General features: G+C 59.4%; 48 protein-coding genes (2 of these 48 only partly in view). 35 read left to right on the top strand and 13 right to left on the bottom strand.

The features are described 5' to 3' along the window. From def to AACU78_RS09730, 5 genes are all read left to right on the top strand, one after another. Nucleotides 1-478 carry the 3' portion of a peptide deformylase gene (def, locus tag AACU78_RS09750; protein ID WP_016970668.1) on the top strand. It extends 29 nt beyond the left edge of the window, so only the last 478 of its 507 coding nucleotides appear in the window; its start codon lies off the left edge, out of view; its stop codon occupies nt 476-478. 69 nt (nt 479-547) lie between these two features. Next, a complete protein-coding gene (gene fmt / locus AACU78_RS09745) occupies nt 548-1,501 on the top strand; it encodes a methionyl-tRNA formyltransferase (RefSeq protein WP_106575985.1) in 954 nt (317 codons plus the stop codon). Continuing rightward, nucleotides 1,498-2,808, top strand: coding sequence for a 16S rRNA (cytosine(967)-C(5))-methyltransferase RsmB (gene rsmB, locus AACU78_RS09740; protein ID WP_106575984.1), 1,311 nt, complete (start codon nt 1,498-1,500; stop codon nt 2,806-2,808). Before fmt ends, rsmB begins: the two co-directional genes overlap by 4 nt. 21 nt (nt 2,809-2,829) lie before the next feature. Further along, nucleotides 2,830-4,203, top strand: a complete 1,374-nt coding sequence (gene trkA / locus AACU78_RS09735; RefSeq protein WP_106575983.1) for a Trk system potassium transporter TrkA — start codon at nt 2,830-2,832, stop codon at nt 4,201-4,203. A gap of 137 nt (nt 4,204-4,340) precedes the next feature. Continuing rightward, nucleotides 4,341-4,652, top strand: coding sequence for a hypothetical protein (locus AACU78_RS09730; protein WP_106575982.1), 312 nt, complete (start codon nt 4,341-4,343; stop codon nt 4,650-4,652). Between the two features lie 135 nt (nt 4,653-4,787). Here AACU78_RS09730 and AACU78_RS09725 read toward each other — a convergent pair whose 3' ends face one another. Both AACU78_RS09725 and AACU78_RS09720 read right to left on the bottom strand, forming a co-directional pair. Beyond that, the gene (locus AACU78_RS09725) at nt 4,788-5,675 is read right to left on the bottom strand and encodes a lysophospholipid acyltransferase (protein WP_106575981.1); all 888 of its coding nucleotides are present in this window, start codon (nt 5,673-5,675) and stop codon (nt 4,788-4,790) included. A 40-nt stretch (nt 5,676-5,715) separates the two neighbouring features. Further along, nucleotides 5,716-6,273, bottom strand: coding sequence for a DNA-3-methyladenine glycosylase I (locus tag AACU78_RS09720; RefSeq protein ID WP_106575980.1), 558 nt, complete (start codon nt 6,271-6,273; stop codon nt 5,716-5,718). Between the two features lie 81 nt (nt 6,274-6,354). Between AACU78_RS09720 and glyQ the strand changes: the two genes are divergently transcribed. The 4 genes from glyQ to AACU78_RS09700 all read left to right on the top strand — a co-directional run bounded on the left by glyQ (nt 6,355) and on the right by AACU78_RS09700 (nt 10,751). Further along, nucleotides 6,355-7,308: a glycine--tRNA ligase subunit alpha gene (glyQ, locus tag AACU78_RS09715; protein WP_003187265.1), complete on the top strand. Its 954-nt coding sequence runs from the start codon at nt 6,355-6,357 to the stop codon at nt 7,306-7,308. Further along, nucleotides 7,305-9,359 carry a glycine--tRNA ligase subunit beta gene (gene glyS / locus AACU78_RS09710; protein ID WP_106575979.1) on the top strand — a complete coding sequence of 685 codons (2,055 nt, stop codon included), beginning with the start codon at nt 7,305-7,307 and terminating at the stop codon, nt 9,357-9,359. Before glyQ ends, glyS begins: the two co-directional genes overlap by 4 nt. After that, a complete protein-coding gene (gene gmhB / locus AACU78_RS09705) occupies nt 9,359-9,898 on the top strand; it encodes a D-glycero-beta-D-manno-heptose 1,7-bisphosphate 7-phosphatase (RefSeq protein WP_177410061.1) in 540 nt (179 codons plus the stop codon). Before glyS ends, gmhB begins: the two co-directional genes overlap by 1 nt. Nucleotides 9,899-9,980: 82 nt before the next feature. Continuing rightward, a complete protein-coding gene (locus AACU78_RS09700) occupies nt 9,981-10,751 on the top strand; it encodes a lysophospholipid acyltransferase family protein (RefSeq protein ID WP_106575978.1) in 771 nt (256 codons plus the stop codon). A 181-nt stretch (nt 10,752-10,932) separates the two neighbouring features. Here AACU78_RS09700 and AACU78_RS09695 read toward each other — a convergent pair whose 3' ends face one another. Next, on the bottom strand, nt 10,933-13,194 hold the full coding sequence (locus AACU78_RS09695) for a CHASE2 domain-containing protein (protein WP_106575977.1): 2,262 nt from the start codon (nt 13,192-13,194) through the stop codon (nt 10,933-10,935). Between the two features lie 333 nt (nt 13,195-13,527). Between AACU78_RS09695 and AACU78_RS09690 the strand changes: the two genes are divergently transcribed. After that, nucleotides 13,528-14,253: a response regulator transcription factor gene (locus tag AACU78_RS09690; RefSeq protein ID WP_106575976.1), complete on the top strand. Its 726-nt coding sequence runs from the start codon at nt 13,528-13,530 to the stop codon at nt 14,251-14,253. A gap of 102 nt (nt 14,254-14,355) precedes the next feature. Here AACU78_RS09690 and gyrB read toward each other — a convergent pair whose 3' ends face one another. From gyrB to dnaA, 4 genes are read right to left on the bottom strand one after another with little or no spacing between them, the layout of a single operon-like run. After that, nucleotides 14,356-16,773 (bottom strand): DNA topoisomerase (ATP-hydrolyzing) subunit B, encoded by a 2,418-nt coding sequence (gene gyrB, locus AACU78_RS09685; RefSeq protein WP_106575975.1) that lies wholly within the window; start codon nt 16,771-16,773, stop codon nt 14,356-14,358. A gap of 4 nt (nt 16,774-16,777) precedes the next feature. After that, entirely contained in the window at nt 16,778-17,881 is a 1,104-nt protein-coding gene (recF, locus tag AACU78_RS09680; RefSeq protein ID WP_010565854.1) for a DNA replication/repair protein RecF, read from the bottom strand. A gap of 20 nt (nt 17,882-17,901) precedes the next feature. Beyond that, nucleotides 17,902-19,005, bottom strand: a complete 1,104-nt coding sequence (dnaN, locus tag AACU78_RS09675; RefSeq protein ID WP_083355987.1) for a DNA polymerase III subunit beta — start codon at nt 19,003-19,005, stop codon at nt 17,902-17,904. 38 nt (nt 19,006-19,043) lie between these two features. Then, nucleotides 19,044-20,564: a chromosomal replication initiator protein DnaA gene (gene dnaA / locus AACU78_RS09670; protein ID WP_106575974.1), complete on the bottom strand. Its 1,521-nt coding sequence runs from the start codon at nt 20,562-20,564 to the stop codon at nt 19,044-19,046. A 585-nt stretch (nt 20,565-21,149) separates the two neighbouring features. Between dnaA and rpmH the strand changes: the two genes are divergently transcribed. From rpmH to mnmE, 5 genes are all read left to right on the top strand, one after another. Continuing rightward, nucleotides 21,150-21,284, top strand: coding sequence for a 50S ribosomal protein L34 (gene rpmH, locus AACU78_RS09665; RefSeq protein ID WP_003213577.1), 135 nt, complete (start codon nt 21,150-21,152; stop codon nt 21,282-21,284). Between the two features lie 16 nt (nt 21,285-21,300). Further along, nucleotides 21,301-21,705 (top strand): ribonuclease P protein component, encoded by a 405-nt coding sequence (gene rnpA / locus AACU78_RS09660; RefSeq protein WP_197629997.1) that lies wholly within the window; start codon nt 21,301-21,303, stop codon nt 21,703-21,705. Continuing rightward, entirely contained in the window at nt 21,698-21,943 is a 246-nt protein-coding gene (gene yidD / locus AACU78_RS09655) for a membrane protein insertion efficiency factor YidD (RefSeq protein WP_073636650.1), read from the top strand. The genes rnpA and yidD overlap by 8 nt, the downstream gene beginning before the upstream one ends. Nucleotides 21,944-21,945: 2 nt before the next feature. Further along, complete coding sequence (gene yidC / locus AACU78_RS09650) at nt 21,946-23,628, top strand: membrane protein insertase YidC (protein WP_106575972.1); 1,683 nt, start codon at nt 21,946-21,948, stop codon at nt 23,626-23,628. Between the two features lie 79 nt (nt 23,629-23,707). Beyond that, entirely contained in the window at nt 23,708-25,078 is a 1,371-nt protein-coding gene (gene mnmE / locus AACU78_RS09645; protein WP_106575971.1) for a tRNA uridine-5-carboxymethylaminomethyl(34) synthesis GTPase MnmE, read from the top strand. An 87-nt stretch (nt 25,079-25,165) separates the two neighbouring features. Here mnmE and AACU78_RS09640 read toward each other — a convergent pair whose 3' ends face one another. The 3 genes from AACU78_RS09640 to AACU78_RS09630 form a co-directional block, all read right to left on the bottom strand. Next, the gene (locus AACU78_RS09640; protein WP_106575970.1) at nt 25,166-27,601 is read right to left on the bottom strand and encodes a TonB-dependent siderophore receptor; all 2,436 of its coding nucleotides are present in this window, start codon (nt 27,599-27,601) and stop codon (nt 25,166-25,168) included. A 92-nt stretch (nt 27,602-27,693) separates the two neighbouring features. Next, nucleotides 27,694-28,638 carry a FecR domain-containing protein gene (locus tag AACU78_RS09635; protein WP_106575969.1) on the bottom strand — a complete coding sequence of 315 codons (945 nt, stop codon included), beginning with the start codon at nt 28,636-28,638 and terminating at the stop codon, nt 27,694-27,696. Beyond that, on the bottom strand, nt 28,638-29,141 hold the full coding sequence (locus AACU78_RS09630; RefSeq protein WP_106575968.1) for a sigma-70 family RNA polymerase sigma factor: 504 nt from the start codon (nt 29,139-29,141) through the stop codon (nt 28,638-28,640). Before AACU78_RS09630 ends, AACU78_RS09635 begins: the two co-directional genes overlap by 1 nt. A gap of 553 nt (nt 29,142-29,694) precedes the next feature. Here AACU78_RS09630 and mnmG point away from each other — a divergent pair. The 20 genes from mnmG to AACU78_RS09530 all read left to right on the top strand — a co-directional run bounded on the left by mnmG (nt 29,695) and on the right by AACU78_RS09530 (nt 49,427). Further along, nucleotides 29,695-31,587 (top strand): tRNA uridine-5-carboxymethylaminomethyl(34) synthesis enzyme MnmG, encoded by a 1,893-nt coding sequence (mnmG, locus tag AACU78_RS09625; RefSeq protein ID WP_106576078.1) that lies wholly within the window; start codon nt 29,695-29,697, stop codon nt 31,585-31,587. Further along, the gene (gene rsmG, locus AACU78_RS09620) at nt 31,584-32,228 is read left to right on the top strand and encodes a 16S rRNA (guanine(527)-N(7))-methyltransferase RsmG (RefSeq protein WP_106575967.1); all 645 of its coding nucleotides are present in this window, start codon (nt 31,584-31,586) and stop codon (nt 32,226-32,228) included. The genes mnmG and rsmG overlap by 4 nt, the downstream gene beginning before the upstream one ends. Nucleotides 32,229-32,246: 18 nt before the next feature. Further along, a complete protein-coding gene (locus AACU78_RS09615) occupies nt 32,247-33,044 on the top strand; it encodes a ParA family protein (RefSeq protein WP_017477894.1) in 798 nt (265 codons plus the stop codon). A 9-nt stretch (nt 33,045-33,053) separates the two neighbouring features. After that, nucleotides 33,054-33,926 carry a ParB/RepB/Spo0J family partition protein gene (locus AACU78_RS09610; RefSeq protein ID WP_094949087.1) on the top strand — a complete coding sequence of 291 codons (873 nt, stop codon included), beginning with the start codon at nt 33,054-33,056 and terminating at the stop codon, nt 33,924-33,926. Nucleotides 33,927-34,074: 148 nt separating this feature from the next. Next, entirely contained in the window at nt 34,075-34,482 is a 408-nt protein-coding gene (locus AACU78_RS09605) for a F0F1 ATP synthase subunit I (RefSeq protein WP_010565865.1), read from the top strand. Between the two features lie 16 nt (nt 34,483-34,498). Beyond that, a complete protein-coding gene (gene atpB, locus AACU78_RS09600; protein WP_017848936.1) occupies nt 34,499-35,368 on the top strand; it encodes a F0F1 ATP synthase subunit A in 870 nt (289 codons plus the stop codon). A 134-nt stretch (nt 35,369-35,502) separates the two neighbouring features. Further along, the gene (gene atpE / locus AACU78_RS09595) at nt 35,503-35,760 is read left to right on the top strand and encodes a F0F1 ATP synthase subunit C (protein WP_002555987.1); all 258 of its coding nucleotides are present in this window, start codon (nt 35,503-35,505) and stop codon (nt 35,758-35,760) included. A 58-nt stretch (nt 35,761-35,818) separates the two neighbouring features. Continuing rightward, the gene (locus AACU78_RS09590; protein ID WP_016970692.1) at nt 35,819-36,289 is read left to right on the top strand and encodes a F0F1 ATP synthase subunit B; all 471 of its coding nucleotides are present in this window, start codon (nt 35,819-35,821) and stop codon (nt 36,287-36,289) included. A gap of 12 nt (nt 36,290-36,301) precedes the next feature. Next, nucleotides 36,302-36,838, top strand: coding sequence for a F0F1 ATP synthase subunit delta (locus AACU78_RS09585; protein WP_106575966.1), 537 nt, complete (start codon nt 36,302-36,304; stop codon nt 36,836-36,838). A gap of 21 nt (nt 36,839-36,859) precedes the next feature. Beyond that, nucleotides 36,860-38,404, top strand: coding sequence for a F0F1 ATP synthase subunit alpha (atpA, locus tag AACU78_RS09580; RefSeq protein ID WP_017135120.1), 1,545 nt, complete (start codon nt 36,860-36,862; stop codon nt 38,402-38,404). 50 nt (nt 38,405-38,454) lie between these two features. Further along, nucleotides 38,455-39,315: a F0F1 ATP synthase subunit gamma gene (atpG, locus tag AACU78_RS09575; RefSeq protein ID WP_003233565.1), complete on the top strand. Its 861-nt coding sequence runs from the start codon at nt 38,455-38,457 to the stop codon at nt 39,313-39,315. 27 nt (nt 39,316-39,342) lie between these two features. Next, the gene (gene atpD, locus AACU78_RS09570) at nt 39,343-40,719 is read left to right on the top strand and encodes a F0F1 ATP synthase subunit beta (protein WP_017135118.1); all 1,377 of its coding nucleotides are present in this window, start codon (nt 39,343-39,345) and stop codon (nt 40,717-40,719) included. A 44-nt stretch (nt 40,720-40,763) separates the two neighbouring features. After that, entirely contained in the window at nt 40,764-41,180 is a 417-nt protein-coding gene (locus AACU78_RS09565; protein ID WP_003177061.1) for a F0F1 ATP synthase subunit epsilon, read from the top strand. Between the two features lie 123 nt (nt 41,181-41,303). Continuing rightward, a complete protein-coding gene (gene glmU, locus AACU78_RS09560) occupies nt 41,304-42,671 on the top strand; it encodes a bifunctional UDP-N-acetylglucosamine diphosphorylase/glucosamine-1-phosphate N-acetyltransferase GlmU (protein ID WP_106575965.1) in 1,368 nt (455 codons plus the stop codon). A 228-nt stretch (nt 42,672-42,899) separates the two neighbouring features. Then, entirely contained in the window at nt 42,900-43,667 is a 768-nt protein-coding gene (locus AACU78_RS09555) for a DeoR/GlpR family DNA-binding transcription regulator (protein ID WP_106575964.1), read from the top strand. Nucleotides 43,668-43,677: 10 nt separating this feature from the next. After that, a complete protein-coding gene (gene glmS, locus AACU78_RS09550) occupies nt 43,678-45,510 on the top strand; it encodes a glutamine--fructose-6-phosphate transaminase (isomerizing) (protein ID WP_106575963.1) in 1,833 nt (610 codons plus the stop codon). Nucleotides 45,511-45,570: 60 nt separating this feature from the next. Beyond that, nucleotides 45,571-45,948 (top strand): hypothetical protein, encoded by a 378-nt coding sequence (locus tag AACU78_RS09545; RefSeq protein WP_106575962.1) that lies wholly within the window; start codon nt 45,571-45,573, stop codon nt 45,946-45,948. A 126-nt stretch (nt 45,949-46,074) separates the two neighbouring features. After that, nucleotides 46,075-47,583 (top strand): class I adenylate-forming enzyme family protein, encoded by a 1,509-nt coding sequence (locus AACU78_RS09540; protein ID WP_106575961.1) that lies wholly within the window; start codon nt 46,075-46,077, stop codon nt 47,581-47,583. Nucleotides 47,584-47,682: 99 nt separating this feature from the next. Beyond that, nucleotides 47,683-48,264: a LemA family protein gene (locus AACU78_RS09535; protein ID WP_106575960.1), complete on the top strand. Its 582-nt coding sequence runs from the start codon at nt 47,683-47,685 to the stop codon at nt 48,262-48,264. Beyond that, complete coding sequence (locus tag AACU78_RS09530; RefSeq protein ID WP_106575959.1) at nt 48,261-49,427, top strand: hypothetical protein; 1,167 nt, start codon at nt 48,261-48,263, stop codon at nt 49,425-49,427. Before AACU78_RS09535 ends, AACU78_RS09530 begins: the two co-directional genes overlap by 4 nt. 40 nt (nt 49,428-49,467) lie before the next feature. On the opposite strand, the gene pbpC is transcribed toward AACU78_RS09530, so the two are convergent. The 3 genes from pbpC to AACU78_RS09515 form a co-directional block, all read right to left on the bottom strand. Then, nucleotides 49,468-51,765 carry a penicillin-binding protein 1C gene (gene pbpC / locus AACU78_RS09525; protein WP_106575958.1) on the bottom strand — a complete coding sequence of 766 codons (2,298 nt, stop codon included), beginning with the start codon at nt 51,763-51,765 and terminating at the stop codon, nt 49,468-49,470. Further along, nucleotides 51,746-57,553 carry an MG2 domain-containing protein gene (locus tag AACU78_RS09520; RefSeq protein ID WP_106576077.1) on the bottom strand — a complete coding sequence of 1,936 codons (5,808 nt, stop codon included), beginning with the start codon at nt 57,551-57,553 and terminating at the stop codon, nt 51,746-51,748. The genes pbpC and AACU78_RS09520 overlap by 20 nt, the downstream gene beginning before the upstream one ends. A gap of 79 nt (nt 57,554-57,632) precedes the next feature. Beyond that, nucleotides 57,633-57,671, bottom strand: the end of a protein-coding gene (locus AACU78_RS09515; RefSeq protein ID WP_106575957.1) for a LysE family translocator. It continues 591 nt past the right edge of the window; the window shows 39 of its 630 coding nt (coding positions 592-630); its start codon lies off the right edge, out of view; its stop codon occupies nt 57,633-57,635.

The following is a 57,671-nucleotide window of genomic DNA, read 5'->3' as shown; positions in this document are numbered from 1 at the left end:
CGACTCGCGCCTGCGCACGATCGCCAAACCGGTGGCCGTAGTGGACGACAAGGTTCGTCAGTTGGTCGATGACATGTTTGAAACAATGTATGAAGCCCCGGGCATCGGCCTCGCCGCCACCCAGGTCAACGTGCATCAGCGCGTCGTGGTCATGGACCTGTCGGAAGATCGCAGCGAACCGCGGGTGTTTATCAACCCCGAGTTCGAACCGCTGACCGAAGAGATGGGCGAATACCAGGAAGGCTGCCTCTCGGTGCCGGAGTTCTACGAGAACGTCGAACGCCCGCTGCGCGTGAAGATCAAGGCGCTGGACCGTGACGGCAAGCCCTACGAGCTGATCGCCGATGGCCTGCTGGCCGTGTGTATCCAGCACGAGTGCGACCACCTCAACGGCAAGCTGTTTGTCGATTACCTGTCCACGCTTAAACGCGACCGGATCAAGAAGAAGCTGGAAAAAAAGCATCGCCAGCAAGCTTGATGCCCTTCTTCCAAAGGCTTGCTGCGGCAAGCCTTTTTCTTTTGTGACTGTTTTTAACCGAGACCTCTCATGACCGAGCCACTGCGCATTGTTTTTGCCGGCACTCCCGAATTCGCTGCCGAACACCTCAAGGCGCTGCTTGCCAGCCCTTATGACATTGTCGCGGTGTACACCCAGCCGGACCGCCCGGCCGGTCGCGGGCAAAAACTGATGCCGAGCCCGGTCAAGCAGCTGGCGCTGGAACACAACATCCCTGTGCTGCAACCGCCAACCCTGCGCAACGCCGAGGCCCAGACGGAGCTGGCGGCGTTGAAGCCAGACCTGCTGGTGGTCGTGGCCTATGGCTTGATCCTGCCTCAGGCGGTGCTGGATATCCCGCGCCTGGGCTGCATCAACAGCCACGCTTCGCTGTTGCCACGCTGGCGCGGTGCGGCGCCGATCCAGCGCGCCGTGGAAGCCGGCGACCGTGAAAGCGGTGTGACCGTGATGCGCATGGAGGCGGGCCTGGACACCGGCCCGATGCTGCTGAAAGTCACTACCCCGATCACCGCCCAAGACACCGGCGGCAGCCTGCATGACCGTCTAGCCGAGCTGGGCCCGCCCGCTGTGGTCCAGGCCATCGCCGGCCTGGCTGCCGGCACCCTCGAAGGCGAAGTGCAGGACGACAGCCTGGCCACCTACGCCCACAAACTGAATAAAGACGAAGCGCGCATCGACTGGAGCCGCCCGGCCGTAGAGCTGGAGCGCCTGGTGCGCGCCTTCAACCCATGGCCGATCTGCCACAGCACACTCAGTGGCGAAGCCTTGAAAGTACTGGCCGCCACCCTGGCTGAAGGCAAAGGCGCCCCCGGCGAAATCATCGGCGCCAGCAAAGAAGGCCTGTTGGTCGCCTGCGGTGAACAGGCGCTGTGCCTGACCCGTCTGCAATTGCCCGGCGGTAAAGCGCTTAATTTCAGCGATTTGTTCAACAGCCGTCGTGAGAAATTTGCCCTGGGCACGGTTCTCGGGGCGGTCGCTCAATGAACCCGCGTCTGGCCGCCGCCAAGGCCCTCGCCGCCGTACTGAATGGCAAGGCTTCACTGAACAGTTCGCTGCCTACGCAGCTGGATAAGGTTGAAGACCGTGATCGCGGTTTCACCCAGGACCTGGCCTTTGGCACCGCACGCTGGCAGCCACGCTTGTCGGCGCTGGCGGCCAAGCTGCTGCAAAAGCCGTTCAAAGCGGCGGATGCGGATGTGGAAGCGCTGCTGCTGGTCGGCCTCTACCAATTGCTCTACACCCGCGTGCCGGCCCACGCCGCCATCGGTGAAACCGTTGGGTGCGCCGACAAGCTGAAAAAACCTTGGGCCAAGGCGCTGCTCAACGCCGTGCTGCGCCGCGCCCAGCGTGAGAGCGAGGCGCTGCTGGCCGAGCTGGAACACGACCCGGTGGTGCGCACCGCACACCCACGCTGGCTGCAAAAGTCCCTGAAAGCCTTCTGGCCTGAGCAATGGGAAGCCATCTGCGCGGCCAACAATGCGCACCCGCCAATGATTCTTCGGGTCAACCGTCGCCATCACAGCCGCGACGCCTACCTGCAACTGCTCACCGACGCCGGCATCAACGCCACGCCGTGCGTGTACAGCGTCGACGGCATCGTGCTGGAAGCGGCCACCGACGTACGCAGCCTGCCTGGTTTTGCCGAAGGCTGGATCAGCGTGCAGGACGAAGCCGCGCAACTGGCCGCCGACCTGCTCGACTTGGCGCCCGGCCAACGCGTGCTCGACGCCTGCTGCGCACCCGGCGGCAAGACCTGTCACATTCTGGAAGTCGAAAAAGACCTCGCCGCTGTCGTCGCCGTCGACCTGGAAGCCAAGCGCCTGGTGCGCGTGCGTGAAAACCTCGCCCGCCTGGGCTTGAGCGCCGAGCTGATCGCCGCTGACGGCCGCGACACCGCCACTTGGTGGGACGGCAAACCCTTCCAGCGCATCCTGCTGGACGCGCCGTGCTCCGCCACCGGCGTGATTCGCCGCCACCCGGACATCAAGCTGACCCGCCAACCCGACGACATTGCCGCCCTGGCCGGGCTGCAAGGCGAACTGCTCGACGCCCTGTGGCCAACCCTGGAAGTCGGCGGCATTCTGCTCTACGCCACCTGCTCGACCTTGCCCACCGAGAACACCGAAGTGATCGAAGCCTTCCTCGCCCGCACCAGCGGCGCGCGCGAGCTGGACCTCGCCACGGCAGCCGGCATCAAGCAGCCTCACGGCCGTCAGCTGCTCGCGCAAGAAGGCGGACACGATGGCTTCTACTACGCCAAACTGATCAAGATTGCCGCCGCGCGCGGCTAATGGGTTTAAGGGAGTGACCGGATGAAAATCATCATCCTTGGGGCAGGGCAGGTCGGCGGCACGCTGGCCGAGCATTTGGCCAGCGAAGCCAACGACATCACGGTGGTCGACACCGATGCCGAGCGCCTGCGCAACCTCGGCGACCGTCTCGACATCCGCACCGTGCAAGGCCGCGCGTCATTCCCGACGGTGCTGCGCCAAGCCGGTGCCGACGATGCCGACATGCTGGTGGCCGTCACCAACAGTGACGAGACCAATATGGTCGCCTGCCAGGTCGCCCACACCCTGTTTCACACGCCCACCAAAATCGCCCGCGTCCGTGAGGCGGCTTACCTGACCCGTGCAGGGCTTTTCGACAACGACGCGATTCCAGTGGACGTGCTGATCAGCCCCGAACAAGTGGTGACTCACTACATCAAGCGCCTGATCGAAATTCCGGGCGCCTTGCAGGTGATCGACTTTGCCGAGGGCAAGGCGCAATTGGTCGCCGTTAAAGCCTATTACGGCGGTCCGCTGGTGGGCCAGCAACTGCGCCAGTTGCGCGAGCACATGCCGAATGTAGAAACCCGCGTGGCGGCGATTTTCCGGCGCGACCGGCCGATCCTGCCCCAGGGCGATACCGTGATCGAGGCCGACGACGAGGTATTTTTCATCGCCGCCAAAGCGAATATTCGCGCGGTCATGAGCGAAATGCGCCGGCTGGACGAGACCTACAAACGCATCGTCATCGCCGGCGGTGGGCAGATCGGCGAGCGCTTGGCCGAAGCCATCGAAAGCCGCTACCAGGTGAAGATCATCGAGATGAACCCGGCACGCTGCCGGCATTTGTCCGACACCCTCGACAGCACCGTCGTACTGCAAGGCAGCGCCTCGGACCGCGACCTGCTGATGGAAGAGAACATCGCCGACGCCGATATTTTCCTGGCACTGACCAACGATGACGAGGCCAATATCATGTCCTCGCTGTTGGCCAAGCGGCTGGGGGCGAAGAAGGTGATGACCATCATCAACAACCCGGCCTACGTCGACTTGATCCAGGGTGGCGATATCGACATCGCCATCAGCCCGCAGCTGGCCACCATCGGCACCTTGCTGGCTCATGTGCGCCGTGGCGATATCGTCAGCGTGCACTCACTGCGCCGGGGCGCGGCGGAAGCCATTGAGGCGATTGCCCATGGCGACTCAAAGTCGAGCAAGGTGATCGGCAAGGCCATCCGCGATATCGGCTTGCCGCCGGGCACCACCATTGGCGCGATCATTCGTGACGAAGAGGTGCTCATCGCCCACGACGATACGGTGATCGTCACGGGCGACCATGTGATTCTGTTTCTGGTGGACAAGAAACATATCCGCGATGTGGAGAAGTTGTTCCACGTGGGCTTGAGCTTTTTCTGATCAAAACATTCAGGTGAGCCTGCCGTCGTCATCGCGGGCAAGCCCGCTCCCACAGGTGATCGCGTTTTTAGCGCGCAAGCGGGCTTGCCCGCGATGACGCGATTGAAAACCCTACCCAGCTGAAAGGACACGCCACCATGCTCGAATCCCTGGAAAAAATGCTCGCCAAGGGTGTGGATAATTCATTGCTGCGCTTTGGCTTGGGCAAGGGTTATCTGGACGCGAAGGACAACGCCAAGGCGGCCGAGCATTTGCACAAGTGTGTCGAGTTTGATCCGAAGTATTCGGCGGCGTGGAAGTTGTTGGGCAAGGCGCAGGCGGCGTTGGGCGACCGTGCGGCGGCGCGGCTGGCGTGGGAGAAGGGCATTGAAGCGGCTCAGGCCCATGGCGACAAGCAGGCCGAAAAAGAGATGACAGTGTTCCTGAAAAAGCTCGACCGCCAGGCCTGAATGGCGATCAAACATGTGGAGCGGGCTTGCTTGGGAAGGCTGAGCGTCAGTCACTGAATGTGTAGCTGATACACCGCCTTCGCGAGCAAGCCCGCTCCCACATTGGTTTTGCATCGACCTTGAGTCAGTCGAGTATCAATACCACCGCGCCTCACCCGGCGGGCGTTTCTTGAAGCGTTTCATGCTCCACATGTATTGGCTCGGGTAGGCGCCGACATAGCGCTCCACCACCTTGCTCATCGCCGCGCAGGATGTGGCGGTGTCGGTGCTGTACATGTCTTCCGGCGCCGCTTCCAGAATCACTTTGTAACCTGAACCGTCCGGCAGCCGCAGCGCATGCAGGAACACGCCCACCGCCTTGTGGCCCGCAAGCATGTTCGGCACAAACTTGCTGGTCAGCGCCTGGGTGGCGAAGAACGGCACGAAGATCCCGGCCGATTCCGCCGGTTCCGGGTCGGCGGGAATGCCCACCTGGCCGCCTTTGCGCACTTCCTTGATCACGCTGAGAATGCCTTCCTTGGTGGACGCCGCCACGCGGTTGCCCAATTGCACGCGCTGTTTTTGCAGCAGTTCATCCACCGCCTTGAGCTTGGGCGGGCGGTAGAAAATGATCGGTTTGCACTGGTTGCAATAAAAGTGATTGAGCACTTCCCAGTTGCCCAGGTGGCTGGTGATGCCCACCACGCCTTTGCCCGAGGCCAGGGCTTCGTGCAGCACTTCGAGGCCCTCGACTTCGCGCACCAGGTCGATGGAACGCTGGGCCGGCCAGATCCAGGCGCAGGCGCTTTCCGTCAGGGACTTGCCGATGTCCATCAAGCTCTGGCCGACCAGGCGCTCGCGGGCGGCGGGGTCCATGTCCGGGAAGCATTTGGAGAGATTGATCCGCACTGTTTCGCGGGAGCGGTTGGGGGTTTTCCACATGATCCAGCCAATTGCCGTGCCCACGGCCTGAACAGCGCGCCAAGGCAACAAGGCAAACAACCGAAGAGCGCCTACCAGCAAGGCGCCTTTAAACTTTTCCACAGGTCACTCCTGATCGTGTGTGGTGCGCAAAGCCGGCATTCTAACCGGCGTTGGCCAAGTCCGCGTAACGGTCGCAGTCTTGAGTGTGGTCCATGACCATCCCGCTGGCCTGCATGAAGGCGTAGCAAATGGTCGGGCCGACGAAGGTGAAGCCGGCTTTTTTCAAGGCGCGGCTCATGGCTTCAGCCTCGGGCGTAATCGCCGGGACCTCGCTGCGGTCCTTGAAGTGATTGACCTTGGGCACGCCGCCCACGAACGACCAAAGCAAACCCACTGGGTCTTCCAGCGCCAGCCAGGCCGCGGCATTGCGGCGGGTGGCGTTGAGCTTCAGGCGATTGCGCACGATGCCAGGGTCGAGCATCAGCGCCTCGATCTCGGCATCGCTGAGGCGCGCCAGACGCTGTGCATCAAAGCCGAACAGGACCTTTCGATAATGCTCGCGTTTGCGTAAAACGGTGATCCAGGACAGGCCCGCCTGGAACCCTTCGAGCAAAAGCAACTCGAACAGACCCTGCGCATCGCGCAGCGGCGTTCCCCACTCCTGATCGTGATAAGCCATGTACAGCGGATCTTCAGAACACCAAAAGCAGCGTGGCATAAGGCTCCAGGGGATGGTGGCGCGGCCGAATCGGGTATACTCCCGCTCTTTAAATCGCAGCCCAAGTAACAGGTGAATTTCGTGAGCCAGCCTACGCCAGCCGTGCGTACCTTCCAAGACTTGATCCTCGCCCTCCAGCAATACTGGGCCGAGCAAGGTTGTGTGGTACTTCAGCCCTACGATATGGAAGTAGGCGCCGGCACTTTCCACACCGCTACATTCCTGCGGGCCATTGGCCCGGAAACCTGGAACGCCGCTTATGTGCAGCCCAGTCGTCGCCCGACTGACGGCCGCTACGGCGAAAACCCGAACCGCCTGCAGCACTACTACCAGTTCCAGGTGGTACTCAAGCCCAACCCGGACAACTTCCAGGAGCTGTACCTGGGCTCGCTGAAACATGTCGGCCTGGACCCACTGGTGCACGACATCCGTTTCGTCGAAGACAACTGGGAATCGCCAACCCTGGGTGCCTGGGGCCTGGGCTGGGAAGTCTGGCTCAACGGCATGGAAGTGACGCAGTTCACGTACTTCCAGCAAGCGGGCGGCATTGAGTGCTACCCGGTGACCGGCGAGATCACCTACGGCCTGGAGCGCCTGGCCATGTACCTGCAAGGCGTGGACTCGGTCTATGACCTGGTGTGGGCTGACGGCCCGTTCGGCAAGGTCACCTATGGCGATGTGTTCCATCAGAACGAAGTGGAGCAGTCCACTTACAACTTCGAACACGCCAACGTCGACAAGCTGTTCGAGCTGTTCGACTTCTATGAAAGCGAAGCCAAGCGCCTGATCGAACTCGACCAGCCGCTGCCGTTGCCAAGTTATGAAATGGTGTTGAAGGCCTCCCATACCTTCAACCTGCTGGATGCCCGCCGTGCCATCTCGGTCACCGCGCGCCAGCAATACATCCTGCGTGTGCGCACCCTGGCGCGTTCCGTCGCCCAAGCCTACCTGCTGGCGCGCGCCAAGCTGGGCTTCCCGATGGCAACCCCGGACCTGCGTGATGAAGTGTTGGCTAAGCTGGAGGCTGCACAATGAGTGCTCAAGATTTTTTGGTTGAACTGGGCACCGAAGAGCTGCCACCCAAGGCACTCAACACCCTGGCCGACGCGTTCCTGGCCGGTATTGAAAAAGGCCTGCACAGCGCTGGCCTGAAATTCGCGGCGAAAAAAGTCTACGCCGCGCCACGTCGTCTGGCTGTGTTGCTGACCGCGCTGGAAACCCAGCAGCCGGACCGCAGCATCAACCTCGACGGCCCGCCGCGCCAGGCCGCCTTCGATGCAGAAGGCAACCCGACTCAAGCAGCCCTGGGCTTTGCCAAGAAGTGCGGCGTCGAGCTGAGCGAGATCGACCAGAGCGGCCCGAAACTGCGTTTCAGCCAGGTCATCACCGGCAAGCCGACGGCGAGCCTGTTGCCGACCATCGTTGAAGATTCCCTCAACGACCTGCCGATCCCCAAGCGCATGCGCTGGGGTGCTCGCAAAGAAGAATTCGTACGCCCAACCCAGTGGCTGGTGATGCTGCTCGGTGATCAGGTCATCGACTGCACGATCCTCGCTCAGCAGGCGGGCCGTGACTCGCGTGGTCATCGCTTCCACCACCCAGAAGCCGTGCGCATCACTTCGCCCGCCAACTATGCCGCCGACCTGCGCGCCGCTTACGTGCTGGCTGATGCCAATGAGCGTCGCGAGCTGATCAGCAAGCGCACCGAAGAGCTGGCCCGCCTGCAGGAAGGCACCGCCATCGTGCCGCCAAGCCTGCTCGATGAAGTGACCGCTTTGGTTGAGTGGCCAGTGCCGCTGGTGTGCTCGTTCGAAGAGCGTTTCCTCGACGTGCCGCAAGAAGCGCTGATCACCACCATGCAGGACAACCAGAAGTATTTCTGCCTGCTGGACGTGGACGGCAAGTTGCTGCCGCGCTTCATCACCGTGGCCAACATCGAAAGCAAGGACCCGCAGCAGATCATCGCCGGTAACGAGAAAGTCGTTCGCCCGCGCCTGACCGACGCCGAGTTCTTCTTCAAGCAAGACAAAAAGCAGAAGCTCGAAGACTTCAACCTGCGCCTGCAAAACGTGGTGTTCCAGGAAAAACTCGGCAGCGTCTACGACAAAGCCGTGCGCGTTTCCAAGCTGGCGGCCTACATTGCGCCGCGCATTGGCGGTGACGCTGCCTGGGCTGCCCGCGCTGGCCTGCTGTCCAAGTGTGACCTGGCCACCGAAATGGTCGGCGAGTTCCCGGAGATGCAAGGCGTTGCCGGTTACTACTACGCCCTCAACGACGGCGAGCCGGACGATGTAGCCCTGGCGCTGAACGAGCAGTACATGCCGCGCGGTGCCGGTGCTGAGCTGCCAACCACCTTGACCGGTGCGGCCGTAGCCATCGCCGACAAGCTGGACACTCTCGTCGGTATCTTCGGTATCGGCATGTTGCCCACCGGCAGCAAAGACCCGTACGCCCTGCGCCGTGCTGCCTTGGGCGTGCTGCGTATCCTGATCGACAAAAAGCTCGACCTCGACCTGACCCAGGCCGTGGTGTTTGCGGTCGGCCAGTTCGGTGGCAAGGTCAAGCAAGCCGGTTTGGCCGAGCAAGTGCTGGAGTTCGTGTTCGACCGCCTGCGTGCGCGTTACGAAGACGAAGGCGTGGATGTTTCGGTGTACCTGTCGGTCCGTGCCCTGCAACCCGGCTCGGCGCTGGACTTCGATCAGCGAGTGCAGGCCGTACAGGCCTTCCGCAAGCTGCCGGAAGCCGATGCACTGGCTGCCGTGAACAAGCGCGTGTCGAACCTGCTGAGCAAGGCCGACAACCTCGGCAATACCGAAGTCGACCCGGGCCTGTTTGCCGATGCCAAGGAGTTCTCGTTGAACTCGGCCATCGCCAAGGCCGAAAACGCAGTGAAGCCGCTGCTCGCTGAACGTAACTACGCCGAAGCACTGGCGCGCCTGGCCACCTTGCGTGAGCCGGTGGATGCGTTTTTCGAAGCCGTGATGATCAATGCCGACGATGCCGGCGTGCGGAAAAACCGCTACGCCATGCTGGCGCGTCTGCGTGGTTTGTTCATCAACATCGCTGACATTTCCGTACTGGGCTGATCATGTTGAAACTGCTGATTCTCGATCGAGACGGAGTGATCAATTACGACTCCGACGCTTACATCAAGTCGGTGGCGGAGTGGATTCCACTGCCCGGCTCGATCGAGGCCATCGCGCAGTTGAGCAAAGCCGGCTGGACAGTGGCCATCGCCACCAACCAGTCCGGCATCGCCCGTGGTTATTACGACATCGCTACCCTGGACGCCATGCACGCGCGCTTGCGCACGTTGGTGGCCGAGCAGGGCGGTGAAGTGGGGCTGGTGGTGTACTGCCCCCACGGGCCGGATGAGGGGTGCGATTGCCGCAAACCCAAGCCTGGCATGTTGAAAACCATTGCAGAACATTACAAGGTGCCCTTGGCTGGGCTATGGTTCGTCGGGGACAGCCTCGGTGACCTGGAGGCGGCCAAAGCCGTCGACTCTCAGCCAGTTTTGGTTAAGACCGGGAAAGGCGAAAAGACCCAGGCGAAAGACCTGCCGGTAGGCACTTTGATTTTTGACGATCTGGCGGCAGTTGCCGCAGAACTTATCAACAACTAGCCGCCCTCGACTTCCTGACCAAGGACTGTTCGGGAGTGCGCTTTTAACAGGCGGGCCGTGTCCCGCAACGGTAAATGCCGCCATGTCGATCTTGCAGGCCATCAGAACCTTTTTCTTTTACCTGCTGCTGGGCACCAGTTCGTTTCTCTGGTGCACCCTGAGCTTTTTTATTGCGCCGTTCCTGCCGTTCAAGGCGCGCTATCGCTTTATCAACGTTTATTGGTGCCGCTGTGCGCTGTGGCTGACCAAGGTGTTCCTGAACATCCGTTTCGAAGTGAAGGGCGCTGAAAATGTCCCGGAGCAGCCCTGCGTGATTCTGTCGAACCACCAGAGCACCTGGGAAACGTTCTTCCTCTCCGCGTACTTTTCGCCGTTGAGCCAGGTGCTCAAGCGCGAGCTGCTGTATGTGCCGTTTTTCGGCTGGGCCATGGCCATGTTGCGCCCGATCGCCATTGATCGTGACAACCCCAAGGCCGCGCTCAAGCACGTCGCCAAAAAAGGCGATGAGTTGCTCAAAGATGGCGTTTGGGTACTGATCTTTCCGGAAGGCACGCGTGTGCCTTACGGCACCGTAGGTAAATTCTCGCGGGGCGGCACCGCCCTGGCGGTCAACGCCAACCTGCCGGTATTGCCGATTGCGCATAACGCCGGCAAGTTCTGGCCGAAGACCGGTTGGGCCAAACGCGCAGGCACCATCACGGTGGTGATTGGCGAGCCGATGTACGCAGAAGGCGAAGGACCACGTGCCATTGCAGCGTTGAATGACCGCGCCGCAGCGTGGAATGAAGCGCAGCAACGGGCCATGGGCTCATTGCCTCCCGAGCCTGTGGTGGTAGAGACGCCGGCGATTTGAGCGTCTGTGGATAACCTGTGTACGGTTTGTTGGCGAATCGACGTTTTTGGTTCATAAGAAGCTGATTTACATACATATTTCTCAAGCTAATAAAATCGCGAAAAACGTGCATAAGTTTTTTTGCGCATTAAAAAACCGGTCCTTTTGACCGGTTTTTTATGCACAGCAGAAAACCAGGTTTTTACGTATCAAGCAGGGGCAGTTTCAGGCTGAAGGTCGAGCCTTTGCCTAACTCGCTCTCGCACAGGACACGACCACCATGGCGCTCAATCACGGCTTTGACCATGGTCAGCCCCAGTCCCAAACCCTCACTGCCCTGGGCTGAATCGAAGCGTCGGTACTGGCTGAACAACTCCGGCAAATCCCCAGGCGCGATGCCTGGCCCCTGATCGCTGATGCGGCATTCCAACCAACCTTGCGTGCTGCCATGGCTCAGCGTCACGGTGGTGCCTGACGGGGAGTACTTGATGGCGTTTTCCAGCACGTTGAACAGCGCCCGTGTCAGCAATGATTGATCGGCTGACACCATGCCCTCGTCCGCCTCATCCAGATCGTGTACCAGATGAATGCCTTTGAGCTGCGCGATCACTGCCACCTGGTCAAAGGCATCCATGACCAGCATGGCAAATAGCGTCGGCTGGAAGTGGTAGCCGTCAGCTTCGGCCTTGGCCAACTGCACGAAGGATTCGGTGAGGCTCAATGCGCGTTTCACCTGTTGTTCGATCTGGGCAAATATCGGCGAATCGCCGTTGTGCACATCCAGCAATGCCAGGATCGCCGAGTGCGGTGCACGCAGGTCATGGGACAGGAAGCGCAACATGGTCTCGCGGTGCTGTTGGGCTTCACGCTCCTTGCTCAAGTCGGTAAGGCTCAGCAGCCAGCCAAGGGCGACATCACCTTCGGCCGGTAGCAAGGGTGCCAGCTCCATGCGCAGACTGCGCTGGTGGATATCGCGAAACTCGATAAGCTGCAGCGCCGATAGGGCAGGGCGAACACCATTGTGCAGCGGCGGGTAGCCGAGGTCGGCGAGTTGCTCCAATAGATTTGTGGCCACCAGATCGTTGCCGAACACCTCACGGGCGACGCGGTTGGCCAGCAGGATACTGCCGTTGGGATCGGTAATCAGGGTCGCCACCGGCAGGCACTCCAACCCGTCCGCCATAAAGCGCCGCGTGTCGCGCGTGCGGCTTACCGCCTGCTCAAGCGCAAAGATCCGCCCCTGCAATACGTCACCTTTGCTGGCGGGCGCACGGCGACGCTCGGGCAGCACTTTGGGTTCGTTGTCCAGGCGTGCCAGTTCCCAGCCGAAGTAAGCAAGGATCACGCTCAGGCGGCGCCAATTCCAGATCAAATAGCTGAGCAGCAGCCCGATCAGACACGCTGCGGGTGACCACCAATGCCCCAGGCGCAGCAAGGCCCATGAGCCGAGCAGTGCGGTGACCATGCAAGCCAGGGTCATCCACAGCGCATAGCGCGGCCGATACAACAGCAGCCCCAGCAGCAACGCCACCAGCGAAGCGGCCATCAATGCGGCAAACCAGCCTGGAAGATCGACGATGCTGCGCCCCAGCAGCAATCCATTAAGGATGTTGGCCTGGATCTCTACTCCGGCCGTGGAGCCCACCGTGGAGGAGAGGGGCGTGACAAAGCGGTCACCCATTCCATAGGCTGTGGCGCCGACCAATATCAACCGGCCACGCAACACGTCGGGCGGTACCTCGCCCTGTAATACGCTGACGTAGGACACGCTGGGAAAGTGGCCCTGCGCGGTATAAGGAACACGAACCGCGTGTTCACGATGCCAATGCTGACCGTCAGGTGCCTTGGCGAGCCCCGGCATGGGTGATGTTTGCCCAGTCAACGTATAGGCGAGCCATGCCAGCTGTGCAAGCGTGTTACCGGGCGGACCCTCGCGCATATACAGGCTGCGTACGACACCGTCGTTATCGGCTTCGACATTGATCTGGCCCATGCCTTTGGCGCATTTGAGCAGTGGCAACAGTTGCTCATCCGGCGCGTCTGAACTCGCCGTGGGCAACAACACATTGCCGGCCTTGCACACCGCGTCGGCCAGTCGTTGGTCATCCGCCGCTTCGCCGGGCTCGCTGAAGATCACATCAAACAATATGCCTGCCGGTCGAGCAGCACTGAGCCGGTCAATCAGGTCAGCATGCACGCTGCGCGGCCAGGGCCACTGGCCTAGCTTTTTCAGGCTTTGGTCATCAATAGTCACCAGCAGGATCCGCGGGTCGACCGGCAATGGCGTCAGGCGGCGAAGGCTGTCGTACAGCGGGTTATTGAGGGCCAGACCTGGGCTCAACGACAGGTAAACCGTGAAGGGCAGCAGGACCAGGCCAATCAACAGCCACTCACGTATCAAACCGTGGAACAGCAGTTGCGCTCGGGTGGGTTGGCGTTTTTCGGATTTTCGCCACAGCATCACCGGGCTACCGTCGCAGGCGTGTAGAGGTGTCGAGAGTGGATAGTTGAACGCGCCATATGCCCCTGCTTCTCCCTGTTCGATATGAGCGGTGTACTGAACCCAGTGAAGCTCATATCGGTCTCACTGTTAGAGTTTCCTGAGCGCTTCATGCTGAACCTTTTCCTTACGGGCAGGAGTGGGTATCTTTCCTCCAAGGTATCGAGGTCTTCCAACGGATTAAAGGCTCTTTGATATCAGCGTATCGATAGATTCATGGTCCGCTGAATCTGACCACAATTATTCAGATTCGATGGCCGGCATTTGCGCCGTTTTTTTAGTAGAAGGGACCCACCCATGCGTGTCGCAATACTGGATGACGAGCCCGCTGAGTTGCGCCGGGTTGAGCAGACACTGCGACAGATTCCCAGCACCGCGGAACAGCCGTGGTCCGTGCATTGCTTCGAGCGTGGTGAAGACCTGCTGCGCCAGCTGCGCCGGGAGACCTTTGACTTGCTGATACTCGACTGGCAACTGCCCGACATCACGGGTATCGCGTTGCTGCGCTGGACCCGCGAGCACATGGAATCACCGCCCGCCGTGATCATGCTCACCAGTCGGGACGCCGAGAGCGATATCGTCACGGCGTTGAACAGTGGGGCGGATGATTACGTCAGTAAACCTTTCCGGCCCAATGAACTGAAAGCCCGGATCACGGCCGTTCTGCGTCGCCATGGTTTGCAAAAAGCGACTGCCCATGAAGTGCAGAGCTTCAACGATCTGACCTTCGACGATGCCGAACTGACCGTCACTCGTGCGGGCAAACCTATCAACCTGACTGAGCGTGAATACCGCTTGGCCAGTTGCTTGTTCGCCAATCTGGCGCGTCCGCTGTCTCGTGAATATCTGTATGAACGGTTCTGGTCTCATGAGGAGATGGTCTCTTCGCGGCCGCTGGACACTCATATCTATCGCCTGCGCAACAAGCTGGGACTGACCGCCGACCGTGGCTGGCAACTGTTGACCATCTACGGATACGGTTATCGGTTGGAAAGTGTGGCGGCAGTAAACTCGAACCAATAAGCTTGATGTTCCACGTGGAGCATTGCAAAAACGGCTTATTCCGACCCAATAAAAAAGGCCAACGCTGAGCGTTGGCCTTTTTGTTTTAGCAGGCTGATCTGATCAGAAGTCCAGGTTGGACACTGCCAGGGCGTTGCTTTCGATGAAGTCACGGCGAGGTTCGACCGCATCACCCATCAGGGTGTTGAAGATCTGGTCTGCGCCAATGGCGTCTTCGATGGTCACGCGCAACATGCGACGCTGAGCTGGGTCCATGGTGGTTTCCCACAGCTGATCAGGGTTCATTTCGCCCAGACCTTTGTATCGCTGAATAGTGTGACGCTTGGTGCTTTCTGCCATCAGCCAATCAAGGGCTTCTTTGAATTCCTTGACCTGCTTCTTGCGTTCGCCACGCTGAATGTAAGCACCATCGTCCAGCAAGGTGCTCAATTGCGCGCCCAGCGTAACGACGGTTTTGTAGTCGTTACTGCCGAAGAAGTCGCGGTTGAAGGTGACGTAGTTCGACAGGCCGTGGGAGATCAGTTCGACCTCTGGCAGCCACACGTTACGCTCACGGTCTTCACGCAGGCTGGCTTTGTACACCAGGCCAGACTTCTCGACAGTACGCAGGCGCACTTCGTACTGGGCCAGCCAATCCTGCATCGCCGCGTGATCGCCCAACTGCTCCAGGCTGACGGCCGGCAGGTAGATGAAGTGCTCGGTCAGCTCCTGAGGGTACAGACGCGACAGACGCTTGAGGGTCTTCATGACCATGCGGAAATCGTTAACCAGACGCTCCAGCGCCTCACCAGAGATACCCGGGGCTTCGTCGTTCAAGTGCAGGCTGGCATCTTCCAGGGCCGACTGCGTCATGTACTCTTCCATGGCGTCGTCGTCTTTGATGTATTGCTCTTGCTTGCCTTTTTTCACTTTGTACAACGGCGGCTGTGCGATGTAGATATAGCCACGCTCGATCAGCTCAGGCAGCTGACGGAAGAAGAAGGTCAGCAGCAGGGTACGGATGTGCGAACCGTCGACGTCAGCATCGGTCATGATGATGATGTTGTGGTAGCGCAACTTGTCGATGTTGTACTCGTCGCGGCCGATACCGCAGCCCAGGGCTGTGATCAACGTGCCGACTTCCTGAGAGGAAATCATCTTGTCGAAGCGGGCTTTCTCAACGTTGAGGATCTTACCCTTCAACGGCAGGATCGCCTGGGTGCGACGGTTACGACCCTGCTTGGCGGAACCGCCAGCAGAGTCACCTTCCACCAGGTACAGTTCGGAGAGGGCAGGGTCCTTCTCCTGGCAGTCAGCCAGTTTGCCCGGCAGGCCGGCGATATCCAGCGCGCCTTTACGACGGGTCATCTCACGGGCTTTACGCGCGGCTTCACGGGCACGTGCAGCGTCGATCATTTTGCCGACAACCAGCTTGGCTTCGTTCGGGTTCTCCAGCAGGAAGTCGGAGAAGTATTTGCCCATCTCCTGTTCCACAGCGGTCTTCACTTCGGAAGACACCAGCTTGTCTTTGGTCTGGGAGCTGAACTTGGGATCTGGCACTTTTACCGAGATAATCGCGGTCAGGCCTTCACGTGCGTCGTCACCGGTGGTAGCCACCTTGTGTTTCTTGGCCAAGCCTTCGGCTTCGATGTAAGTGTTCAGGTTACGCGTCAACGCTGAACGGAAACCCACCAAGTGAGTACCGCCATCGCGCTGAGGAATGTTGTTGGTGAAGCACAACAGGTTCTCGTTGAAGCTGTCGTTCCACTGCAGGGCGATTTCTACACCGATGCCATCTTCACGCTGGATATTGAAGTGGAACACCTGGTTGACCGCAGTCTTGTTGGTGTTCAGGTATTCAACAAATGCGCGCAGGCCGCCTTCGTACTTGAACAGCTCTTCCTTGCCGCTGCGTTCGTCCTTGAGAACGATGCCTACACCGGAGTTGAGGAAGGACAGTTCACGAATACGCTTGGCCAGGATGTCCCAGCTGAAGTGGATATTCTTGAAGGTTTCAGCCGATGGTTTGAAGTGGATCTGCGTACCGGTGGATTCGCTGTCACCGACGATTTTCATCGGCTCTTGTGGCACGCCGTGCACGTAAGTCTGTTCCCAGATCTTGCCGCTGCGGCGAACGGTCAGAATCAGCTCTTCAGACAAAGCGTTCACTACCGACACACCTACACCGTGCAAACCGCCGGAGACTTTATAGGAGTTGTCGTCGAACTTACCGCCGGCGTGGAGCACGGTCATGATGACCTCTGCCGCCGAAACGCCTTCTTCTTTGTGCACGTCTACCGGAATGCCGCGACCATTGTCGCGCACGGTGATGGACTCATCCGGATGGATGATGATGCTGATGTCGTCGCAGTGACCGGCCAACGCTTCGTCGATGGAGTTGTCGACCACCTCGAAGACCATGTGGTGCAGACCGCTACCATCATCGGTGTCGCCAATGTACATACCGGGACGTTTGCGTACGGCATCCAAACCTTTCAGCACTTTAATGCTGGTCGAGTCGTACGTGTTTTCTTCGCTCATGCCTTCACTCCCGATGGTCGTGGGTCTGGGTGATACGGCCTTGTTCCACGTGGAACAAAGCGACTGGCGTTTCCGTCTGCCAGCCTTCCCTCAATAATTCGTGGTCTACACAGGTAATAAATACCTGGCAGCGTAAGTCTTCCAACAAGCGGCATAACGCGCGGCGGTGTTGCTCGTCGAGTTCGGACGGCAAGTCATCCACCAGATAAATACACTGACCGCGTCGGGCTTGGCTGACCAAATGCCCCTGGGCGATACGCAGTGCGCACACCACCAACTTCTGCTGACCGCGGGACAAGATATCCGCGGCATTATGTGCGCCTAATCTAAGGCGCAGATCAGCCCGTTGAGGGCCTGCCTGGGTATGGCCAATTTGCTGATCCCGTTGCAAGGACGTGGCGAGCACTGCGCTCAGCTCACGTTCTTTATCCCAACCACGGTAGTAGCTCAGCGTCAGTCCTTCGAGATCCAACAACTCACTCAAGGTCTGCTCAAAGACTGGTTTCAAGGCTTTGATATAGGCGCGGCGGTATTCATCTATTTCGTCGCTGGCCAGGCACAGTTCCCGGTCCCAGGCTGCTTGCGAAGCGGCGTCAAGTGTACCATGCCGCAGCCATGAGTTCCGCTGCCGCAGGGCCTTCTGCAGGCGCTGCCAAGTGGCCATGAAACGCGGTTCCACGTGGAACACTCCCCAATCGAGGAACTGCCTGCGGATCTTCGGTGCACCTTCCAGCAGGCGGAAGCTGTCGGGGTTGATCAGCTGCAAAGGCAGGATTTCCGCCAACTGCGCCGCGCTGCGCGCATTTTGCCCATCAATGCGAATTTGAAATTCCCCGCCGCGATCACGGGATATGCCCAGGCTACTGTGTCCGCCTTCAGCCAATTCAACTTGGCCGAATACCGTGCATGCCAACTGCTCGTACTGAATCACCGGCAAAAGACGTGCACTGCGAAAAGAACGGGCGAGCCCCAGCAAATGAATGGCTTCCAGCACGCTGGTTTTGCCACTGCCGTTGGCGCCGTGGAGGATATTGATGCGGGGGGAGGGGGAGAAGGTCACCGGGTGCAGATTGCGCACCGCGGTGACCGAGACGCGACTAAGGGACATCTAGCTTCTGCTGAGCATGATTACAGGCGCATCGGCATAACTACGTAAGCCGAGTCGTCGTTATCAGATTCTTGCACCAGGGCGCTGCTGTTGGAGTCGGACAGAATCAGGCGAACCTGTTCGGTGGTCATCACGCCCAGCACGTCCAACAAATAGCTCACGTTGAAGCCGATCTCCAGCGAGCCGCCGTTGTAATCAACGCCTACTTCTTCTTCCGCTTCTTCCTGCTCGGGGTTATTCGCCTGGATTTTCAGCTGACCATTGGCCAGTTGCAGACGGATACCGCGGTACTTTTCGTTCGACAGAATCGCGGTACGGCTGAACGCTTCCCGCAAGGCCTGACGATCGCCGATCACCAGCTTGTCGCCACCTTTAGGCAGCACGCGCTCGTAATCCGGGAACTTGCCGTCGACCAACTTGGAGGTGAAGGTGAATTCGCTGGTAGTGGCGCGAATATGGTGCTGGCCCAGAACGATGCTGACGTTGCCGTCCGGCTCGGTGAGCAGACGCGCCAACTCGAGGATACCTTTACGCGGGACAATAACTTGGTGGCGATCTGGCTGACCAATATCAGCGCGCATCGAGCACATCGCCAGACGGTGACCGTCTGTGGCCACGGCGCGGATGATGCCTTCAGAGACTTCCAGCAACATACCGTTGAGGTAGTAGCGCACGTCCTGCTGGGCCATGGCGAAGCTGGTGCGCTCGATCAAACGGCGCAGTTTGCTTTGTTCCAGGCTGCAAGTCAGCGAGCCCGGACCTTCTTCGACGGTCGGGAAGTCATTGGCTGGCAAGGTGGACAGCGTAAAGCGACTGCGGCCGGCCTTGACCACCAACTTCTGCTCATCGACCTTGATGTCGATCAGCGCTTCGTTTGGCAAGCTTTTGCAGATGTCCATCAGCTTGCGCGCAGGTACGGTGATCTCGCCCGGCTCTGCAGGCTCTTCCAGCTGTACGCGACCAACCAGCTCGACCTCAAGGTCGGTACCGGTCAAAGACAATTGCTGGCCTTCGACAACCAGCAATACGTTGGAAAGCACCGGCAAGGTCTGTCGGCGCTCGACGACGCCTGCGACCAGTTGCAGGGGTTTCAACAGGGCTTCGCGTTGAATGGTGAAATGCATGGTCTAGTCCCTTGCCTTAATAAGCTGCGCTGGTGTCATCACGTAGTCAGTGTTCGCAGCAGGTTCTTGTAGTCCTCGCGAATATCCGCGTCGGATTCCTTAAGTTCGTTGATCTTGCGGCACGCGTGCAAGACCGTGGTGTGGTCGCGACCGCCAAACACATCACCGATTTCCGGCAGGCTGTGGTTGGTCAGCTCTTTGGAGAGCGCCATCGCCACCTGACGTGGACGTGCCACCGAGCGCGAACGGCGCTTGGACAACAGGTCGGAAATCTTGATTTTGTAGTACTCAGCCACCGTGCGCTGGATGTTATCCACACTCACCAGCTTATCTTGCAGGGCCAGCAAGTCTTTGAGGGATTCGCGGATCAACTCGATGGTGATATCGCGGCCCATGAAGTGCGAGTGAGCAATGACCCGCTTGAGCGCGCCTTCGAGCTCACGCACGTTGGAACGAATGCGTTGAGCAATGAAGAAAGCCGCATCGTGTGGCAGATCAACTTTCGCCTGGTCTGCCTTTTTCATCAGGATCGCGACGCGGGTTTCCAGCTCCGGCGGTTCTACCGCAACGGTCAAGCCCCAGCCGAAGCGCGACTTCAAACGTTCTTCCAGGCCTTCGATTTCCTTCGGGTAACGGTCGCTGGTCAAGATGACCTGCTGACCGCCCTCGAGCAAGGCGTTGAAGGTGTGGAAAAACTCTTCCTGAGAACGTTCCTTACGGGCGAAAAATTGAATGTCATCGATCAGCAACGCATCAACCGAGCGGTAGAACCGCTTGAACTCGTTGATTGCGTTGAGCTGCAAGGCCTTGACCATATCAGCGACGAAGCGCTCCGAGTGCAGGTACACAACCTTGGCATTCGGGTTCTTCTTTAATAGGTGATTACCCACAGCGTGCATCAAGTGGGTTTTACCCAAGCCGACGCCACCATAAAGGAAGAGCGGGTTGTAACCATGCTTGGGGTTGTCGGCGACCTGCCAGGCGGCCGCGCGGGCCAACTGGTTGGATTTACCTTCGACGAAGTTTTCAAAGGTGAACGTACGGTTCAGGTAGCTGGTGTGCTTGAGCGCACCCTCTACCTGCACGGTGCGCTGTTCGGAGCGTACCGGTGCTTGCTGCGAGCTGGCACCGGCCATTGGGTCGAAGCTGTCGCGGGACGGTTCTTCATTTATAGGCGCGTTTTTCTGCGCCGATGATTTGGAAGGCGTCTGGGCGACGGGTGCTGGCGAGTTATTAACAGGCGCGGCTGCGGCCTGAGCCTGCGAGGCGCTCGCTGCCAACGGTGCATTCGGCGCGGCACGCGGGGCAGAGCTACGTTTGCTACCTATTAATAGGGAGAGTACGGGCGCGAGGCCATTGCCGTGTTCATCGAGCAATTCGAGAACGCGGCTCAGGTACTTCTCATTAACCCAATCGAGAACAAAACGATTCGGCGCGTAGACGCGCAACTCGTCGCCTTCGGCTTCGACCTGTAGCGGACGGATCCAGGTGTTGAATTGCTGGGCAGGCAGCTCTTCGCGCAAAAGCTCCACGCACTGCTGCCAAAGTTCCACTGACACGGATATCCCCTAAGTTGAAAGCCGGTGAGGCAAAAACAGCCGCCATTGTAGCGGCCAGCCGCCCACTTATCCACATGTAGGTTGCTCACAGAGCACCCAAAATCAATGCGTTAAGCGCAAAAAAGCCGACCAATGGTCTGTGCATAAGCTCTGTGGATAAGCGCACCTAAGCTCGTTGTACAAGTGGGGTCGAAAGTCTGTGGGTAACTGGCCTGTGGATAACAACCCATTCCACGCACAGGTTATCCGACAGCGCAGCACAGGCAGAGCACCGTTTCTCCCCCTAGTTGTCATTCTCTGTACATCAGGTGGAATATGGGCTCAGAGCAGTTATCCACAGAGGATCGCTTCCCTAGCTTTTATAAGCTTTACAGAAAAGCTTTAAATAACTTCCTTCTTTATTTTTATATCTATGGCATTGCTCGTGGAAGCCGGGCGAGCCGAAAAAGCCCAATTGCCTGCAGAGATCTAATTAAAGGAAAAGCTGGTTGGAAATTGACCTAGAGGCTTGCTTTCTCTAGAATCGCCGGTCTCTTAAAACGGGGGCCATTCCGGCCCGTTGTGGACGAACCAGGTAACAACGCCATGAAACGTACTTTCCAACCAAGCACCATCAAACGCGCCCGTACTCACGGCTTCCGTGCTCGCATGGCCACCAAGAACGGCCGTGCTGTCCTGTCGCGTCGCCGCGCCAAAGGTCGTGCGCGTCTGGCAGTTTGATAATCCGGTACTGGTGGTGAGTCAGGACTTCAGTCGGGAAAAGCGTCTGCTAACCCCCCGGCATTTCAAGGCAGTCTTTGACTCCCCCACCGGCAAGGTTCCGGGGAAAAATCTCCTGCTCCTTGCGCGTAACAACGATCTGGATCACCCCCGCCTCGGGTTGGTGATCGGCAAGAAGAGCGTAAAGCTCTCCGTTGAGCGCAATCGCCTCAAGCGTCTGATGCGCGAATCGTTTCGCCTCCACCAGGAAACTCTGGTTGGTTGGGATATTGTTATCGTCGCGCGCAAAGGCTTGGGGGACGTAGAAAACCCCGAATTGATTCAGCATTTCGGCAAGCTCTGGAAACGTTTGGCGCGTACCAACAAGCCAGCACCAGCAGTCAGCACCGAAACTGTAGGGGTAGACAGCACCAATGCGTAAACTGGCCCTCGTTCCGATCCAGTTTTACCGTTATGCCATTAGTCCTCTGATGGCCGACCACTGTCGTTTCTACCCCAGTTGTTCCTGCTACGCGTTAGAGGCCATAGAAAATCATGGTCTTCTGCGCGGTGGCTGGCTGGCCTTTCGTCGTTTAGGCCGCTGTCATCCGTGGAATCCCGGTGGTTTTGACCCGGTTCCACCTATCCCTACCTCCCGTTCTTCTTCGATGGCCGAGTAATCATGGATATTAAACGCACGATCCTGATCGTCGCCCTGGCAATCGTGTCCTACGTCATGGTTCTTAAGTGGAACCAGGACTACGGCCAGGCTGCCCTGCCGACTCAGAATGTTGCTGCCAATCAGGCTGCGCCGGCTATTCCGGACACCCCGTTGGGTAACAATGCGTCCGCGAGTGCCGATGTTCCCAGCGCGAATGGCGAGACAAGCGCCCCTCTAGAAACGCCAGTGGTCACCAACAAAGACCTCATCCACGTGAAAACGGATGTGCTCGACCTGGCTATCGACCCACAAGGTGGTGATATCGCGCAGTTGAAACTGCCGCTGTATCCACGTCGTCAAGACCATCCAGATGTGCCGTTCCAACTGTTCGACAACGGTGGTGAACGCACTTATCTGGCACAAAGCGGCCTGACCGGCACTGACGGTCCGGATGCTCGTGCTACCGGTCGTCCGGTTTATTCGACCGAACAGAAGACTTATCAACTGGCTGACGGCCAGAACCAGTTGAACGTTGACCTGAAATTCAGTCAAGACGGCGTCAACTACATCAAGCGTTTCAGCTTTACCCGCGGTTTGTACGATCTGAAAGTCACTTATCTGATCGACAACGAAAGCGCCAAGCCATGGAGCGGCAACCTGTTTGCCCAGCTCAAGCGTGACAACAGCGCCGATCCATCTTCCAGCACTGCCACCGGCACCGCGACTTACCTGGGCGCTGCCCTGTGGACAAGTAGCGAGCCGTACAAAAAAGTGTCGATGAAAGATATCGACAAGGGCGCGTTGAAAGAAACTGTACAAGGCGGCTGGGTTGCCTGGTTGCAACACTACTTCGTGACCGCATGGATCCCGAACAAGGGTGAAGCCAACCTGGTTCAAACCCGCAAAGACAGCCAAGGTAACTACATCATTGGTTTTACTGGCCCGGCGTTGACCGTCGCACCAGGTGCCAAGGCTGAAACCAGCGCCACGCTGTACGCCGGCCCGAAAAGCCAGGCTGTGCTGAAAGAGTTGTCCCCAGGTCTGGAACTGACTGTGGATTACGGGATTCTGTGGTTCATTGCCCAGCCAATTTTCTGGCTGCTGCAACATATCCACAGCATCGTCGGTAACTGGGGTTTCTCGATCATCTTGCTGACCATGCTGATCAAGGGGATCTTCTTCCCTCTGTCGGCCGCCAGCTACAAGTCGATGGCACGTATGCGTGCCGTGGCCCCGAAACTGGCCGCGCTGAAAGAGCAACATGGCGATGACCGGCAGAAAATGTCGCAAGCCATGATGGAGCTGTACAAGAAAGAGAAGATCAACCCGCTGGGTGGATGCTTGCCGATTCTGGTGCAGATGCCGGTATTCCTGTCGCTTTACTGGGTACTCCTGGAAAGCGTGGAAATGCGCCAGGCTCCGTTCATGCTGTGGATAACTGACCTGTCGATCAAAGACCCGTTCTTTATCCTGCCGATCATCATGGGCGCGACCATGTTCATCCAACAGCGCTTGAACCCGACTCCGCCGGATCCGATGCAGGCCAAAGTGATGAAAATGATGCCAATCATCTTCACCTTCTTCTTCCTGTGGTTCCCTGCTGGTCTGGTGCTGTACTGGGTCGTCAACAACTGCCTGTCGATCTCTCAACAGTGGTACATCACACGTAAAATCGAAGCGGCTACCAAAAAAGCTGCGGCGTAATTTACTCTGTGGATAACCACTCAAGACGCCCCCTAGTGGGGCGTTTTGCTTTCCGTCACTTTTGTTCTGGAACCTGCTGATGAGCGCTCCTCGTGAAACCATCGCTGCTGTCGCTACCGCTCAAGGTCGCGGCGGCGTCGGTATCGTTCGAATTTCCGGGCCGCTCGCCGGTTATGCGGCCCAGGCCATCAGCGGCCGCGAGTTGAAACCGCGCTACGCCCACTACGGCCCTTTTCTGGACGCCGATGCAACCGTACTGGATGAAGGCCTGGCGCTGTATTTTCCCGGCCCCAACTCGTTCACCGGCGAAGATGTGCTTGAATTGCAGGGGCACGGTGGTCCAGTCGTGCTGGATATGCTGCTGCAGCGCTGCCTGCAATTGGGTTGCCGCCTGGCGCGTCCGGGGGAGTTCAGCGAACGGGCTTTCCTCAATGACAAACTTGATTTGGCCCAGGCTGAAGCCATTGCCGATTTGATCGAGGCGAGTTCTGCACAGGCCGCGCGCAATGCATTGCGCTCATTGCAGGGCGCTTTTTCGCTGCGTGTGCATAACCTGACCGAGCAATTGATCAGCTTGCGTATCTACGTCGAGGCAGCAATTGATTTTCCGGAAGAAGAAATCGACTTCCTCGCCGATGGGCATGTCCTGGCCATGCTCGACAAAGTCCGCGATGAGTTATCCACAGTGCTGCGCGAAGCCGGGCAGGGGGCTCTACTGCGCGATGGCATGACCGTGGTGATCGCTGGACGGCCGAATGCCGGCAAGTCGAGCCTGCTCAATGCCCTGGCAGGTCGCGAGGCGGCCATTGTTACCGAGATCGCCGGCACCACCCGGGATATCTTGCGCGAACATATCCACATTGATGGCATGCCCTTGCACGTGGTCGACACCGCAGGTTTGCGCGACACCGACGACCAGGTCGAAAAGATTGGTGTAGAGCGCGCACTCAAGGCCATCGGCGAAGCGGATCGAGTGCTGCTGGTGGTGGATGCCACCGCGCCAGAGGCTGTGGATCCTTTTGCCTTGTGGCCGGAATTTCTCGAGCAACGGCCAGACCCGGCCAAGGTCACCTTGATTCGCAACAAGGCCGACCTGACCGGCGAGGCTATTGCCATGGAAACCAGCGAGGATGGCCATGTCACCATCAGCCTGAGTGCGAAGTCGGCCGGCGATGGCCTGGAGCTGCTGCGCGACCACCTCAAAGCCTGCATGGGCTATGAGCAAACCTCGGAAAGCAGCTTCAGTGCACGTCGCAGGCATCTGGAGGCGTTGCGCCATGCCAGCGCGGCGCTGGAGCACGGTCGGGCGCAGCTTACCTTGGCGGGGGCAGGGGAGCTGCTGGCTGAGGATTTACGTCAGGCACAGCAGCTGCTGGGCGAGATCACTGGCGCATTCAGTTCGGATGATCTACTGGGACGGATTTTTTCCAGTTTCTGCATCGGCAAATAGCCCGTTATCCACATATCCCATGGGAACCGGCTTGCCGGCAACAATGCCCTGAAGAACGCCTGAGTTCTTCAGGGCTACTGTGCGCCTTTACCAGTTATAGGAAACCGTCCCAAGCAGTGTCCGACTGTCGCCCCAGTAGCAGCGGCCTGCGTCGTTGCAACCGGATACATATTCCTTGTCGAACAGATTCTTTGCGTTCAGATCCACCGACCAGTGTTTGTCGAGCTGATAACCAATCGCGGCATCCACCAACGTCACGCTTCCGGCATCCAATTTCCCGTACAGCGTCGGCGCTGTGTAGGCAAAAGTGCTATCGAAGTAGCGCACCCCGCCACCCAGGGACAAGCCCTTGAGCTGGCCATCCAGAAAGCGGTACTTGCCCCACACCGACGCCTGGTTACGTGGCACCCCGGTCATCTGACGCCCTTCGACCAGTGAAGTCGCGGAATCCTTGGTAATCCTTGCATCGGTATAGGTGTAGGCCGCGGTGACGTTCAAGTTCGGCGTAAGGTTGCTGTTGATTTCCACCTCCGCACCTTTGGCGCGGCTTTCGCCCACTTGGCGATAGCTGTTGGTGGTGGCATCGAGGTAGGTGTCATCCTGCTTGCGCAGGTCATACACCGACAGCGTCATGGCGGTGTCCCAGCCAATCGGCTCGTACTTCACCCCCACTTCGTACTGGCTGCTGGTGATCGGCTTTAGCGGCGAACCCGCGTTGGAAATCTGCTGCACCGGGACGAAGGCGGTGGAATAGCTGACATACGGCGTCAGGCCGTTGTCGAACTGGTACATCACTCCACCCTGATACGTGAACTTCTCGTCGTCGGAGCCTGTGTTGCTGGCTTTGTTCACCTTGTCGCGAAAATCACTGTCGACCCAATCCTGGCGACCGCCGAGCAGGAACAGCCAGTGGTCGTATTTGCTTTGGACCTGTGCATAAACGCCTTTCATCTGCTGTTCGAGCAGGGTGTTCTGTACCGCGATTGGGGTGAGCGGGTCACGCAGGTAGACCGGGTTATACACATTGATGGTGCCGGCGAAGCCCGCATCCCAGTCCTGATTGAACGAGGTGCGGTCGTAGCTGGCGCCAACCAGCAGGGTATTTTCCAGGTCACCCACCTGAAATTTGCCTTCGAGCTGGTTATCCAGGGAATACACCATCGACTTGTTGTAGCGGTCGTAGGCGGTCATGTTCAGCTGGGTGCCAAAGCCGCGATTGTTCAGCGCGCCGGGCCAGGTTTCATGACGGTTGATGCGCGACTGCATGTAGCGCGAGTTCTGTCGGAACTGCCAATCGTCATTGAAACTGTGGCTGAACTCGTAACCGGCGCTCCAGGCTTCGCGTTCGAACGTGTTCCAGTCCGGGTCGCCCAGCATGGTGTGTTTGGACAGCTTGCCGTTAGGGTTTGTCAGTAAAGTGCCGGCGGCGGGCAGGCCCAGTTCCAGATTGGTGTGGTCCTTCTGATAGTTGGTCAGCAGCGTCAGCGTGTTGTAGTCATCAAAGTTCAAGGTCAGGGATGGCGCGATGTACAGGCGATCATCGGGCACGTGGTCGGTCTGAGTGTCGGATTTTCGACCCAACATGACCACGCGGCCCAGGACGTTGTCACTGTCATTGAGTGGCCCCGAGATATCCACACCCAGCTGGCGCCGATTGTTGGAGCCGTAACCCAGTTGCACTTCGCCTTGGGGCGTGGCGGTGGGGTGTTTGCTGACCAGGTTGACCAACCCGCCGGGCGCGTTTTCCCCATAGAGCAGTGAAGAAGGGCCGCGGAAAACCTCTACGCGCTCCAGGCCATAGGGTTCACTGGTGGTGTCATACCGATTGCCCTGCACACGTAGGCCATCGCGCAACAGGCCGTAGCCATAATCCGTGGCGTTGAAACCACGAATGAAAAACAGGTCGCCCGCAAGGCTATCGCCGGCGGCGAACGGTGGCGCGAAGATCCCCGGCACATACCCCAGCACCTCCGTCAGCGTCTGCGACTTCTGGTCCTTGATGCGTTGGCCTGTGACCACCGATACCGAGCGCGGGGTTTCCGACAGTGCCGTGCTGGTTTTGGTACCGACGCGGCTGTTTTGCGCCTTATAGCCAACATCACCGGCAATGTCCTGATTGAAACCGGCCTGTTGATAAGTGTTGACGGTGGTGGGGGCGAGGGTCAATGGCCCATCTTGCGAGGCCTGAAGTACATAGCTTCCGGGCGCCTGCGTTACAGCTTGTAACCCCGAGTTTTGCAGCAATAGCGCAAAGCCTTGATCCACCGAATAGTCACCTTCCAGGCCCGGCGTATTCAAGCGCGCAGTCTGCTGGGGTGAGAAGGACAGGATCACGTTGGCCTTGGCGGCAAATTGGCTTAACGCTGCATCGAGGGGCCCCGCGGCAATGGTGTAATGCGTGGCACTGGCTGCCAGGGCGCCTGTGGACAAAAAGGCACCGGCGGTGGCGGCCGAGGACAGCAGTAAACCGTAGGTCATGCCGTGGTAACAGAGTTGCTGGCGGAGTTTGGTGGGAAGGCGCATAGGTAGATAAGCCCTGAAGGTAGCGTCGTGATTACCTGTAGGGCCGGGCCAGGTAAAAAAAAGATAACCCCCCTGTGGATTATTTTTTGCGCTCAAGCAACGCGCGTCACCGAAACCCAATAGCGGGTGAAATATTTCACCTGGATCGGCAGCGTAGCTTGCAGGTTAGCCAGTACTGCATCGGTAGCGTCGAGGCGGAACGTGCCCGAAACTCGCAGGTGCGCAGAGGCGGGATCGCACTGCAGAACACCTGAGCGATAGCGTGCCAGGTCGTCGATTAGATCCCCAAGTCGCGCATCCAGGACGATCACTTGGCCATCGACCCAAGCCGCTTGGGTTCGGCGATAGGCGTGGTTGGGGCCGACATTCTCCCGGTCGAAGTCAACGCTTTCGCCGGCCGCCAGCAGCCGAGTGCGATCAGGTTGGTCGGCAGGCGAGACGCTCACCCGGTCTTCCAGTACCCCAACTCGCGTCGAATCCGCCAGTTGGCGCACGGTAAACCAGGTTCCCAATGCCTGAACTCGGCCCTGGCGGGTTTCAACATAAAAGGGCGTCTGCCCACCCTGCTTTCCGGTGTGGATAAGCACTTCGCCTTCGCGCAGGCGGATCAAACGCTGGCGCCCGTCAAACACCACATCAATGGCGGTGCCGGTATTGAGGTCTATTTGAGTGCCATCGGCCAGTTCGATCCGGCGCCGTTCGCCGATGCGCGTGCGGTAGTCCGCCCACACGTTGCCCAGGGAAGGCGCGTGTTGAACATTCCAGCCCAGGTAGCCGGTGCCGCCGAGCACCAGCATCCACTTGAGTACCTGCCGTCGTTGCTGCGTGGCCGATAAGGCGCGACGGGTAAGATCCTGGGGCAGGGTACCCAGGCTGCGTTGCAGCTGTTCCATCTGTTTCCACGCGGCCAAGTGTGCCGGGTCGTCATTGAGCCATTGTTGCCAGGCACAGTGTTCAGCAGGCGTTGGCGGCTGTGACTGAAACTGCACATACCAAGTGGCAGCGGCTTCGAAGACCTTTCGATCCGGGGCAACCATTACAGGCTGGCCATGATCAGTGAACACTCGGTAAGCGCGCGGATCATGTGTTTCTTCACAGTGGTCAGGGACACCTGCAACTGGTCGGCGATCTGTTGATAAGTCAGGCCTTCGATCTGCGACAGCATGAAAATGCGCCGGGCCCGATCGCCCAGATCAGCCAGAGCTTTATCCACAGCTACCAGCGTTTCAATGATGATGGCCTTGTCTTCTTCACTGATGGCGACAGCTTCAGGGTGATCGGCCAGCGACTGTTGATAAGCGCGTTCAATCGCATGCCGGCGATAACGATCAATAACCAAGCCCTTGGCAATGGTTGCCAGGTAATCCCTGGGTTCGAGGATCTGCGCCGCATTGCGCCCGCCCAAAATACGCACGAAAGTATCGTGTGCCACATCGGCCGCATCGCAAGCGTTATGCAATTTACCGTTGAGCCATCCCTGCAGCCACGAATGGTGATGCTCATAGATGTGCTGGACTGCAGCCGTGTGTGAAGGTGGCATAGGGCGCGTTAAGGCAGGTTAATGATAATCGCTATTATTAACTGCGCCGTCTGTTTCTCACAATAGCTCTCTTTTTTCAGCATTCCTCACTGGGTTCAAAAAACGCGGTGGCTTCGCCGTGGGTGAAACACGCGATTTCTGTGGATTAAGCCCTGTGAATAACCGCCCCTGTGCCCAGTTGATAACAGGGCTTGAAACCTGAGTAAAAACCCCCTTGTGGATAACCACCTGTTTAATCCACAGGCTTAAAGCACTTATCCAATGGCCTCATTGCCACATGACCACAGACTTTTGAATCTCTGTACATAAAGTAAATCAAGGCCTGTAGAGATCTATCCACAGAAAGTAGGCTCAGTAGAAATAAACATAAAAACAAAGATCTTATAAATTTCTCTCTTTTAATTTCTATTGTCTGTGATTCATCCACAGCTGGTTAAATTTTGTGCAAAGGGTTCTTTAGGAAGGGCTAAGTCCCTATACTTGCCGCCAAAGCTCTAAAACTCTTTCAACAATCAATTCCTGATTACCTACATAAGCAGGCACGAGGTGCGTGGTGGATTTCCCTTCCCGTTTTGAAGTGATCGTCATCGGCGGCGGTCATGCCGGTACCGAGGCAGCACTGGCCTCAGCACGCATGGGCGTAAAAACCCTGTTGCTGACGCACAACGTGGAAACCCTAGGTGCCATGAGTTGCAACCCCGCCATTGGTGGGATCGGCAAAAGCCATCTGGTCAAGGAAATCGATGCCCTTGGCGGTGTGATGGCCATGGCTACCGACAAAGGTGGCATTCAATTTCGCGTGCTCAACAGCCGCAAAGGCCCAGCCGTTCGGGCTACCCGGGCACAAGCTGACCGCATCCTCTACAAGGCCGCGGTACGTGAAACCCTGGAAAACCAGCCGAACCTGTGGATATTTCAGCAAGCAGCGGATGACCTGATCGTCGAACAAGACCAGGTACGCGGCGTTGTCACCCAAATGGGTCTGCGTTTCTTCGCAGAATCCGTGGTGTTGACCACCGGCACCTTCCTCGGCGGACTTATCCACATTGGCATGCAGAATTATTCGGGCGGTCGCGCCGGTGATCCGCCGTCGATTGCCCTGGCAAAACGCCTGCGTGAATTGCCGTTGCGTGTCGGCCGCTTGAAAACCGGGACCCCGCCGCGTATCGACGGGCGTTCTGTGGATTTCTCGGTGATGACCGAACAAGCCGGCGATACACCAATCCCGGTGATGTCGTTCATGGGCTCCAAGGAACAGCACCCGAAACAGGTCAGTTGCTGGATTACCCACACCAACGCCCGCACCCACGAAATCATTGCCGCGAACCTCGACCGTTCGCCGATGTATTCAGGTGTGATCGAAGGCATTGGCCCGCGTTATTGCCCTTCGATTGAAGACAAGATTCACCGCTTTGCCGACAAGGAAAGCCACCAGGTCTTTATCGAGCCAGAAGGCTTGACCACTCACGAGCTGTACCCGAACGGGATTTCCACGTCGTTGCCGTTCGACGTGCAAATCCAGATCGTGCAATCGATTCGCGGCATGGAAAACGCACACATCGTGCGTCCGGGCTACGCCATCGAGTACGACTACTTCGACCCGCGTGACCTGAAATACAGCCTCGAAACCAAAGTGATCGGCGGCCTGTTCTTCGCCGGGCAAATCAACGGCACCACCGGTTACGAAGAAGCCGGCGCCCAAGGCTTGCTGGCCGGAACCAACGCGGCACTGCGTGCACAAGGCAAAGACAGCTGGTGCCCGCGCCGCGACGAGGCGTACATCGGTGTGTTGGTCGACGACCTGATTACTCTCGGGACTCAGGAACCGTACCGGATGTTTACGTCCCGGGCCGAATATCGCCTGATCCTGCGCGAAGACAACGCCGACCTGCGCCTGACCGAAAAAGGTCGCGAACTGGGTTTGGTCGACGACGCACGCTGGGCCGCCTTCTGCAAAAAACGCGAAAGCATCACGCTGGAAGAGCAGCGCCTGAAAAGTACCTGGGTTCGCCCCGGCACCGAGCAAGGCGACGCGATTGCCGAAAAATTCGGCACGCCGCTGACCCACGAATACAACTTGCTGAACCTGCTGTCCCGTCCGGAAATCGACTACGCTGGCCTGGTCGAAGTGACCGGTCACGGTGCCGAAGACCCACAGGTCGCCGAGCAGGTTGAAATCAAGACCAAATACGCCGGTTACATTGACCGCCAACAGGACGAGATCGCTCGCTTGCGCGCCAGTGAAGACACCAGGCTGCCTGTGGACATCGACTACACCGGGATTTCCGGGCTGTCGAAAGAAATCCAAAGCAAGCTGGGGATAACTCGTCCGGAAACACTTGGCCAGGCTTCACGCATCCCTGGCGTCACGCCGGCAGCCATTTCGCTGTTGATGATTCATTTGAAAAAACGCGGCGCGGGCCGTCAGTTGGAGCAAAGCGCTTGAGTTCGTTGGTCACCTCGCAACACGCCGAAGAGTTATCCACAGGTGCACGCCAGTTGGGCGTGGACCTGACCGATGCACAGCACGACTTGCTGTTGGGCTATCTGGCCCTGTTGATCAAATGGAACAAGGCTTACAACCTCACAGCGGTGCGCGACCCGGACGAAATGGTCTCGCGTCACCTGCTCGACAGCCTGAGCGTGATGCCGTTTATCGAAAACGGCCGTTGGTTGGACGTTGGCAGTGGCGGCGGCATGCCTGGCATTCCGCTGGCCATCCTGTTTCCAGAGTCACGAGTGACGTGCCTGGACAGCAACGGCAAGAAAACCCGCTTCCTGACCCAGGTCAAACTCGAACTCAAGCTGGATAACCTGAATGTTATCCACAGTCGCGTCGAAGCCTTCGTGACTGAACAGCCTTTCAACGGGATTGTTTCCCGGGCATTCAGCAGCATGGAGAACTTCAGCAACTGGACCCGCCACTTAGGCGACCGCGACACCCGTTGGCTGGCAATGAAGGGCGTTCATCCAAGCGACGAGCTGTTAGCATTGCCGGCAGACTTCCACCTCGATAGCGAACACGCCTTGGCCGTACCCGGTTGCCAAGGCCAACGCCATCTGCTGATACTGCGCCGCACGGCATGATTGGGAACACAAGCAAGAATGGCTAAGGTATTCGCGATAGCGAACCAGAAAGGTGGCGTGGGCAAAACCACCACCTGCATCAACCTCGCAGCATCCCTGGTCGCTACCAAGCGCCGGGTGCTGTTGATCGATCTCGATCCACAGGGCAACGCCACCATGGGTAGCGGTGTGGATAAACACGGCCTGGAAAACTCGGTCTACGACTTGCTGATTGGCGAGTGTGACCTGGCCCAGGCCATGCACTATTCCGAGCACGGTGGTTACCAACTGCTGCCGGCCAACCGCGATTTGACCGCGGCCGAAGTGGTGCTGCTGGAAATGCAGATGAAAGAAAGCCGTCTGCGCAGCGCCCTGGCGCCGATCCGCGAGAACTACGATTACATTTTGATCGACTGCCCACCGTCGCTGTCGATGCTGACGTTGAACGCCTTGGTGGCAGCCGATGGGGTGATTATCCCCATGCAGTGCGAGTACTTCGCACTCGAAGGCTTGAGTGACCTTGTGGATAACATCAAGCGTATTGCCGAGTTGCTTAACCCGAACCTGCAAATCGAAGGCCTGTTGCGGACCATGTACGATCCGCGCCTGAGCCTGATGAATGATGTGTCGGCGCAGCTCAAAGAGCACTTTGGCGATCAGCTTTACGACACGGTGATCCCACGTAACATCCGTTTGGCCGAAGCGCCAAGCTATGGCATGCCCGCGCTGGCGTACGACAAGTCATCCCGCGGTGCCATTGCCTACCTGGCACTGGCCGGCGAGATGGTTCGCCGTCAACGCCGCAACTCACGCACCGCTGCAGCCCAGCCAACTTAAGGAATCCCCATGGCCGTCAAGAAACGAGGTCTCGGACGTGGACTGGATGCACTGCTGAGTGGTCCGACTGTCACTTCGCTTGAAGAACAAGCGGTGCAGGCCGACGAGCGCGAGCTGCAGCACCTGCCGCTGGACCTGATCCAGCGCGGCAAATACCAGCCGCGCCGGGACATGGATCCCCAGGCGCTGGAGGAACTGGCCAATTCGATCAAAGCCCAAGGCGTGATGCAGCCGATCGTGGTGCGCCCGATTGGCGGCGGTCGCTTTGAAATCATCGCGGGTGAACGCCGCTGGCGCGCCAGCCAACAGGCGGGCAAGGACACCATCCCGGCGATGGTGCGCGATGTGCCGGACGAAACTGCGATCGCCATGGCGTTGATCGAAAACATCCAGCGTGAAGACCTCAACCCCATCGAGGAAGCCATCGCCCTGCAGCGCTTGCAACAGGAATTCAAACTGACGCAGCAGGAAGTCGCGGATGCGGTGGGCAAGTCCCGTGTGACCGTGTCCAACTTGTTGCGCCTGATCGCGCTGCCGGAAGTCATCAAGACCATGCTGTCCCACGGCGACCTGGAAATGGGTCACGCCCGTGCTTTGCTCGGTTTGCCGGAAAATCAACAGGTTGAAGGGGCGCGACACGTTGTCGCACGCGGCCTCACCGTTCGTCAGACTGAGGCGTTGGTTCGCCAGTGGCTCAGCGGTAAACCTGCACCGGTCGAAACGGCCAAACCTGATCCGGATATTGCGCGCCTCGAGCAGCGCCTGGCCGAGCGGCTGGGCTCTGCGGTGCAAATCCGGCATGGCAAGAAAGGCAAAGGGCAATTGGTCATCGGGTATAACTCACTCGATGAGCTTCAGGGCGTCCTTGCCCACATCCGCTGAAACATTTGCTTATGTAGCGCGCGATCGGAAAACACTACCCGACAGTTGAATAGGGGCTGAACCGCCCCTATACTCTGCGCGCATTTTGTCGGCACAAATTATGCCAAGTTATTGATTCTCGGCAGCCGACCATTGAGGAGCAAGAGTGATGGAAACCCGCACGCCAAACACGTTGCCGTTCCATCGCTTGGCCGTTTTCCCGGTTTTATTGGCTCAATTTGTCATTTTGCTGATCGCCGCATTGGCGCTTTGGTATTGGCATGGAGTCGTAGCCGGATATTCAGGACTCTGCGGAGGCCTGATAGCCTTGCTGCCCAATATGTATTTTGCTCACAGGGCCTTTCGGTTTTCCGGCGCCCGAGCAGCCCAGGCTATCGTCCGGTCTTTTTATGCCGGCGAAGCAGGGAAACTGATTTTGACGGCAGTGCTGTTTGCACTGACCTTTGCAGGTGTGAAGCCATTGGCGCCGCTGGCTGTATTCGGCGTCTTCGTGTTGACCCAACTGGTCAGCTGGTTCGCTCCCCTGCTAATGAAAACAAGACTTTCGAAACCTTAGGGCGTTTGAGGCAACCATGGCAGAAACAACCGCTTCGGGCTATATCCAGCACCACTTGCAGAACCTGACCTTCGGTCAGCTTCCCAACGGCGGCTGGGGCTTCGCCCACACCGCAGCAGAAGCCAAAGAAATGGGCTTCTGGGCATTCCACCTGGATACTCTGGGTTGGTCTGTCGCATTGGGTCTGATCTTCGTCCTGATTTTCCGCATGGCGGCAAAGAAGGCGACTTCCGGTCAGCCGGGTGCTTTGCAGAACTTCGTTGAAGTATTGGTCGAATTCGTCGATGGCAGCGTGAAAGACAGCTTCCATGGCCGTAGCCCGGTGATTGCACCGCTGGCACTGACCATTTTCGTCTGGGTGTTCCTGATGAACGCCGTCGACCTGATTCCGGTCGACTGGATTCCTCAGCTGGCCATCCTGATCACCGGCGATCACCACATTCCATTCCGTGCGGTTTCCACCACGGACCCTAACGCCACCCTGGGCATGGCCCTGTCGGTGTTTGCGTTGATCATTTTCTACAGCATCAAGGTCAAGGGCATTGGCGGCTTCATCGGCGAACTGACCCTGCACCCGTTCGGCAGCAAGAACATCTTTGTTCAAGCCCTGCTGATCCCGGTGAACTTCCTGCTGGAGTTCGTAACGCTGGTCGCCAAGCCGATCTCCCTGGCCCTGCGACTGTTCGGCAACATGTATGCCGGCGAGCTGGTGTTCATTCTGATCGCTGTGATGTTCGGCAGTGGTCTGCTCTGGCTTAGCGGCCTGGGCGTAGTTCTGCAGTGGGCGTGGGCTGTGTTCCACATCCTGATCATTACCCTGCAGGCCTTCATCTTCATGATGCTGACCATCGTCTACTTGTCGATGGCGCACGAAGAGAACCATTAAGACCAGTCTCGACTAGTCTGATGTCCTTCCCGGTAACACGGGAAGGTGGGCCCTACCGGGCTATGAAACGATTTGTTTTACCGCTTTAAAATCTAAAAAACCTAAACCATACGACGTAAAAGTCGGGAGGAAAGATGGAAACTGTAGTTGGTCTAACCGCTATCGCTGTTGCACTGTTGATCGGCCTGGGCGCCCTGGGTACTGCCATTGGTTTCGGCCTGCTGGGCGGCAAATTCCTGGAAGGCGCAGCGCGTCAGCCAGAAATGGTTCCAATGCTGCAAGTTAAAATGTTCATCGTCGCCGGCCTGCTCGACGCCGTGACCATGATCGGCGTTGGTATCGCTCTGTTCTTCACCTTCGCGAACCCTTTCGTTGGTCAACTCGCTGGCTAATCACTCGAATTTTTCGAGTTGATTGGGGTGATGGACAACGAATGAGCGAGGTGTTGGCGTGAACATTAATGCAACCCTGATTGGCCAATCCGTTGCGTTCTTCATTTTTGTAGTGTTTTGCATGAAGTTCGTGTGGCCTCCGGTCATCGCGGCTTTGCACGAACGTCAGAAGAAGATCGCAGACGGCTTGGACGCTGCCACCCGTGCAGCTCGCGACCTGGAGTTGGCCCAAGAGAAAGCGGGTCATCAACTGCGCGAAGCTAAAGCACAGGCAGCTGAAATCATTGAGCAAGCCAAGAAACGCGGTAACCAGATCGTCGAAGAGGCTGTTGATAAAGCCCGCGTCGAAGCTGACCGTGTGAAGGCTTCGGCTCATGCCGAGATCGAACAGGAACTGAACGGCGTCAAAGACGCGCTGCGTGCCCAACTGGGTGCTCTGGCGGTCGGCGGTGCTGAGAAGATCCTCGGTGCCACAATCGATCAAAACGCGCACGCGGAGCTGGTTAACAAACTGGCTGCTGAAATTTAAGCGAGGGCGATCATGGCAGAACTGACCACGTTGGCCCGACCTTACGCTAAGGCAGCCTTCGAGCACGCCCAGGCCCACCAGCAGCTGGCCTCTTGGTCAGCCATGCTCGGCCTGGCTGCAGCAGTGTCGCAAGACGACACCATGCAGCGCGTGCTCAAGGCCCCGCGCCTGACGAGCGCAGACAAGGCCGCCACTTTTATTGAAGTGTGCGGCGACAAGTTTGATGTGAAAGTGCAGAACTTCATCCACGTCGTTGCCGAAAACGACCGTCTCTCGCTATTGCCGGAGATCGCCGCTCTGTTCGACCTGTACAAGGCCGAAGCAGAGAAGTCGGTAGACGTTGAAGTGACCAGTGCTTTTGCATTGAACCAAGAACAGCAAGACAAACTCGCCAAGGTTCTCAGTGCACGACTCAATCGGGAAGTGCGCCTGCAAGCTTCGGAGGACGCATCCCTGATTGGGGGTGTTGTTATCCGTGCCGGCGACCTGGTTATCGATGGCTCGATTCGCGGCAAAATCGCGAAACTTGCCGAAGCATTGAAATCTTGAGTTTGAAGGGGCAGCAGAGCAATGCAGCAACTCAATCCTTCCGAAATAAGTGAAATTATCAAGGGCCGCATCGACAAGCTCGATGTGACCTCCCAAGCCCGTAACGAAGGCACTGTCGTCAGCGTATCTGACGGCATCGTGCGGATTCACGGTCTGGCCGACGTAATGTACGGCGAGATGATCGAGTTTCCGGGCGGCGTCTACGGTATGGCCCTCAACCTGGAGCAAGACTCCGTAGGTGCCGTTGTATTGGGCGCGTACACCAGTCTGGCTGAAGGCATGAGCGCCAAGTGCACAGGCCGCATCCTGGAAGTTCCGGTTGGTAAGGAACTGCTGGGTCGCGTAGTCGACGCACTGGGTAACCCTGTTGACGGTAAAGGTCCACTGGGCAACACCGAGACCGACGCGGTCGAGAAAGTTGCTCCAGGCGTGATCTGGCGTAAGTCGGTAGACCAGCCTGTACAGACTGGCTACAAGGCTGTCGATGCCATGATTCCGGTCGGCCGTGGCCAGCGTGAGCTGATCATCGGTGACCGTCAGATCGGTAAAACCGCTCTGGCGATCGACGCGATCATCAACCAGAAAGACAGCGGCATTTTCTGCGTCTACGTAGCCATTGGTCAGAAGCAATCGACCATCGCCAACGTGGTTCGCAAGCTGGAAGAAAACGGCGCCCTGGCCAACACGATCATCGTGGCTGCCAGTGCTTCGGAATCTCCTGCGCTGCAATTCCTGGCACCGTACTCCGGTTGCACCATGGGTGAATTCTTCCGCGACCGCGGTGAAGACGCGCTGATCGTTTATGACGATCTGTCCAAGCAAGCAGTGGCTTACCGCCAGATTTCCCTGCTGCTGCGCCGTCCACCAGGCCGTGAAGCTTACCCAGGCGACGTGTTCTATCTCCACTCCCGTCTGCTGGAGCGCGCATCCCGCGTATCCGAAGAGTACGTAGAGAAGTTCACCAACGGCGCAGTGACCGGCAAAACCGGTTCCCTGACCGCACTGCCGATCATCGAAACCCAGGCTGGCGACGTTTCCGCGTTCGTTCCGACCAACGTGATTTCCATCACTGACGGTCAGATCTTCCTGGAATCGGCCATGTTCAACTCCGGGATCCGTCCTGCTGTGAACGCCGGTGTTTCGGTATCCCGTGTGGGTGGTGCCGCTCAGACCAAGATCATCAAGAAGCTCTCCGGTGGTATCCGTACCGCTCTGGCTCAGTACCGTGAACTGGCGGCATTCGCCCAGTTCGCTTCTGACCTGGACGAGGCCACCCGTAAGCAACTTGAGCATGGTCAGCGCGTTACCGAGCTGATGAAGCAGAAGCAATACGCCCCAATGTCGATCGCTGACATGGCGTTGTCGCTGTATGCCGCTGAGCGTGGGTTCCTGACTGACGTCGAAATCACCAAGGTCGGCAGCTTTGAACAAGCGCTGATTGCTTACTTCAACCGCGATCACGCCGACTTGTTGGCCAAGATCAACGTGAAGGGTGACTTCAATGACGAAATCGACGCTGGCATGAAAGCCGGTATCGAGAAGTTCAAGGCCACCCAAACCTGGTAAGCCGCAGCGGGAGCCGCAAGGCTCCCGCTTGCTAACCTGATAGGTGTTACATGGCAGGCGCAAAAGAGATTCGCAGTAAGATTGCGAGCATCAAAAGCACGCAAAAGATTACCAGCGCCATGGAAAAAGTGGCGGTCAGCAAAATGCGCAAGGCACAAATGCGCATGGCTGCTAGCCGTCCTTATGCGGAGCGTATCCGCCAGGTAATTGGGCATTTGGCCAACGCCAACCCGGAATACCGCCACCCGTTCATGATCGACCGCGCCGTTAAGCGTGTTGGTTATGTGGTAGTGAGCAGTGACCGTGGTTTGTGCGGTGGTCTGAATACCAACCTGTTCAAGGCCCTGGTCAAGGACATGGCGGTAAACCGCGAAAACGGCGTCGAGATCGATCTGTGTGTTGTTGGTAGCAAGGGTGCGGCCTTTTTCCGTAACTTCGGCGGTAACGTCGTTGCAGCTATCAGCCACCTGGGTGAAGAGCCGTCGATCAATGATTTGATCGGCAGTGTGAAGGTGATGCTGGATGCGTACCTGGAAGGCCGGATTGACCGCCTGTCCGTGGTATCCAACAAGTTCATCAACACCATGACCCAGCAGCCAACCGTGGAGCAATTGATTCCACTGGTGGCGACTCCGGATCAGGAACTCAAGCACCACTGGGACTACCTCTACGAACCAGACGCCAAAGAGCTGCTTGACGGCTTGATGGTGCGCTACGTGGAGTCGCAGGTGTACCAGGCGGTGGTCGAGAACAACGCAGCTGAACAAGCGGCGCGGATGATCGCGATGAAAAACGCTACCGATAACGCCGGTGATCTGATCAGCGATTTGCAGCTGATCTACAACAAGGCGCGTCAGGCTGCGATCACCCAAGAGATCTCGGAAATCGTCGGCGGCGCTGCCGCGGTTTAACGGTTCAAATATTCAGAGGATCCAGCTATGAGTAGCGGACGTATCGTTCAAATCATCGGCGCCGTTATCGACGTGGAATTTCCACGCGACAGCGTACCGAGCATCTACAACGCGCTGAAAGTACAAGGCGCGGAAACTACTCTGGAAGTTCAGCAGCAGCTGGGCGACGGCGTAGTTCGTACCATTGCGATGGGTTCCACCGAAGGCTTGAAGCGCGGTCTGGACGTTGTCGACACTGGCGCAGCCATCTCCGTACCGGTCGGTAAAGCGACCCTGGGCCGGATCATGGACGTACTGGGCAACCCGATTGACGAAGCTGGTCCGATCGACACCGAAGAGCGCTGGGGCATTCACCGTCCAGCTCCTTCGTTCGCCGAGCAAGCTGGCGGCAACGATCTGCTGGAAACCGGCATCAAGGTTATCGACCTGGTTTGCCCGTTCGCCAAAGGCGGTAAAGTCGGTCTGTTCGGTGGTGCCGGTGTAGGCAAAACCGTAAACATGATGGAACTGATCCGTAACATCGCCATCGAGCACAGCGGTTATTCCGTGTTCGCCGGTGTGGGTGAGCGTACTCGTGAGGGTAACGACTTCTACCACGAGATGAAGGACTCCAACGTTCTGGACAAAGTGGCACTGGTTTACGGTCAGATGAACGAGCCGCCGGGAAACCGTCTGCGCGTAGCACTGACCGGCCTGACCATGGCCGAGAAGTTCCGTGACGAAGGTAACGACGTTCTGCTGTTCGTCGACAACATCTACCGTTACACCTTGGCCGGTACTGAAGTATCCGCACTGCTGGGCCGTATGCCTTCGGCAGTAGGTTACCAGCCGACCCTGGCTGAAGAGATGGGCGTTCTGCAAGAACGTATCACTTCGACCAAAGAAGGTTCGATCACCTCGATCCAAGCGGTATACGTACCTGCGGATGACTTGACTGACCCATCGCCTGCGACCACCTTCGCCCACTTGGACGCCACCGTCGTTCTGTCCCGTGACATCGCTTCCCTGGGTATCTACCCAGCGGTCGATCCACTCGACTCGACTTCGCGCCAGCTGGACCCGAACGTGATCGGCCAGGAGCACTACGACACCGCTCGCGGCGTTCAGTACGTGCTGCAGCGTTACAAAGAACTGAAGGACATCATTGCGATCCTGGGTATGGACGAGCTGTCGGAAGCCGACAAGCAGTTGGTAAACCGTGCTCGTAAGATCCAGCGCTTCTTGTCGCAGCCGTTCTTCGTGGCTGAAGTCTTCACCGGTGCTTCGGGTAAATACGTTTCCCTGAAAGACACCATTGCTGGCTTCAAAGGCATCCTCAACGGTGACTACGACCACCTGCCAGAACAAGCGTTCTACATGGTCGGCGGCATCGAAGAAGCGATCGAGAAAGCCAAGAAACTGTAATCCCGGCGCCCGGCAACGGGCGCTCATCAGGTTGAGGCAATCAGATGGCTATGACAGTCCATTGCGATATCGTCAGCGCGGAAGGGGAAATCTTCTCCGGTCTGGTAGAAATGGTGATTGCACACGGCGAACTCGGTGACCTGGGTATTGCCATGGGCCACGCGCCGTTGATCACCAGCTTGAAGCCAGGTCCGATCACTCTGACCAAGCAAGGCGGGGAAAAGGAGGTGTTCTACATCTCTGGTGGTTTCCTCGAGGTTCAGCCGAACATGGTCAAGGTACTTGCCGACACCGTGCAACGTGCTGGCGACCTGGATGAAGCCTCCGCTCAGGAAGCCGTCAAGGCTGCCGAGAAGGCCCTGAACGAAAAGGGCGCGGACTTCGACTACAGCGCTGCTGCTGTACGTCTGGCCGAGGCTGCAGCTCAGCTGCGCACGCTCCAGCAGATCCGCAAGAAGTAAGCGGCCCAGCCGTCATGCTTCATGTGCGATTGATTAAAAAGGGTAGCCTCGGCTACCCTTTTTCTTTTTTAGCAAAACACTTCTCTGGTCTGAAGCCGGACCGCCCAGGATTGGTAGCCATTCATGTCTCTTGAAATCGTCATCCTCGCCGCAGGCCAGGGCACTCGCATGCGTTCGGCCCTGCCCAAGGTGCTGCACCCGGTCGCGGGTAATTCCATGCTCGGTCATGTTATCCACAGCGCCCGGCAACTGGACCCCCAGCGGATTCACGTAGTGATCGGCCACGGCGCCGACGTGGTGCGTGAACGCCTGGCGGCGGATGACCTGAATTTCGTGCTGCAGGACAAACAACTGGGCACCGGCCACGCCACCGCGCAGACCGTGCCGTTCATCAGCGCCGACACGGTGCTGATCCTCTACGGCGACGTGCCGTTGATCGAAGTGGAAACCCTGCAACGCCTGCTCAAGCACGTAGTGCCCGGCCAAATGGGCCTGCTCACCGTAGAGCTGGATGACCCGACCGGCTATGGCCGCATCGTGCGCAATGCCGATGGCAAGGTGGCGGCCATTGTTGAGCACAAGGACGCCAGCGAAGCCCAGCGCGCTATCACTGAAGGCAACACCGGGATTCTCGCGGTGCCGGCCAACAAACTGGCCGACTGGATGAGCCGCCTGTCCAACAACAACGCCCAGGGCGAGTACTACCTCACCGACGTGATCGAAATGGCCGTGAGTGATGGCCTGCTGGTCGCCACCGAGCAGCCCCACGACCCCATGGAAGTGCAGGGCGCCAACGACCGCAAGCAGCTTGCCGAGCTGGAACGTCATTACCAGCTGCGTGAAGGCCGCCGTCTGATGGCCCAAGGCGTGACCTTGCGCGACCCCGCACGCTTCGATGTGCGCGGTGAAGTCACCGTCGGCCGCGACGTGCTGATCGATATCAACGTGATCCTTGAAGGCCGCGTGATCATTGAAGACGACGTGGTGATCGGCCCGAACTGCGTGATCAAGGACAGCACCCTGCGCAAAGGCGTGGTGATCAAAGCCAACAGCCATATTGACGGTGCGGTGATGGGCGAGGGCAGCGATGCTGGCCCATTCGCGCGTTTGCGTCCGGGCAGCGTGCTGGGGGCCAGGGCGCATGTGGGTAACTTTGTCGAACTGAAAAACGCGCGCATGGGCGACGACGCGAAGGCCGGCCACCTGGCTTATTTGGGCGATGCGGTGATTGGTGCTCGCAGCAACATCGGTGCGGGGGCGATCACTTGCAACTACGACGGCGCGAACAAGTATCAAACGACGATTGGTGAGGACGTATTCATCGGCTCCAATAACTCGCTGATTGCTCCCGTCACTATTGGCGATGGCTCGAACACAGCTGCGGGCTCAACCATCAACCAGGATGTGGATAAGTCGCAACTGGCCGTGGCGCGTGCCCGCCAACGCAACATCGACGGCTGGAAACGCCCGGTCAAAATCAAAAAGACCTGAGTTATCCACAGCTCCATCAGCAACACCCTTCCAATGTGGGAGCGGGCTTGCTCGCGAAGGCGGAGTGTCAGTCACTGAATGTGTATCTGATGCACCCCCTTCGCGAGCAAGCCCGCTCCCACATTGGGTCTATGTTGTTTTCAAAAAAGCGCACCCGCCGCTTGACGATCTTTCGCCAATAGGTTTTGATTGCCTTCGTTATCTTTCGAAACGAAACTTATCATCACCATGTCGAAACGAAATACACCCCAACGACGCCACAACATTCTGACCTTGCTCAATGAACAGGGCGAAGTCAGCGTGGACGAATTGGCCAAGCGTTTCGAAACGTCGGAAGTCACCATCCGCAAGGACTTGGCCGCGCTGGAAAGCAATGGCCTGTTGCTGCGCCGCTACGGTGGCGCCATCACCATGCCTCAGGAACTCGTGGGGGACGCGGCCCAGCCCATCTCGGCTTACAAACGCGCCATCGCGCGTGCGGCCGTGATGCGCTTGCGTGAACACGCGCGCATCATCATCGACAGCGGCAGCACCACCGCCGCCATGATCCCTGAGCTGGGCCATCAGCCCGGCCTGGTGGTGATGACCAACTCCCTGCACGTGGCCAGCGCCTTGAGCGAGCTTGAACACGAACCGGTGTTGCTCATGACCGGCGGCACCTGGGACCCGCATTCGGACTCCTTCCAGGGCCAGGTGGCCGAGCAAGTGCTGCGCTCCTACGATTTTGATCAACTGTTCATCGGCGCCGACGGCATCGATCTGCAGCGCGGTACCACCACCTTCAACGAACTGCTGGGCCTGAGCCGCGTGATGGCCGAGGTCGCCCGTGAAGTGGTGGTGATGGTCGAGTCCGACAAGATTGGCCGCAAGATTCCCAACCTGGAACTGCCCTGGAGCAGCGTCCATACCCTTATTACCGATGATCGCCTGCCGCTTGAGGCCCGCGACCAGATCCAAGCCCGCGGCATTACGCTGATATGCGCGGCAATCATCTAGGAGAAAAACCATGTGTGGAATTGTAGGCGCAGTCGCTGAACGCAACGTCACCGCCATCCTGCTTGAAGGCCTCAAGCGCCTGGAATACCGCGGTTACGACAGCGCCGGTGTGGCGGTCTTCACCAACGCCGGCAAGCTTGAGCGTATGCGTCGCCCGGGCAAGGTCAGCGAACTGGAGCAAGCCCTGCTTGGCGAGCCGCTGGTCGGCCGTCTGGGCATTGCCCACACCCGCTGGGCCACCCACGGTGCGCCGTGCGAACGCAATGCCCACCCGCATTTCTCCGGTGACCTGGCGGTGGTGCACAACGGCATTATCGAGAACCACGAAGTGCTGCGCGAGCAGCTCAAAGGCCTGGGCTACGTGTTCACCTCGGACACCGACACCGAAGTCATCGCTCACCTGCTGAACCACAAGCTCAAGGACCTCGGCGACCTGACCGTCGCCCTTAAGGCCACCGTTAAAGAGCTGCACGGCGCCTACGGCCTGGCCGTGGTCAGCGCCAGCCAGCCAGACCGCGTGGTTGCCGCGCGCAGTGGCAGCCCGTTGGTGATCGGCCTGGGCCTGGGCGAAAATTTCCTCGCCTCCGACCAACTGGCGCTGCGCCAGGTGACTGACCGTTTCATGTACCTGGAAGAAGGCGATATCGCCGATATCCGCCGCGAAAGCGTGGCGATCTGGGACGTTAACGGCAACTCCGTCGAGCGCGAAGCCGTGCAATACCGTGACGGTGCCGAAGCCGCTGACAAAGGCGAATTTCGCCACTTCATGCTCAAGGAAATCCACGAGCAACCGTCCGTGGTGCAACGCACCCTGGAAGGCCGCCTGAGCCAGAACCAAGTGCTGGTCAACGCCTTCGGCCCACAAGCCGCCGAGCTGTTCGCCAAAGTACGCAACGTGCAAATCGTCGCCTGCGGCACCAGCTACCACGCCGGTATGGTTGCGCGTTACTGGCTCGAAGAACTGGCCGGCATCCCGTGCCAGGTCGAAGTCGCCAGCGAGTTCCGCTACCGCAAGGTGGTGGTGCAACCCGACACCTTGTTCGTGACCATCTCCCAGTCCGGCGAAACCGCCGACACCCTGGCGGCACTGCGCAACGCTAAAGAGCTGGGCTTCCTCGCCAGCCTGGCGATCTGCAACGTCAGCATCAGCTCCCTGGTGCGCGAGTCCGACCTGACCCTGCTGACCCAGGCCGGTCGCGAAATCGGCGTGGCTTCCACCAAAGCCTTCACCACCCAGCTGGTAGGCTTGTTGCTGCTGACGCTGTCCCTGGGCCAGGTTCGCGGCACCCTTGCCGAAGGTGTGGAAGCCACGCTGGTCGAAGAACTGCGCCGTCTGCCGGCCCGCCTGGGCGAAGCCCTGGCCATGGACAGCACCGTGGAAAAAGTCGCCGAACTGTTCGCCGACAAAAACCACACCCTGTTCCTCGGCCGTGGCGCGCAATACCCGGTGGCGATGGAGGGCTCGCTCAAGCTCAAGGAAATCTCCTACATCCACGCCGAAGCCTACCCAGCCGGCGAGCTGAAGCACGGCCCACTGGCCCTGGTGGATGATGACATGCCAGTGGTCACCGTCGCGCCGAACAACGAACTGCTGGAAAAGCTCAAATCCAACCTGCAGGAAGTGCGTGCCCGTGGCGGCCAACTGATTGTGTTCGCCGACGAAAAAGCCGGCATGACCAACGCCGAAGGCACCCACGTCATCAACATGCCGCACATCCACGACACCCTGTCGCCGATCCTCTACACCATCCCGCTGCAGTTGCTGTCCTACTACGTTGCCGTGCTCAAGGGCACCGACGTGGATCAGCCGCGTAACCTGGCGAAGTCGGTGACGGTGGAGTAACACGGCACACGCTGGAGGCCCACACCGGGTCTCCAACTTCCACGCAAGGATGCGACCTCGATGCGATCTGACTTTTCCCAACTGCGCGAACGTTTGAACGATCGCCGCTTTGCGGTAGCGGCCAACCCCCAAGGGCTTTCCGGCTCGGGCACGGTGTTTCATTACCGGGTGGAGGGTGACGCCATTACGGGCACTTACCAGGGTGGCCGCATTCGTACGGGCCAGCAGGTCGGGCGCGTGACGGGCTCCAACACCCTCGAGCTTCTGTTTCAGTGCCTGACGATGGACGGCGAGCTGCTTGCCGGCTGGTCACGCGGCACGGTCGGGGTGAATCACGCCGGGCTTACCACGCTGGCGTTCGAGTGGGGGTGGCTGTCGGGCGCGACGGGTGGCGGGACATCCAGTTACATCGAGATGGCGGCACCAGCACCCCGGTAATCGGGGTTTTTTATGCGCGCTGTTTTTACGTCATCGAAGCTTCACGAAATAAACCGGCACTTCCAGGTGTTCTCTTGGGGAGCGCGCACCACCGCGCGAGCAGTCCTAGCCCCCTGGAAGACGATCATGCCGAGCAGTTTTCAATCCATTGATGCCTCTTGCCCCTCGCAAACCCCGCTGCAGGCGCTGTTCCAGCACGCCAGCGAGCGGCCCGCCATTGCCCTGATTGCTGACGGCGACGTCTGGTCCTATCACCGCCTGGCCAGCGAAGTGGTGCGCCTGAGCAACGGGCTCAAGCGGGCGGGGATCGAGCCAGGTGATCGGATTGTCATGCTGGTGCGCACGTCGCCGCTGTACGCGGTGTTCCTGTTCGCAGCGATGATGAGCGGGGCAATCCTGGTGCCGCTGAAGACTGAATTCACGGCCCGTGAGCTGGATGAGTTTCTGCGGTGGCTACGCCCAACGTTGTTTGTTCATGAGGCGGATCTGCAGCCCGTGGTGGCGCAAATGGCTGCTGACGTGCTTGAACGTACGCGCACGGTTACCAGCGCGGGCTGGCACGCGCTGTTGGGCGAGGGCAGCCGCCACACGGCTCAGGTGCCGGTGGATATCGATTCGACCTGCCTGCTGCTGGCAACGTCCGGCACCACGGGCATGCCCAAGCTGGTGGCCTACAACCAGCGGGTGATTTCCCACGTTGCCGGTGCACTGAGTGCGTGGGAACTTGATTCGCACTCCTGCACGCTCGGCAGCACGCCGGTCGCCCACGTCTCCGGTTCCTTTGTGCTGATGGCGACGATCATTCGTGGCTGTCAGGAAGTCATGTTCAGCCGTTTCGATGCCGACAAACTCCTCGATGCCATCGAGCAAGAGAGGGGCACGATGCTGTTCGTCGCGCCGTTTATCTGCCAGCCGCTGGTGGACGCCCAGCGTAAGCGCCCGCGCGACCTCAGCTCGATGCGGGTTTGCGGGATAGGTGGAGACGCGTGCCGCCCGGTGGTTGCCGAAACCTTCCAAAACACCTTTGGGTGGCGTCTGAACAATACTTACGGCCTGACGGAATGCCTGGGCAGCATGGCCTTTGGTTCGGCCTGGGATACCCTCACCGCCATCCCAGGGCGCGCGCGCCTGGTGGATGCCGACGGCGTCGAAGTTGCCCAAGGCGAAGTAGGCGAACTGCAGATGTGCGGCGCCAACCTGAGCCTCGGCTACTGGACCGGTCCCGGCGACATCATCAGCCATAGCCGTGGAGGTTGGTTTGCCTCGGGCGATCTGATGGTGCAGTTGCCCAATGGCGAGTACCGCTTTGTCGGGCGTTGCAAGGATCAGATTGTCAGCTTCACCGACAAGATTTCCCCCGTGGAAGTGGAAAACCAGCTGATCCTGCACCCGGCCGTCGCCGATGCGGCCGTCGCGGGCGCACCGGATTACGAAGCGGGGCAGCGGGTGGTGGCGTTGGTCACGCTGACAGCCGATGCACCTGGCACCTCGGCGCAGGAGCTCCTCGCCTGGTTGCGTGTGCGCCTGGCGCCGTTCAAGTTGCCACGGCAGATCGTGTTGACCGAGGCCATCCCGCGCAACGCTTTAGGCAAAGTAAACCGCAATGAGGTCGTGCGAATCGCCGCGACGAATTAACGACCTCCTGTCGAATCTGTGGGCTACTGCCGGGCGCGCCGTCAGGCTTTACCCCTAGAATGCCTTCCTGTGGATAACTCAGACAGGGACGCCTTCACCATGAATATCGAACTGCTAATCGCCGGCATCGTCGTGCTGATCATTGTCGTGGGCCTGATCGGCTGGATGGTCGGGGTCTACAACGGCCTGGTCATGCGGCGTAACGATGTGGATAAGGCGTTCGCCAACATCGACGTGCTGCTCAAGCAACGGGCCGACCAGATCCCCGACCTGATGCGCGTGGTGCAGACCGCCATGAACCACGAGAACGCGCTGTTTACGCGGCTGAGCGATGCGCGTAACCAATACTTGAATGCCAGCAGCCTCAACGACAAGGTCGATGCGTCCAACCAGCTCAATGCCGCACTCAAGTCGGTGATTGCGGTGGCGGAGAGTTATCCGGCGTTGATCTCCGGGCCGAACATGGTCGAGTTGCAGCAAGCCATTTCGGCCGTGGAAGAGCGCATTGCCGACCGGCGTGAGTTCTTCAATGAGTCGGTCAACCTCTACAACATCGCCATCGCGGTGTTCCCCGACCTGTTCTTTGCGCGGATGCTCAGCTATCAGCGTATTCCGTTGCTGGCCATCAGCGCCGAAGAAACCCGCTACGAAGGCGTGAAACTTGAGGTGCCGGGGGCATGAAAACCACCCAGGCAGGCGTCGTTGTGAAGAAACCCAAGTGGAAAACCGCGTTGGCACTGGTGTTGCTCGCGGGCTTCATCAGCTTGATTGCTTATGCACCGCACATTTTTATCGCACTGTTTTTCCCCGTAGGCATTCTGGTCGGCCTGCTGCTCAGCTTCGGGCCCAGCTTCTCTAAAACCGAACAGCGCCTGGCCACCAGCCAGATTCGTTCGCTGGCGATGGGCCTGGTGGAAGTACGCGGCAAAGTGATTGCCGACAAGACCCAGCTGTCGCCGGTGAATGGCAAGCCGTGCGTGGGCTATGTCTGGGTTGTCGAGGACGGCAAGAAAGACGACGACGGGCACTGGAGCTGGAGCCGGGTATCCAGCGAGGCGCGCTGCAATGACTTCCGCCTGCAGGATGCAACGGGTGAGGTCCGCGTGATCGCCGAAGGCATTGATCTGTTCGGCAACAAGGCGCCTGACGATTACGAACTCGTCGGCAGTTCCCGGCGCCAAGGCGAAATCCTGCTGGTCCAGGACCTGGACGTGATGCTGATTGGCGATGCCTGTGAGCGCGACGGTAAACCAGCGATTGCCCAGGGTAAACAGCGCAATGCGGTGTTCGGCCTGGCGCTGACCCAGGATGTGGAAAACACTCGCGTGCTGGCGCCGCTGTGGCGTGCCGGTGGTTTCTATGCGGCCGTGGTCGGGATGATCGGCGTGGGCATCATGGCCATGACGCCCGCGCATTTCGCCCAACTGCATTTACCCGGTCCCGACACGTATCAGCAAATGGAGCCACTGGGCCCCGTGTATCGGCTGCTGGCCTGGCTGTACCGCGAAGGCGGTTTCCCGATTCCGTTCATGGCGGCGTTTGGTTTTTTCCTGACGATCATTGTGGTGATGATGGCGACCCGGCTGGTCCTGCCCAAAGGCATGCGCCTGGCGGTAGGTCGGGTGCTGGGCGCGTGGATGGGCTTGGGCATGGTCATCGGCGGCGTGGTGACGCTGCTGCTGTTCGTGGCTCAGGTGGATACCTTGAAGCTGTTTCTGGTGTGGATGCTGATCCTGCTCGGCACGTTGGTGTTTTCGATCTTCGAGCAACGCAAGCTGGGTGCGGCGTTCAAGCATTTTTCCAAGGATGCCGGCAAAGCCGGTCTCGGCGACGAAGACGCCTGATCAGGGCGATCTGCGCCTGTCCAGCCAAGTACCCCTGTGATCACGGCACAAATTCCACCTTCAACCCCCGGCTCGCACTGCGGCCTTGATCATCAATGACCCGCAACCGGTATTCGCCCGACTTGCCCGGCCGCCAGTTCAACGTGGTTTGCGGCGGGCCTTGGCCGATCAAGGTTTGGTCGGCAAACCAATACAACGTCGCGGCGTCGCTGGCCGCGTTGGCATTCAGCGGGATGCTTTCCTGTGGCTGAGACAGCCGCAACTGGTAGCTCACTTGGGTCAGCGGCGAGCGAATCTGCGGGGCTTCGCTTTGGTCGCTGATGCGGTTGGGCTGGCAGTTTTTCATCACGCTGGGCGGCGTGCGCCGAGGCAAGCCGGCGGCGCGATACAGGCGTTGCACGTCACTGGGCCAGAACTCGAAGACTTCTTCACGGGTGTATTGCGCATCAAATGGCGGGCACGCGGCCTTGCCAGTGCGGGTGTCGATCAGCACCGGGCGGTGCAGGTTCGACACGCGAATCGGCGACACGCCGGGGATGTACCAGGTCTTGCGGGTTTGCGGGCACCAGCGGTTGGGCAACTCACCGGAAGCGGCGCAGACCTCAATGCGCACCAGCCCGGCGGGTGGCTTGTCGGGCTTGATCACCACATTGGGCAGCGCCAGGGGCAGGGCGTCAGCGATGCGAAAGAACAACGGTGCAGCGGTCTTGGCGCCGATAAACGCAGGGTTCGGTCGACCATCGAAGTTACCCACCCACACCACCAGCACGTACGGCCCGACCAGGCCGGCGCTCCAGGCATCGTGAAAACCCCACGAGGTGCCGGTTTTCCACGCGGTGCGCCAATGGCGGCCCGGCAAGCCATCCGGCCGTGGGTTGCGGCGCAACATATCGCGCACCATAAACGCGGCCTGCGGCGTGAGCAGTTGCGCTCCAGTGGATTGCGGCTGTTCCTGCAAATACCGTAACGGCCGCAGATGCCCGTCACCGGCCAGCATCACATACAGCCGCGCCAGTTCTTCGGGCGTCATCTCGCCTCCGCCGAGGGCCAAGGCCAAGCCGTAATGGCTCTCGTCGCGCAAGCCCTGGATGCCGGCGCGTTGCAGCAAACCGTACAACGACGGCGACTTTACTTGGCTGGCCAGCCACACCGCGGGGATATTGCGACTACGGATCAAAGCATCCCGCGCTGTCAGCGGCCCGATAAAACTGCCGTCGAAATTTTCCGGCTGAAAGTAGCCGAAGTTACTCGGCAAATCCTTGAGGATGCTCATTGGGTGGATCACACCCTGATCCAGCGCCAGCCCATACAGAAACGGCTTGAGGGTCGACCCCGGCGAGCGCCGCGCCAACACGCCGTTGACCTGTCCGTGAATGCTTGTGGATAAGTAATCCGCCGAGCCCACCAGCGCTTTTACGCTTTGGTCACGGCTGTCGATCAGAATCGCTGTGGCGTTTTCCACACCCGTGCTGCGTCGCTCGGCGATAAAGCCGCTGATCAGGCGTTCGAGCAATTGCTGCAAGGGCAGATTAAGCGTGCTGTTCAGCTCGTTGCCGGGCTGGGATGCCAGCAGTTGTTCACTCAGGTGCGGCGCCAGGAAGGGGATCTGCTGGCGGTTGCGCGCCTCCAGCGGCAAGTCGAGCAAACTGTCGTTTCGCGGGTCTTGTGGATAAGTCTCGCGCCAGTCGGCCATCAAGCGCAGTCGCGCGTTTTGCAGCGAGGGTCCGAAACGCGCGCGCCGCCCCGGCTGCTGGGGAATCACCGCCAGCGCCAGCGCCTCGGACAACGACAACTGCGCCGCCGACTTGCCAAAGTAAATGCGGCTGGCCGCCTCGGCGCCTTCGATATTGCCGCCCATGGGCGCCAGGTTCAGGTAGGCCTCAAGGATGTCGTGCTTGCTGTAGCGCGCCTCCAGCCACAACGCCAGGGCCATCTGCTGCAACTTGCCCGGCACTTGGCGGGTGTTCAAATCCCACAGGCGCCGCGCCAGTTGCATGCTCAAGGTCGAACCGCCCTGGCGCTGGCCGCCGCTGTAGGTGGCCATGGCCGCGCGCAGCAACGCCGGGGGATTGATCCCCGGGTGCCAATAGAAATTGCGGTCTTCCTTGAGCAGCAACGCCTCGACCAGTGACGGCGACATGCGCGCAAGCGGCAGCCATAACCGGTATTGGCCGTCATCCGCCAACGTCATGCGCAGCAGCGCGCCGTCGTCGGCCAACACCACCCGCGACGAGGTGACGGCCTGTTCCAGCGGGGCGTGTGGCCACAACCGCAACCCCACCAGCACCACCGCCGCTGCCAGCAGCGGCGTCAGGCGTTTAAGGCTTGGTAATTTCAAGCTGGCCTACTTTGCCGCGCCCTTGCAGGGTGGTTTCGTACATCCCTTCGGCGTAGGCCGGTGGCGTGTTGAAGGTGCCGGCGTTGGTGGCGCGCACGCGGTAGACGAAAGTGCCCACATCGCGCAGCGCGGTGCCGTACAACACCACCCGATCATCACGCACGTCCACGTAGTCCGGCTGCCAGTTGCTCAGCTCGGTTTCGCCGATCGGCGCCTGCCAGGCATCCGCTTCTTCACTGTCGGCGGTTTCCACGTACTCCGTATCATCGCCTTCGCTTTCATCGGCGCTGGCGGTTTCCGGCTCCGGCGGCAAGTTATACACAGGCTCGACGCCGCCGGGCAGCAGGTCGACCACGGCCACTTGCTGCACTTGGTCGCGGTCGGTCGCACGCAGACGCAGACGCACCAGGAATTCATCGCCCACCGCCACTTTGCTCACGGGCTCGCCTTTGAGGTCGAGGTATTCGTGGATGATTTCCAGGCCATTGTTGATCGGCTTGAGCTTGGCGCCCTTGTCGAAACCGGCTTCGCTGAGCATGTAGAACGCGGCCGGGCCGTCGGTTTTTTCCATCACCAGCTTTTGCGTAGCGCCCGGCACGGCGGCGCGTGGCGGCTGCCCGGCCATCTCCAGCAATTGCTGCTGCTTGTCGCCCAGCCAGGCGGTGGCTTTGAGCGTCATGTCGCTTTGCGCGCGCTGGCCATAGTTGTCCAGGGCACGCAGCAGCAGGGCGGCCGACAGCGAGTTGTAGCGTTGCTCGTTAAGACGCTTGCCGAGCTTATCCAGCAAGGCGGTCGGCACATCGTCCAGCAACTCAGGGAAGTGACGCGCCAGCAGATGCAAGTGTTCGGCGTCGTGCACCAGCGGGTCGTAATACAGGCCGTCGCTGTCCCACTTATCCACAAGGGAGCGCCATGGGATTTTGCGGAACAGCGTATCGGCCTGGCGGTCCTGCTTGAGCAACTTGTAGCTGGCGGCCAGGTAAGCGGCGCCCAGGTCGTTCTGCCAGGTGTCTTTGAAGTAACTTTCGTAGCGCTCGCGGATATCGCTCAAGGCACCGCTCACGAGAATGCCCTGACGGCTCAGCAGGTAACTGGCGTACGCACGGTTGCGCAATTCCGACAGCCCTTCGCTCGGGCCGTTGGCCAGTTCTGTCAGGTAGGCGTTGGAGCGCACCAGCAAATCTTCCGGCACCGGCAGCCCGCGTTCCTTGGCTTCGATCAGGAAGTCAGTGGCATACAAGCTGGCGTACGGCGCCACGTCCGGGTTGGCGGCCCACAAACCGAAGCCGCCGGCCTGGTTCTGGCGTTGGCGCAACATACGCACCGCGCTGCTGAAGGCTTGCTCGGCTTCGGGTGCGGTGCCGCCCCAGATCAACGCCGGCATGGCCTTGGACACCAATTGCTCGGTGCAGGCATAACCGTAGTCATCCAGGTAATGCTTGAGGCCGTTGGCCCACACCAGCGGCGAGGCCGCCACGCCCAGTTGCACGTCGCGCAACTGGCTGAACAGCTCGCGGGTGGGCTTGAGCTCTTTGCTGGCGCTGTCGAAACGGCCCAGGCTCAAGGCCACACGGTGCTCACTCAATGGGCGGATCGAGGTGGTTTCTGCCACCTGAATGCGCTTGCCGTCCGGCAGCACGGCGATAAAGCGCAGGTCCGCCGAGCCGAGGGTTTCGCCGACCTTGATCTTGAATTCGGCGGTGCCTTCCTTGCGCGGTTGCAGTGACAAGGTGCTGCCTTTATCGCCCTGCACGTTGAGGCCGTCGCTGGTCTGCAGCTCAAACTTCACGTCTGCCGCGGCATCGAGGTTGCTGAATACTCCGGCGCTCACATTGAACACATCCCCCGGCGCGACAAAGGCCGGCACGTTTGGTGTGATCACGATCGGCCCACGCACCTCGGTGCTGGCCTCGCTGACGCCCACGCTGTCGGCGTCCACCGCCACCGCAAACAGGTGCAGCTTGCCGTTGAAGCTGTCCGGCACCTGGTAATGCAGCACGGTTTCACCGGCCGGCAAATCCACCAACCCGGACCACCACGCCACAGGCGGCTGATGTTTACGTTTGAACGGGTTGAGGTGGTTGGCCAGAGCGCCTTCCGTATCGCCGCCGGGCGCTGCCCCACTGAGCAAGCGGCTGAATTCCGGCAGGATCAGGTCAAGAATCTGACTGGTGCCGACCTCCAGTGCGCGCTTCTGGAAGAAGAAACCCAACGGGTCCGGCGTCTGGTAACGCGCCACTTGCAGGATGCCTTCGTCCACCGCGTAGACCACCGCGCGGCCTGGCCGGTCGGCGGTGACCTTGATGTCCAGGGTTTGCCCCGGCTCGATCTTCGCCGGGCCTTCGACCTTCAGCGCCATGCGTCGCGCATCCAGGTTGATGCTGAACGGCACCACGCCGTAGGACAGCGGGCTCATATAAACCTCGGACGAGCCTATGTCGCGCACGAACTGCACGTTGACGTAGGCATTGCCCTCAAGGCCCGCAGGCACGCGGATATGTTGCACGCTGTTGGTGCTGTCGGCCTTGAACCATTGCTGGGTGTAAACCTTGTCGCGTTCGATGGTGATCAAACCGGCGCCGGTGTACGGCGCACGGATGCTGATCGCAATCTCATCGCCGGTGGCGTAGCTGCGTTTATCCAGGCGCAGCTGCAACTCGGCGTTACGCTCCAGGGAGCGCGACGTGTTGCCACGCCCGGCCACGCTGTAGTCGATCTGGTTGAGCAGGTTGCCGTTGGCATCCTTGAGTTGCAGGGTGAAATCGCCCGGCGTACCGGTGTTCAGGGTCTGCTTGGCGCCGTCCTTGGTCATCGTCAATGGCGAGGCGGGCTGGCTGATGTTCTTGATGCGCGACTCGTATTTGTAGGTGCCGTTGGACTGTTTCACCAACACCGACACATAACGGTGCTCGATCACTTCACTGGTCAGGCCGTCCACCGCCAATGGCGTGAGGTCTGGCGCGACGGCCAGCCACTGCACCTGACGCGGGGCGTCCTTGGCGACGTACGACAGCGAATCCTGACTTTTCACACCAACCAGATAAGGCGCGGACGACACCAGCAGTGCACTTTGCGCCGCCACGTTACGCCCACCTTCAGCCTCGAACACCTGGGTCATGACCTGCAGGCGATAGGTGCTGTTGGCGAAGCGTTGCAGGTTAAGGTCGAGCACGGCCTGGCCGTTGTCATCGACGGTGGTTTCGGCGAGGTCTTCGGTGCTGGCGTCTTCCAGTGAATTGTTGAGGCGGAAGCGGTAATCGGGATAACGGTCGAAGGCCGCAAGCGTCGGGCTCAAGGACATCTTCGCCGTCACCCGGCGGCCGGCTGCCGGAGCGCCGAACAAGTGCATTGCAGTGACTTTGGCCACCACCTGGTCCGGTGGAATCCAGCCCAATACGGGCGTGTCGTGCAGGCTCAGGCTGACCTTCATGCGGTCCGGCTCGAAATCGCGGACCTTGAAACTGACACTGCCCAGGTCGGTGCGGGTGTTTTTCTCGCCAATCAACTGCAAGGTCGCGGTGTAATCGCCTGCGGGGGCGACGTCGCTGCTGGGGAAATCAAAGGTTTCAAAACCGCTGGTGGACAGCTTCAGGGGTTGGCGAATCACCTCCAGGCCACGCGGGTCGGTGATTTGCAGCTCCACCGGCAGGCCTTGCAGGGCGCCTTTCCAGTTGCCGCTGCGCACGATCATGCCCAAGTGCGCGGTCTCGCCAGGGCGATACAGGCCGCGGTCGGTAAACAGGTAGGCGCTAAGGCGATCAATCGCGCCGTCTTCTTCCAAACCGCCTACATCAAAACGCGACAAATCCAGCTGCTGCGACTGACGGGCAATCGGCAGGAAGGACTGATCATTGCCGCGAGTGACTACATACATCAGCGGCGTTTTCTCACGGCGCAATTCATCCAGCTTGGCGAAATGCGCATGGCCTTCGGTGTCGGTGCGACCACTGCTGACCGGCAGGCCGTTGCGACCAATGATGTCGACCTGTGCGTCGGCCACCGGCGAACCGTTGCCGATCGACTGCACGTACACATCATGGCTGCCATCGCTGGAGCGCTTGGCGATGATGCCCAGGTCAGTCACCACGATAAAGCGCAGGTCGCTGGTACTGCTGCGGTCGTACTCGAACGTGCGTTCTGCGGGGTCATCCTGAGGGCTGAGCTTGAGCACGAAAATGCCACGACGCCCGCCGTTGGCGGTGAGGTAGTGGCTCAGATCGACGTTGTCGTAGACGGTTTTCGCCGGGTCATTGGACGACAGCGCAATATCCAGTGACTGGCGCTCGACCATCCGATCAAAGTATTCGTTGCCGAAATTGGGCCGGGCAAAGCTGCCGCTGCTCTGGTCCACCAGGTGCTGCAACTGGTTGGGCAGCAGCCGGGCGATTTCCACATGGGCGCCGGGCACGCCACGGGCCATGAAGCCCAGGCGTTTTTCGCCGTTGAGGCTCAGCAGCGCGCCGTTGGAGAGGAACTGCAGCGTGCGCGGATACGCCGGCATGCTGATCAACGAGGCCGTAGGGTTTTTCGCCAGATAGCCGCCGATGGCTTCCAGGTTGGCGGGCACACGCACATACAGCGCGCGACCGGCCGGGGCCTTGAATTTGAACGCGTGCAAGGTGTTCAGCGGCTCGACGCTGGGCACATGGGTCAGGGCGACCTTGGTGCTGCGGGCCAGCAGGGCGTCATCAATGTCGTTGCTGGTATAGGGGCGAGTATCGTCTTGGGCTTTTTCCGGCAGCAGCCACGCCTGGACCTTACCGGCAATGGTGTCATCGGCCACGGCGCTGGAGCTGCTGAACATCAGCACCGGTTCCGGTTCGCCGCGTTCATTGTCGACAAAACTGACGTCGGCGGCGGTGAAGGTCAGGCGATAACGGCCGAGCACGGTGACTTCCGACACCAGCGGCGCGGTGCTGGCGTTGCCACCGTCACGGGCTTTGATGCCTTCGTCGAGCCTGGCGCTGACCGGCGTGCTTTCCAGTGGCGTGGCGAGGGCGGCAGAGCGTACGTAGGCGTTGAGCTTGTTGTCGTCGAAGGTGATTTCCGGGCGGTTGGGCAACTGCGCGTCGCGGTAGGCCAGGCCTTTGCCGAGGGTCACAGACACGCGCTTGCGCAGGTTGTCTTCATCCACCGGGTGGGAAAAGTGGAAGGTCGCGACCAGCTGTTTCAGCGTCGGGTTGGACGGGTCTTGATACAGCTCGTTTTGCGCCAGGGTGGCGCGGAACGGCTGGGTGGAAAACTGGCTGCTGTACTGGCTGAGCAACACGCCGTCGGCCAGGAGGTTTTTCTTCGCCAGGTCCAGCGTGTAGTGGGCGTCTACAGGCCAGTCTTTTTCTGGCACGAACAGTAAAGTGCGGTCATCGGACCAGCGCCAGGCGCCTGCCACGTTGGGTTTGAGGGTGATGCCCTCCGTCACCGGTTTGCCAATCGCCGCCAGGGGGGCCACGGATTCGGCGAAACGCACCTGCACGTTATCCACCACCGGCGGTTGCTGGGTGTAATCCGTCAGGTTCGGCTTGTGCAACGAATAACCAACGGTGTGCGGCTGCGGCAGGTTTGAATACCAGTGCCAGCCGTAGAATCCTGCGCCAGCCAGTAACACCAGGCCCAACACGCCGGCGCCGGCCTGGCGCGGATGGGCGCGAGCGGTGCGGCCCAGGTTCGCAAAGCCTCGACCTATGGCGCGCAGCCAGAAAGGCGGCTGCCATTGGCCGAACAGGGCACTCACCACCGTGGTTAACAGGCCGAGAAAACGGCGACTGATCGCTTTCAACGAATCGAACATGGTGAGCATCCCTGGCTAAGTGCGGCGTATCTTACACGCGTCTTTGATACAAAAGATGACGTGAATATGCCGCAAACGCTCAGGCGTGTTGCACAAAAGTGAGACGCACCGCAAAACC

Source organism: Pseudomonas sp. R9.37 (assembly GCF_963878885.1).
Lineage (GTDB): Bacteria > Pseudomonadota > Gammaproteobacteria > Pseudomonadales > Pseudomonadaceae > Aquipseudomonas.
This window is presented reverse-complemented; position numbering and strand designations above follow the sequence as displayed.

Coding starts and splice junctions, on each gene's coding strand:
- atpE (WP_002555987.1), top strand. CDS start 35,503: ATGGAAACTGTAGTTGGTCTAACCGCTATCGCTGTTGCACTGTTGATC.
- glyS (WP_106575979.1), top strand. CDS start 7,305: ATGAGTGCTCAAGATTTTTTGGTTGAACTGGGCACCGAAGAGCTGCCA.
- mnmE (WP_106575971.1), top strand. CDS start 23,708: ATGAGCGCTCCTCGTGAAACCATCGCTGCTGTCGCTACCGCTCAAGGT.
- AACU78_RS09605 (WP_010565865.1), top strand. CDS start 34,075: ATGGAAACCCGCACGCCAAACACGTTGCCGTTCCATCGCTTGGCCGTT.
- fmt (WP_106575985.1), top strand. CDS start 548: ATGACCGAGCCACTGCGCATTGTTTTTGCCGGCACTCCCGAATTCGCT.
- AACU78_RS09730 (WP_106575982.1), top strand. CDS start 4,341: ATGCTCGAATCCCTGGAAAAAATGCTCGCCAAGGGTGTGGATAATTCA.
- gyrB (WP_106575975.1), bottom strand. CDS start 16,773: ATGAGCGAAGAAAACACGTACGACTCGACCAGCATTAAAGTGCTGAAA.
- atpG (WP_003233565.1), top strand. CDS start 38,455: ATGGCAGGCGCAAAAGAGATTCGCAGTAAGATTGCGAGCATCAAAAGC.
- AACU78_RS09690 (WP_106575976.1), top strand. CDS start 13,528: ATGCGTGTCGCAATACTGGATGACGAGCCCGCTGAGTTGCGCCGGGTT.
- AACU78_RS09585 (WP_106575966.1), top strand. CDS start 36,302: ATGGCAGAACTGACCACGTTGGCCCGACCTTACGCTAAGGCAGCCTTC.
- rpmH (WP_003213577.1), top strand. CDS start 21,150: ATGAAACGTACTTTCCAACCAAGCACCATCAAACGCGCCCGTACTCAC.
- AACU78_RS09565 (WP_003177061.1), top strand. CDS start 40,764: ATGGCTATGACAGTCCATTGCGATATCGTCAGCGCGGAAGGGGAAATC.
- trkA (WP_106575983.1), top strand. CDS start 2,830: ATGAAAATCATCATCCTTGGGGCAGGGCAGGTCGGCGGCACGCTGGCC.
- atpB (WP_017848936.1), top strand. CDS start 34,499: ATGGCAGAAACAACCGCTTCGGGCTATATCCAGCACCACTTGCAGAAC.
- atpA (WP_017135120.1), top strand. CDS start 36,860: ATGCAGCAACTCAATCCTTCCGAAATAAGTGAAATTATCAAGGGCCGC.
- AACU78_RS09630 (WP_106575968.1), bottom strand. CDS start 29,141: ATGCCACCTTCACACACGGCTGCAGTCCAGCACATCTATGAGCATCAC.
- glmU (WP_106575965.1), top strand. CDS start 41,304: ATGTCTCTTGAAATCGTCATCCTCGCCGCAGGCCAGGGCACTCGCATG.
- AACU78_RS09640 (WP_106575970.1), bottom strand. CDS start 27,601: ATGCGCCTTCCCACCAAACTCCGCCAGCAACTCTGTTACCACGGCATG.
- AACU78_RS09555 (WP_106575964.1), top strand. CDS start 42,900: ATGTCGAAACGAAATACACCCCAACGACGCCACAACATTCTGACCTTG.
- dnaN (WP_083355987.1), bottom strand. CDS start 19,005: ATGCATTTCACCATTCAACGCGAAGCCCTGTTGAAACCCCTGCAACTG.
- AACU78_RS09535 (WP_106575960.1), top strand. CDS start 47,683: ATGAATATCGAACTGCTAATCGCCGGCATCGTCGTGCTGATCATTGTC.
- yidD (WP_073636650.1), top strand. CDS start 21,698: ATGCGTAAACTGGCCCTCGTTCCGATCCAGTTTTACCGTTATGCCATT.
- recF (WP_010565854.1), bottom strand. CDS start 17,881: ATGTCCCTTAGTCGCGTCTCGGTCACCGCGGTGCGCAATCTGCACCCG.
- glmS (WP_106575963.1), top strand. CDS start 43,678: ATGTGTGGAATTGTAGGCGCAGTCGCTGAACGCAACGTCACCGCCATC.
- AACU78_RS09610 (WP_094949087.1), top strand. CDS start 33,054: ATGGCCGTCAAGAAACGAGGTCTCGGACGTGGACTGGATGCACTGCTG.
- AACU78_RS09545 (WP_106575962.1), top strand. CDS start 45,571: ATGCGATCTGACTTTTCCCAACTGCGCGAACGTTTGAACGATCGCCGC.
- AACU78_RS09540 (WP_106575961.1), top strand. CDS start 46,075: ATGCCGAGCAGTTTTCAATCCATTGATGCCTCTTGCCCCTCGCAAACC.
- AACU78_RS09635 (WP_106575969.1), bottom strand. CDS start 28,638: ATGGTTGCCCCGGATCGAAAGGTCTTCGAAGCCGCTGCCACTTGGTAT.
- AACU78_RS09615 (WP_017477894.1), top strand. CDS start 32,247: ATGGCTAAGGTATTCGCGATAGCGAACCAGAAAGGTGGCGTGGGCAAA.
- yidC (WP_106575972.1), top strand. CDS start 21,946: ATGGATATTAAACGCACGATCCTGATCGTCGCCCTGGCAATCGTGTCC.
- AACU78_RS09520 (WP_106576077.1), bottom strand. CDS start 57,553: ATGTTCGATTCGTTGAAAGCGATCAGTCGCCGTTTTCTCGGCCTGTTA.
- atpD (WP_017135118.1), top strand. CDS start 39,343: ATGAGTAGCGGACGTATCGTTCAAATCATCGGCGCCGTTATCGACGTG.
- AACU78_RS09700 (WP_106575978.1), top strand. CDS start 9,981: ATGTCGATCTTGCAGGCCATCAGAACCTTTTTCTTTTACCTGCTGCTG.
- rsmB (WP_106575984.1), top strand. CDS start 1,498: ATGAACCCGCGTCTGGCCGCCGCCAAGGCCCTCGCCGCCGTACTGAAT.
- AACU78_RS09530 (WP_106575959.1), top strand. CDS start 48,261: ATGAAAACCACCCAGGCAGGCGTCGTTGTGAAGAAACCCAAGTGGAAA.
- AACU78_RS09720 (WP_106575980.1), bottom strand. CDS start 6,273: ATGCCACGCTGCTTTTGGTGTTCTGAAGATCCGCTGTACATGGCTTAT.